Raw genomic sequence first — 57,671 nt, forward strand, 5'->3', positions numbered from 1 at the left:
TCATATAAAGCAAGCACACCCATTCACGCCACCGTCTACCGAGGCCGAAATGATACCTAGTGACTTCCTGAAATCCCTTTTTGACGCGGCTCTTGAAGCAGCGGACCCCTTCAAAGCGGTTCCCCCCTATTTGCCAGAAAAACCCAAGGGGCGCGTGGTTGTCGTCGGCGCAGGAAAGGCCTCCGCGCGCATGGCACAGGCAGTTGAAGCGCAATGGGGGCCGTGCGAAGGCCTCGTCATCGTTCCACACGGTGCGTCATTACCTTGTGAGGGCATCGAAATTGTGGAAGCGCGGCATCCCGTTCCTGACGCCGCAGGTGTTGATGCAGCCCGCAGAATTCTTGTGCTCGTAGAGGAGTTGGGGCCAGAGGATCTCGCGCTTTGCCTGATTTCTGGCGGCGGTTCCGCCCTGATGTCTGCCCCCGCAAATGGTTTAACATTGAATGATAAGCAATTGTTAAATAAACTTCTTTTGGAAAGTGGTGCTGCAATAGACGAAATGAATGTGCTGCGCAAACACCTCTCGGCCATCAAAGGAGGTCGCCTCGCCGTAGCAGCCGCTCCTGCGCAAATTCTAACCTTAGCCATAAGCGACGTTCCCGGCGACTCGCCATCGATTATTGCCTCTGGCCCAACTGTACCCGACGCCTCCACCGTCGCGGACGCGCTTTCGATCATCGAGCGGTTCTCCATCGACCTTCCCGACCACATCCTTGACGTTTTAAAAGGCCCCGATGGCGAAACACCGAACGCCGACCATCCTGCCTTTACCAAAGCCCAAACCCACATCATCGCCGCCCCCCAAGCAAGCCTTGAGGCCGCCGCCGCTGTCGCGAAACGCGCTGGAGTGACCCCGATAATTTTGGGCGACGCAATTGAAGGTGAGGCCCGCGAGGCCGGAAAAGTTATGGCGGGAATCGCGACACAAATTAGCCGCCACGGCCAACCCGCACGTGGGCCGGCCGTCCTGATTTCCGGCGGAGAAACAACCGTGACCGTGCGTGCAAAACCGGGCAAAGGCGGGCGCTGTAGCGAGTTTTTGTTGGGCTTTGCCCTCGCCGCTTGGGACAATCGGGCAATCTCGGCATTGGCCTGCGACACAGATGGACGCGACGGATCAGAACATAACGCGGGGGCGATTTGGACGACCCAGACCCACGCAAAAGCCACCCGCGATGCGGCCTATACCGCACTGGCAAACCACGACGCCTATAGTTTTTTCGAAGGGATCGACGGTCTCGTTCAAACCGGACCGACCCATACCAACGTGAACGATTTCAGAGCGATTTTTGTGGAGACAACAGATGAAAATTGACCTTCTATATGGGCGCGAGGGCCTAGAACTAACCTTGCCCGAGGGCGCAAAGGTGACCGTCATTACAAAACCCGCGTTTCCCACGCCGGACTCGCCAGAAAATCTCATCGCCAATGCCCTAAGCAACCCCGTTGGCAGCGCGAATTTCGAGGCCCTGTGTCAGGGTCGCAGATCCGCATGTATCCTGATTTGCGACATCACCCGCCCCGTTCCAAACCATCTTTTCCTGCGCCCTATGATCGAGGGAATGATTGCTGCCGGCATTCCTAAAAATAAGATCACCGTCCTCATTGCGACGGGGCTTCATCGGCCCAATTTGGGTGAGGAACTCGAAGAATTAGTCAATGATCCTTGGGTATTAGAGAACGTTCGGGTTGAAAACCACTATGCGCTCAACGATGAGGATCACGTTGATTTAGGCGTCACTAAAGGACGCGGCGTTCCGGTCAAACTTGACAAACGACTGGTCGACGCTGATCTACGGATTGCTACGGGCCTCGTGGAGCCGCACTTTATGGCGGGCTATTCTGGTGGGCGCAAAGTTGTCGCCCCCGGTGTTGCGCATCACGAAACCATTCGCACGTTTCACTCGGCGCGGTTCATGGAAGACCCCGCCGCTAAGGAATGCAATCTGGTGGCCAATCCACTGCATGAAGAACAGCTCGAAATCGTGCAAATGCTGGGGGAAACCTACGCCTTAAACACCGTTATTGACGAAAAACGCAGGCTGGTTTTTGCAAGCTTCGGCGAGATCATCCAAAGCCACCTTTCCGCCGTTGAATTTGTGCGAGAGTTCACCGAAATCCCCGTGGGCCGGACGTTCAAAACGGTCGTGACCTCCGCTGCGGGTTATCCGTTGGACCAAACCTATTACCAAACGGTGAAAGGCATGGTCACTCCCCTCGATATCCTTGCGCCCGGAGGCACGTTGATCATCGCATCCCATTGCGGCGAAGGGCTTGGCTCGCCACATTTTCGGGCCGCGCAAGAAAAATTGGTTGCAATGGGCCCGACAGCATTTCTGGACTCCCTACTGGCTAAATCTCTTGCTGATGTTGACGAATGGCAGACCGAAATGCAGCTCAAACCCATGCGCGCGGGGCATGTGCATCTCTATTCATCGCACTTACCCGAAGCGGATTTCGCGGTCACGGGTATTTCCCGCGTCACAGACCTCACTGCAGCCATCGCCGCGAGTATCAAAACGCATGGCGACGCCGATATCGCTGTGATCCCAGAGGGGCCCTATGTGGTTCCACAGGCACGGAAAAAGGCATGAGCCGCCACCTTCACCTAGATGTTTTGGGCGGTATCTCGGGCGATATGTTCCTTGCGGCCATGTTGGATACATTTCCGCATTTTGCGCCGATTTTGCGCCAAGATATTTCCGATGCGGGGCTAGATTTCGCGGTTGGATTAACTGTTGCTACGGTCAAGAAAGCTGGGTTTAGAGCGTCGCAGGTCACCTTCAAAATTGAAACCGACGCCCCACCAACACACAACTGGTATGACATTAAAAAATTTATTAATGGCAGCGACTTACGGGATGAAGTAAAGGTAATTACCCTCGACATTTTCACCTACTTAGCTTCAGCTGAAGCGCAATGCCATAGCGTTAAAATTGACGCGGTCCATTTTCATGAGGTCGCCGATTGGGACTCCCTCGCCGATATTGTTGGCGCCGCAAGCATCATTGATCAAGCCGCCGCAACTTGGTCTGTGAGTGCACTGCCGCTCGGCTCTGGTCGCGTGAAAACACAGCATGGCTGGATTCCCGTTCCTGCCCCTGCGACGACCCTCCTCTTGCACGGCTTTGAGGGTTATGATGATGGTGTTAGCGGCGAAAGAATTACTCCGACCGGCGCCGCGATTCTTAAGTATTTGGAACCTGCAAAAGCGGCTCCTCCGGGGTCCGTTTGCAACACAGGCATGGGGGCAGGACAGAAGGACTTCCCCAACGTCGCCAATATCTTGAGGGTCTTAGAAACAACGTCGACCGTCGATGATATACAACAGGATATGGTCAGTGAAATCGCGTTTGAAATCGACGACATGACAGGCGAAGAACTGGCTATCTCAGTCGAATACCTACGCGAGACGGAAGGGGTAATTGACGTCGGATGTCGGCAAGAACTGGGGAAAAAAGGACGCAATCGCACGGCACTTCGCATTTTGGCGCTTCCCGCACATCAAGACTCCGTCATACGCGCCTGTTTTATCCAAACATCAACGCTTGGAGTTCGATTTTCGACAGTTCGCCGAAAAATTCTGCGACGCACATCCGAAACGCATGCAGGCTGGCCAATTAAAACGGCCAACAGGCCCACTGGAAACACAATTAAGGTCGAGAGCGACGCTTTGGCCCCCCTTTTGAGCCTTGCTGAGCGGCGCAAGCAAGCCCGTGAATCTGAGGGACTACGTGATGCATGATATTCCGAAAGCCCTTGAGAAACTCGCCACATTTCAGCGTTTGCGCAGGGTTGTTATGCAATCCTCAAACTTGACAGTAGCCGTGAGTGGTGGCGTTGACAGTCTAACGCTTGCAACGATTGCGGGACGCCTCAATGGGCAGGTCACTGTGGCCCACGCGCTGTCACCGGCCGTTCCGAGCGAAGCCACGCAGCGCGTGAGGGATATGGCGCGAACTGAAAACTGGACGCTTAAAACACTCAACGCCCGAGAGTTTGACGACCCAAATTACATTAAAAACCCCCATAATCGCTGCTATTTCTGTAAAAGTAATCTCTATGCACGCATCCGTCAGGAATGCCACGGAGACCTAGCTGCTGGCACAAATTTGGACGACCTTGGCGAATACAGACCCGGATTGATTGCTGCGAAAGAGAATAACGTTTTACACCCTTTTGTAGAGGCCAAAATCGACAAATCGGAGTTGCGAAACTTCGCGCGGTTGCTGGGGTTGCCGGATATCGCCACATTGCCCGCACAACCCTGTTTGGCCAGTCGCGTTGAGACGGGCATTGCCATTTCCGCCGGCGACTTGGCGCTCATCCATAAAATCGAGACTGCCGCGGCCACGATGATGGATGCGGACGACATTCGGTGTCGCCTCACGCCAAACGGGTTGCGACTGGATACAAGTTCCAAGCCGAGCGAAGCGGCCCTTCAAGCGGTCAAAACGCTTTGCGAAATGGCCGGAAAACCTTTCGTAAGCCATGCAGCCTATAGTCGAGGGAGCGCGTTCATCATGCCGATATCATCATGAAATCACACACAAATATTGATTGGGATCGTAAAGCGAGAACGTCCCTCCCCGAAGTAATTTATGCCGAAAATAAGTCTGTGGAACATCTATTGGACATTTTTGACGCACATGTACAATCCCAGACGCCACTATTGATGACCCGCCTGACGGACGCACAATTGCACGCGTTGGCTCCTCACAATGTTCTCTGCGATTTGGTTGCACGAACGGCAGTCTTTCGGGCGCCAAAAATCGCGCCGAATGCACCAAAACTGGCCGTGGTGACGGGTGGAACGTCCGACCATAAGGTTGCGCAGGAAGTTATTTCAACAGCGCAGTTTTTTGGTTTAAACGCAGTGCTCTTCGCCGATCTAGGCGTCGCTGGATTGTGGCGATTGCAAGAACGTCTACCGGAATTACGCGAATTTCCATTGATAGTTGCAATTGCAGGTATGGAAGGTGCGCTTTTTTCGGTCCTTGCCGGATTAGTCTGTGCTCCGGTAATTGCTGTGCCAACGTCCGTCGGCTATGGCGTTTCCCAAGGCGGACAGGCGGCCCTCACCTCAGCTTTGGCAAGTTGCGCACCTGGTGTCTTGACCGTAAATATCGACAACGGCTTTGGAGCTGCCGCAGCAGCCGCCAAAATATTGCGCCCTACTGCGGTTTCCGAAAAAGACACTGGTGCTATCGTTTTCTAACGAAATGTGACAACCCCTTGTGATGTTGGGTCGTCGTTTTCAGCGGCCATTGGTTTGACTTCGGGCAATGGCCCCGTCCCATAAAGCCGGAAAACGCAGGCACTGGGCGTATCTTTGGAAACGTTTTCTTCCTGCGCCGCAAGCCGTTCTTTTAAATGCTCCTCTTGAAGCAGGTTAAAAAGCCGTTCCCGCTTTACAACAACATTTCGAAAACGTTTTTGCACTTTATTCTTTGCGTCTGCTGTCCCATTTGACACATCTGTGCCACCTTGAGAAATATCTTGGTGTATGCTCATAAACCCATCCTAAAAACCCAAATCACCCGCTTTGGATCATGCAGACTGAATCTTAATAATCCGCGAAACTTTTCGGTTTGCCTTGAATTTTATACATTTATCGTGCGTTTTGCAGGTCAGGGCGCTTCTGATGCGATTGCCGTCAAAGTCATTAAATTACCGCGAAATACATGAACTTATTGGCACAAGGCATTGATATAGAAATATTTTGTGCCATTTACTTCTGGAGGCGTTTCCCCCAAACCTTGCGACACGGGATATTACCCCCCCCTGAAGCCCGTTTTTCAAGTCATTGAGCATAGGGGATTACTTTAATTGGATTATGCATACCGCGCTGAATTTATAAGATAAATACCTGTCGCCACGCCCTCATCTAGTCTTTGAGGCGACCTCAAATAAACGCCATATCCACAAGAGATTGGCACCGGAGTATTGAGTAATACAAGGATAGTATTTTTGAGAATTGAACCAATCCGAGCAGCTTCCGCACGAAAAACCACCTGCCAGAGATTGTTGAGGAAATCGCTATTCGTGATATAGCCCTAGAACCCTAATTCCGGTCCCTCTTAGCGTAATTGATCGGTTCGTGCCACGTGGTCCCTGCCAACTGAATCTGCCTTAAATAAGGTGAGTCAGGCCTATATCCGTTAAATTTTCGACGCAGTTCAGGCCGCTAGGGGCGCAGTTTTACAAACAGACGTAAATTTAGATAAACGATCTCAGTTTAATACGAAAATATTTCCTTGCCATAAGGATGGAGACGAGCAAATTTTTCGGGGTACCAGCGAAAACGTGCCGCTCAATACCGAGGTTATTTGAATGTTCCAGAGCAATCTTGACGCTTGAATGAGACCAAATCCCGTTACTGAACCGCCCCAGTTTAATCGGGCGATCCACAGCATAAAACCCGAATTAAGCTGGAGCTTTGGTTATGCCCAGATCTCTAATGTGCGCGGATATTCCCATGTGTTCTGGCATTGCTTCTCACAGTATTCCTCACCGAAATCATAAAACCCTCAGACCAAGCACCCCGTTTATTTTTCATTGGGCCCGTACAGGACTATATTTGAGCGTGTCTGGCTGGGATAAACGTCGCTCGCACGTATCACCTTGAAACCGACAATCTACTTCTTTAGCTATAAAAACAGATTCTTTAACGGTGCCGTCGCGAACTTGAATCAGAATAAGTGAAGTAAACACGTACCTAACAAAGTGACATGCGTAAGTTGAGGAGCCGCCAAGAATGACAAGAATTACTGAGGTCGGACGTTTTGGGTTCGGTACAAAAGCCGAAACGCTGCAGGGACTTGGACCATCTCTTGAGCAGTCGATCATCCCAGACTTTAGCTTTATTTCGGTTGAGGAGTGGGTCAATAATAACGAGAGTGTGATTGACACTCTGACACGTCGTTTCAAGCACAAAAAAGTTGCGGTTCGCTCCTCTGCGCAGGGTGAAGATAGCAATGAATCGACAATGGCTGGCGAGTTTGAGTCCCTCCTAGATATTAACGGCGGCGACACAGAGAGCCTCTCTCAGGCGATTGATACTATTATCGAGAGCTATCCGGGAGGCTTGGAACTCTGTGAGCGCAATCACCAAGTTCTCATTCAAGTCTACGTCAACAATGTTTCGATGAGCGGCGTGGTCTTTACCCAAGACCTCAATACTGGTGCCCCCTATTACGTCATTAACTATGATGACGTTTCAGGACGAACAGACAGTGTTACGTCGGGCGAACAGAACGGTCGCACGCTCTTCGTACATCGCAATTCGCAACACACACTGAATTCTCCACGTTTTAGGGCCGTTCTGGATGCGGTGGCTGAAATCGAAGCGGTCACAGAGATTGATGCGCTCGATATCGAATTCGCAGTCGACAAAGACAACCGCGTCTTTCTGTTCCAAGTGCGCAAGATCACAACCCAAGCAAACTGGAACCGTGGCATGGCGCTGCGCATCCGCGATGCCATCAAAAGCATGTCAGCGTTTGCGGCAACGAGGTTTCAGCCGCTGAGCGGTGTCTACGGCAGTCGGTCTCTCTTCGGGCAGATGCCCGACTGGAACCCCGTCGAAATGATCGGCTCACGACCACGGCCCCTCGCGGTGTCACTTTACCAGCGCCTGATTACGGATAGAACATGGCGTTTGGCGCGCAAACAAATGGGCTATGCCGAACCGCAAGGCTCCCCATTGATGTATATGTTCGGTGGACAGCCGTATATTGATGCGCGTCTGAGCTTCCATTCCTACCTGCCCGCAGACCTCCCTCCCGCGATCGGTCACAAGCTCGTTGATGGTTGGGTACAACGCCTGTCCGACAATCCGCAGTTGCACGATAAGGTCGAGTTCGACGTTGCGATCACCACGCTTTCTTTTGATTTTGATAAGCGATTTGAGGAGCAGTGCGCTGGTCTTCTCGATGATGGGGAACGCGATATTTTCAAGGAATGCCTGCAACGCCTGACCCATTCCTTGATAACGTCGCAAATCGCATCGATTGAAAGTGAACTTGAAAAAATTGAAACGCTGTCGCGCAAATGCGATGAACGCGCGGGTTACCACGGTCAAATCGATCTTTCGTCGGTTGCCGCGCTCCTAGAAGACTGCGTCGATCTGGGCACGGTGCCGTTCTCTATTCTGGCACGGCACGGATTTATTGCCCAGTCGTTCCTGAAATCGCTGGTCAGTTTGGATGTGCTTACGCAAGCGGATATGGATGCCTTCATGGGGACGGTCAATACCGTTGCCGGCGACCTTGTTAGCGATATGCGCAAGCTCTCGGACGGCAAACTTGATCTTGGTATTTTCCTCAATCGCTATGGCCATTTGCGGCCCGGCGCCTACGACATTCAGTCGATGCGCTATGATAGCCGTCCTGAATTGATCGAGCGGATGCGCAACGCGCCTGTGGTCGAAACCAGTGATCCAGAGGGGCTGGAAGTCGGGTTTGTGCTTTCTGATGACAAGAAAGCGAAAATCCAGTCGTTGCTGGATGATTTTGGGTACGACACGAATGTCGATACGTTGTTTGACTATATTGGCAAGGCAACAGAAGCCCGTGAATATTCCAAGTTTGTGTTCACGCGAAACCTTTCTGACGCGCTCGAAGGTATCGCGGCATGGGGGCAGCGGAATGGCCTGAGCAGGGACGAGCTTTCTTTCATCCCGATCCAAACAATCCTCGACGTCAATTCGATGAACAAGGGCCGCTCTACCGAAGAGTATCTGCGCAGCACGGCCGAAACCAACATGAAGGATTATCAAGTCACCATGGGGCTCCACCTTCCCTACCTCATCAAAGAGGTCAGTGATTTTCACATCGTTCCCCTGTTGATCAGCCGCCCAAACTTCATAACATCGAAGTCAGTGGAGGGTGAGATCGTTCATTTGACTGGGAACGAAGTGGACGACAAAATCGATGGTAAAATCGTCGTCATCGAGAGCGCCGACCCCGGTTTTGACTGGATATTCACCCGTAATATCCTTGGCCTTATCACCAAGTTCGGCGGCGCAAATTCCCATATGGCAATCCGGTGCGCAGAGTTCCGGATTCCGGCGACAATCGGCGCCGGCGAGCAGTTATTTGAGCAGGTTTTGGCCAGTAGTATGGTGGAACTGAATTGTGCCCAAGGTACCCTTAAAACCACCACCAATCGTATCAGATGATAATTGCAATAACACAGCGGGTTGTGGAAAATCCGTCCTATCCTGATCGGCGCGATGCGCTTGGTCACGACTGGATTCGGGCCTTCGGCGAGCACTTTCCCGAGGCCGTGCTGGTGCCCGTCCCTAACAATCTGCCGGATGTCAGCGCATGGCTCGCCGCGGTTCGGCCACACGGCATAATCTTGTCGAACGGAAATGACTGGGGCGACGCCCCTGAGCGCGACGCGACCGAAACACACTTATACGAGCATGCGCTCAAAACGAATTTGCCTCTGCTTGGGGTTTGTCGCGGACTACAGGTCATCCATAAATTGACGGGTGGCGAAATCGAAACCTCGGTTTCTGATGCGACAGGTCATTCGCACACCGCCGTGCGTCATGACATTGGAATTAGCACCGCCCCCTTTCGCGAGATTGCCGGTAGCGGCGTTTTGACCGTGAACAGTTACCATAATCAGGGGGCGTTGCTGTCCGGCGGCGTGGCACCCGAGTTTGAGGTTTTTGCGACGGCTGGCGATTGCGTCGAAGGGTTTGCGCACCGCTCAAAACCAGTGCTCGCGATCCAATGGCACCCCGAGCGGGACGGCGGATCGCCTGCATTTGATTTTACCGTCATCAGGAAGCTATTTACGGACGGTGCTTTCTGGACCTGATCAAAAGAGCGTTGACTGGAACGATCCAGCCAAACGAAATCTAAACTATGAGCGTGGTGACATCATGACAAAGAAAGCAATTATTCTAGCAGCAGGACGTGGCAGTCGGATGCGCGAAATGACCAATGACCGACCCAAAGGGTTGGTGAAACTTGCGTCTAAGCCCTTGGTTGCATGGCAAATCGACGCGTTGCGCAGCGCCGGTATCGACGACATCGTCATCGTCACGGGATATCGCGGCGAGCAGTTTGCGCCCTACGCCGATCGAACCATCCCGAACGATGATTGGGCAAACACCAACATGGTGAGCAGCCTGATCTGCGCGGCCGCAGAAATTGACGGGCCCGTGATCATTAGCTATTCGGACATCGTTTATGCGCCCTCCATCGTGAAAAAACTTATGGCGGCACCGGGTGATACCGCCTTGGCCTATGACAAAGACTGGCTCACGCAGTGGAACCGCCGCTTTGAGGACCCGCTTTCGGATGCCGAAACATTCCGTATCTCAAACGACAACATCCTCACCGAGATCGGCGGCAAGACAGACTCTCTCGCTGAGATCGAAGGGCAATATATGGGACTGCTGCGGTTTTCACGTCAGACAATCGATGCAATTTTGTCGGTGACAACGGAGGAAGAGCGTCCCAAAATGGATATGACGTCGCTTCTGATGCGTCTGATTAATGCGGGTCATACAATCCATGGCGCGGCGATTTCTGGTGGTTGGTGCGAGGTCGACAGCACGTCTGATTTGCGCGTGGCCCACGAGATCGTTGACGAAGGTCAACTCACTCTTGAGGCATAAACCTAACGTAAATATGCGGCTTTTGGCCCGTAGACTTTCAAGGAGTAGTCAATGGTAATCTGGGTGATTGGCCTGTCCGGTGCGGGTAAAACAACGGTGGCGCGGCGTGTGCACGAACTGTGGGCACATGCGGCCCCCAATACTGTGCTTGTCGACGGCGACGAAATCCGCGACATCATGCGCGAGAATATTCAGCCGGATTCACACGAGCTTTCTGGACGGCGGCGCAACGCAGAGCGGATTTTTCGGCTTTGCCGTTGGCTGGACCGGCAGAACATCAATGTGGTGTGTTCGATCCTGTCGATTTTCCCCGATTTGCGCGAAGACAATCGTCGGGAGTTTTCGAAGTATTTCGAGGTCTTTTTAGACGTTCCGATGGACGAGTTGGTGCGGCGGGACATCAAGGATATTTATGCAAAGGCGTTGCGCGGGGAACGCACCCATGTGGTTGGCGTTGATATTCCGTTTCCACGGCCCGAGACCGCCGATCTGATCATCGACAATTCCAAACCGGGCCTTGATGTCGACGCTGTGGCACGGCAAATCCTCGCGGCAAATGGTGTTAAACTATGAGTCAATTGGGCTACCCTTACGCCGAAGGCAACCGCCTTACCGACCGCAATACTTACTTTTATACACCTGCGGTCGGCGCACCGATGGTGCAAGCGTGGCGCGCGTCCCGTGACGCGGTTTTGGCGGAATTGCCGCAGCCAGCAGCCCAGCCATCCGAATTCCCTGTAACAAGCACGTCGCAGCTTCCAGAGAATGGCGCGGTTGTGACCGCAGACCTCCTTGAGCAACTCATGGCAGAGCTGCAAAAGTCCGATCAATCCGGCAAAGCTGGTTTTTGGCTCGACCGGCTTGTTCACAAGTTCGAAACGACAAAGTATTTGCACCGCGCCTATGACAAAAATTTTCGCGCCATCGATCGCACCAAGCGCGAAGACCTTGACCTTTACGTGCGCTTTGCCGAAGTTTTAGTGATCTCGTTCCAAGCTGACGGAAAATTGCCAAAGCTAAACGCGTTATTGAAGGTCATCGACACCCTTTGCTCGGTTCGAAGCCAACTTTCGACTGATCTACAGCGTCGCTTGGCTGGCCTTATTCAAAACGAAGAAGGTATTACGGCTAAGTTGGCGGGGTAATTGAATTCTCCATGCTTGGGGTTTCGGCATGGCTTTCCCTTAGGAACCCGATCTTGCTCTAACATTCCGGACCTTCTCTGCGTCGCAATTTATGGGACACTTAGGCTGGTAGAGCACGTACAGTGTTTACCGCGGACGTTTCCCCATAGGTGGAATTGCGCCAGTGGACTTAAAAATGTGTACCTCAGGTTGAGCCCGTCGCACATGATAGGTTTTTAACCGCCAAGATACCATAATTGGATACATTGCCAATCCAAACAGCTACACCTATAATATTTTGATACTGCGCGAGAAAATTGGCGCGAGTGATGACGTTTTTTGGTACTATCGGTGAGGGTCTCATGACATTGCAAGGAGTTGTGTTTCTGGCAGCAGACACTGCCAGATCAAGTGCGTATGCACAGGCGATGGTCAACTCGGGTTTAAGTCCCCAAGCCACCCTTCTTTTTGGAATGGGTTCCAAAGCTAGACTTGGACAGGCCGAACAACTCGCGCGCTCTCCTGAAATCAAGGGTGTTTTCACCCCCACGCTCGGCGTGCCACTAAGAGAAGTATGCGAAAAGTTCGGCACATCGGTGCAAGACCTTAGCGCGCAAAGTATTTCGGACCAAAGCATCAGAGACCGCCTCACAGAGCTTCAACCAAAACTTGTTATTTATTCAGGATTTGGAGGCGAATTGGTGCCCGGCGACTTGTGTAAGAACTGGAAGTTCCTGCACCTGCATTCGGGGTATTTGCCAGAGTATCGCGGGAGCACAACGTGTTACTATAGCCTTCTCGCCGAAAATCGGTGCGGCGTGTCGGCAATCTACTTAAGCCCCGACATTGACACCGGCGACATTGTCGCGAAGGAACATTACGCTCCGCCCACCCGCGAAATCGATATTGACTATATTTACGACAGCGCGATCAGGGCAGATTTACTGGTGAAGGTTCTCAAAAACTACGCGGCATCCGATGGGAACCTGAAAACTGTTGAGCAAGATGACACTGAGGGGCAGACCTTCTATGTTATTCACCCGGTGCTTAAAAACATAGCGATTGAACATGTCAAATCCGGCGAGGTTAAAAGTGCCACCTAAGTCATTAATTTATAGAATAGGAGGTCGGGCCAAACGTGATCTAGCCCACCTCAGAAGCACTCTGTTTCGGCAAAAAAATGATCAAACTGTAGTGGCCCCTGTAAAAGGGCAGCGCGCAATTACGCACTTCGTGCCACGGGTCGCTCTCGCCGTCCGCGATCTTGAAATGCTCAATCATTACAAAGGCATCTTGCTGAATATGCCCCGAGAGTCGACTTGCGTTCTTGGGTCGTGGGACGTGGCAGAAGAAAAAGACCCCATCATTGCTTTCGCGCGCAAGCATGGCTACCAAGCCATCTCGCCAAAGCGTGCCTATGAGACCGGAATGAAGTTTGCCGTCATGGTCAGCCATCATCCGTTTATTTTTAAGGACCAGAATAGACCAAAGCTGGTCGATCTTGCACACACCCATGTGCGCCTGATGTATGCGCTCGGCAAGGCTGGCTGGAATTTCCGAGAGTGGAACAAGATGTATCATACCGTCTTGTGTTGGGGGCCGTATCACGCTGAAATGTTAGCGAAATATCCGAAAATTCAAACAAAACAGATCGGCTATCCGCGATTTGATTCCTACTTCGACAATTCGCTGAACCGTGACAAGATTTTGCAAGATCTAGGATGCGACCCGAAAAAACCGGTCGTGACGTGGCTTCCAACATGGTCGACGCTGTCTTCCGTGGCTACCTATTCCGACGCCGTCGCAAAACTAAAGGATGACTATAATCTTTTAGTGAAACTGCATCCAGGAATGTACGCCGATGCCAAGAGCATGGAAATTCTGCGGAAAAACGGCATACCATTGTTATCTGATCGCTATATCAACAACGTGCAAATGTTCTATGTGACCGATTATGTTTTGGCGGATTATGGCGGATCCCCCTTTGGCGCAATCTACACTGGGAAAAAGCTTCTCCTACTGAATATCGAAGACGCTGCGCAGAGCAAGCTTATGGGCGAAGACTCTCTGGATCTGAAAATTCGCGATTGGGTGCTCAACATCGATGCTGATAAGCGGTTTGATATCCCGAAAATTCTCGCGGACGATACGATATGGGAACGTCAGATGTCTCAGTATGCCGATGAAAGGGCGTATTTTTTTGCACCCTACCATGGGAATTCCGGTCGTGTAGCGGCTCACACGTTGCTCGACATGCTTCTGAATGAGATCACGTCCCCGTCGCGGATGATCTCGTAGACATTTGCCGGGTTACCTTTCGTCGGACGATTACAGATTTGCGCGTTTCGTTTTAATCGGACGAGTGATCGCCAAATGAGAGGTGGCACGAGCCATTTATCAAAGCAGCTCAGTGTGCCAACTTACTTGAACCCATGGAAAGCAAGACCAAAAACTGATTGGCTCATTGTTGTGTTTGAAACAATATTCCATACACGCCCCGTATAAGGAGAAGAGTGCTTCAAAGGCATTTTCTACAAATGGTCCAAGGACTTCATGGAAGCTGGCAAGAAGCGGCTCGCAGGCGATGCGGCGCGGGCCGCGAACACGGACACCGTGACTGATGTATGCAGCGGACTTCCATGCGATTGCACATTCTAAGGCTAGCGAGATGAAAAATGTCGCACACGTCCTGCCAAGCCCCCAACACGAGGGATGCGTTCTAATTTTTCGTTCCAATGCCTTTTGCTAAAAGATCGAAAACCAAGCGGATACGCAGATTTGTTTTAAGCTCTCGGTGGGCCACCAACCAAGTCTCAATGCTGATTGGCTCAAACGCCAAGTATGGGTTTTCGAGCTCCGGATAAACCTCGCCGATCTCGATTGGAAGAATGCCAATCCCAAAGCCTTGCCGGACAAGTTCGAGGGCAAGTGTTGCACTCGAGGTGGAAAAATTGAAATTTGCGGTCGTTAGGTTCAGCCCACGTGACGCCATCAAGCCAAGCCGCAGTTCAGGCTGGTCGAAACCGACAAACTTCAGCCCTTCAAGATCCGTGAGCGTCTTTGGGCGCCCTACTTCGTCAAGGTATTGTTTTGAAGCGAAAAGATGTGCCGTCGTATCCCGAAGCCGCTTTGCAAACAGGGTCTCGTCTTTGGGTCGACTATGACGGATTGCTATGTCAGCTTCACGCCGCCGCAAATCACTTAACTCATTTGATGCGATAATCTCGATCTGAAGATCTGGCGCGGTTTTGCGCAAATTTTTAAGGACGGGCGGCAGAAAATGCGTCGCCATCAGGTTTGTGGCTGAAATCAACACATGTCCGGTCACCGCTTGGGATTGGCCCGTTGCGACAACGGATATGCTGTTTGCTGCATCGCCCATCGTCCGAAAATGTGCAAGCAACTCTACGCCTGATTGTGTCAGTAAAAGCGCGCGCGATGTTCGTTCAAAGAGTGTCACTCCAAGCGCTTCTTCGAGGCCCGCGACCTGGCGGCTCAACGTTGGTTGTGTCAGCCCAAGCGCACGCGCGGCCGCGGATAGTGACCCTTCCTCAGCGGTCACAAGAAATGCCCTTGCCTGATTCCAGTCGAAAGCTGATCGTTTCCACTCCATCATTTACGTATACCAAACCAAGAACGATACGCAATTCCGTATCTGTAATCCGCATTCTATATTTTGCCATCGACCAACTTTAGGCAGGCAAAAGATATGACGCAGCCAGAAAACAAAAACCTCAGGCCTTCGCTCCCCCCTGCGGTGGAAAAGGCAATCCCCATGACCTCTCGTCGCATTGGCTCTTGGGAAGTCCTCATTAATAGGCGGCCGCTCTCCCCTGCGGACCTTGCCAGCCGGTACGACGCGGTCTCGGGTCATTGGCAGCGAACGGCCCGTCACTTTCAACTGGAAGCCGCGTATCAAGCACCGCTTTCAACCTCTCGGGTCGCAACAGTTCTTACGCAGGTTGGTCCACAGGCGCGGATCCTTGATTGCGGGGTCGGGAATGGAAGCCTGTCGATTGCTCTCGATAGTATTCTGACGGGTCCGGTCGAATACCATGGAATTGATACCTCTGCCGAGATGCTGGCGCAGGCCAGCTCCACGATGCAGCACGCCGGGTTGCGCGCGCACTTTAAGCAAGCTGATGTTCTGTCATTGCCATATGATGATCAGTCTTTTGACGTGGTTATGGCCGCGCATGTCCTTGAACATCTGCCGGATCCACAACGCGCGCTCAAAGAGATGATCCGCGTTCTAAAACCGGGCGGGATGGTGTTCGTTTGCGTGACGCGCCCCTCACTTTTCGGCGCACTTGTCCAACTCAGGTGGCGCACATGGGCGATCACAGAACAACAGGGCGTTGCGTGGCTGCAAGATTGTCAGCTTGTCGATGTCGGACACCAGCCGGTTCACCTCGGCTCCTGTGCTGGCGTCGCAAGCACGGCCTTTTGGGCGCGGCGGCCACAATGATTACTTCAAATCTAAAAGCCCCCAAACTTCGCTTAGGAAAATCCGAGTGGGTCGCCCTTGGCGTAATCTTTGTCTATTCGTTCATTCCGGTCGTTGGCGGGTTGATACGGGTTCTTGAGCTTGCAGGCGGGCCACAAATCGCACCAGCTAACACGCGGGCATTGCTTGCTCCGCTCCCTATCACACTCCACATAATGAGCAGTATTATCTTCTGCGTTCTCGGGGCCTTACAGTTCGTGCCAAGCCTGCGACGCCAACGTCCAGCGGCGCATCGCGCAATCGGCCGAGTGATTGCGGTGGCGGGATGTGTTTCCGCCCTCACAGCTGTTTGGATGACGCATTTTTATGACTTTCCCAAAGCGCTTCAGGGGGCCACACTTTATTGGGTGCGGATGGTCTTGGGCACGTCAATGATCGGACTCATCATCTGGGCCGTGATTGCAATCAGATCCCGCAACGTTTTCCAACACAGCGCGTCGATGGTGCGGGCTTATGCTATCGCTCAAGGTGCGTCGACCCAAGCTGTGGTGGGCATCGCCTGGATCGTTGCTGTCGGCTCCGAAGCGATGGGCCCCCTGCGCGACGGGCTGATGATCTTTGCATGGGTATTTAATCTGCTGGTCGCAGAGATTTTGATCCGGTCAACGCTAAAGCCGGAAAAGCGACCGGGTCTTAAAAGATAGGATGGCGGTTTCGATGCTGTCCGCGGCCCTAGCGAGAGGTGACGTCAAGCCGAGCGATACGGTTGTCGAATTCTCAGGAGGAAGCACCGGAACGGCTCTGGCATTCGTATGCGGAATGCTGGGCTTGAAGTTCATTGCTGTATTTTCGGATGCGTTTTCTCATTCAAAACAGCAGGCGATGGAAGCTTTCGGCGCGCGGGTTCTGGTTGAAAAAAGCGTTGATGGCAATATCACGCACGAGCTCGCGGAGCGTATGAAACAACGTGCACTCGCACTGGCGCTGCAACCATCCCACTACTTTGCAGATCGATTTGGCTCTCCTGATGTTCGACGGGGCTATATGCCGATGGGGCAGGAAATCACCCGTTCGCTTGAAGGGGACTTCGACGTTTTATGTGCCGCAGTCGGAACAGGTGCTGCCATGATGGGAACGCTTGACGGAATGCATGAGCTTGGAGCCAAACCAAAAGTCATTTCCCTAGAACCGTCGCAGTCACCACTTTTTACTACGGGAATGTCGGGCGGACACAGGGTCGAAGGCATTGCTGTTTTTCCCGAGCCTCCTTTTCTTGACAGATCCGTCTTGAGTGATGTGCGAACTGTGGATCAAAACAAAGGAGTCGAGATGTGTCGTCGCCTTGCCCGCGAGGAGGGTATTTTCGGAGGTGGTTCGACTGGCCTCAGTGTTTGCGCAGCAATAGACCTCGCAGTCGAACTTGGATCGGGAAAAACACGTCGTGACTTTTGCTTATGACAACGGCATGAAATACCTTGGGGGACACATTTACAGCTGAGACAGATCACTTGCTCACCGCAATCAACGATCTTCGGGCTGAGCGACAACTTGGTCCGCGTTACGGACAGCAGCCTAGGATCAATACCTGTCCGGAAAAAGCGGTCGTCGTTTTTGTCCAAGTTTAAAAGGTCACTGAAATCGCAAAGCGACTTTAGGCCACAATCCCTTGGCAAAACAGCGTTTTCATTTGTCACTTTCATGGTCACGGGCAACGAAGCCGACATTCGCGCAGAACTCAGCATCATGTTTATTGGGCTCAGACCCACCGTTCGCTGCGTTTGTTTCCAACTCCGCTCTACGGGACGAAGCTAACGTTAGACATAGTTCTACAAGTTGCCGGGCTCGAGCGATTACGGCTTATTGTTCAGGCGACGGCCAGAGAGGTTTTGACGTGTTACCGGCATATTTTTTAATCTTGAGGTGGTTTGCGTGAGAGCCGCGCCAATTCGGCCCTCACCGAGGTCTCAACTAAACTGAGCGATTTGCTGTTTCCGGCCCGAATGTGTTCTTGATCTCGGCAACAAGATCAGCAGGAAAGCCACCTTCTTTTGCATGACGATAGATTGCCTCAGCATTCTGGGCCTCGTGCACGCAGTAGAGCTTGTCGCCGGCTGCATATGTATGGTGCCAGACGTAAGGGACACCAAGCCCATCCACAACCGCGTTGGATTTTTGCGAAATATCGCAAAGTTGGTCGGCAGTAAGTTTTTCAGCACCGGGAATATTTCTTTCAACGATGAATTTGGGCATTTTATTCTCCTTTGATATCTGGCGCGCCAAACCCGCGCGTTGCTCGCATCATCTCCAGTCACATGTTAAGTATCGTATGCTCCTGCCGATAACTGCGTCATTCTTCAAGTATTAAATTGAATTTGGCATTTCCCGTAGTTAAAAATGGTTTCTGATCTTTAAGTAAGGCTATCATATGTCTAATATTGATTTGCACTATCTTCCCGCCCTGACGACACTTCGTGCCTTTGAGGCGACGGCGCGGATGCAGGGGTATTCTGCCGCAGCAAGAACGCTGAACGTCACACCTGCCGCAATCGCACAGCAGGTGCGTAAGCTTGAGGTCGAACTCGGCACTCCACTGGTTCAACGCGAAGGCCGAGGCTTGGTGCTAACTGAGGCGGGACGTCATCTTGGCCTGTCACTCCGCGAGGCCTTTGCTTTGATTTCAAGTGGCGTTTCTGAGGCCCGACGCATGCAAGAAGATAAAGGAGTCCGGGTTTCCACGACCCACTATTTTGTCAATTCTGTCATATTACCGAACCTCAGCGATTTCTGGTCGCAGAACCCCAATACAAAGGTTTCGTTTGTTCCTGATGGGAATCAGAGCCCGATCGATCTCGAAAACTTTGATATTGCTATTCGCGGCCTTCGAAAGGGTGTCACATGGGAAGGGTATGCGGCGCAGACGCTGCTTGAGGCACCGATAATAATCTGCGCCGCCCCGAGCTTGCTGAGCGGCGGAAAGTCGGACCTGTCCACGTTGCCGTGGGTGGCCGAACACGGTTTCAAGGAAACCGAGTTGCACGAATTCGTCCGGCGCGCGGGTTTCGATCCGGAAACGATGCGGATCGTCGATCCTGGCGATGCAAGGTACGAAATGGAAGCTGCGCTTATGGGGTTTGGACTGATGCTTACCCCTGAAGTCATTGTGCGAAAGCATCTGAACGACGGGACGCTTGTCTGGGTCGACACACCACTGGATGAGACGGTTGTTTACCAAGCGATTTATCGCAAGGGCACAATGGCGAAACCGGTGCGTGCGCTTCTCGATTGGCTCACAGCATTGTGCCCACCTCTATCCTATCATGGCCGCCCTTTTTGAAACACAACGGCCGACCGCATTCTTCTCGTTTCCTGACATTCAATTTGCCGATCATGATTGCTATGTCGCTTATTTTTACTGGTCTTTTGCTGGCGCGGCCGCAGATAAGCCGGGGCGTGGGCGCGGGAATGATACTAGGTTATCTGGGCTATATTATCGCAGCACAACGATGGAGGCGCGATCCTCGGATCATCATATCCGAGATTAGTTGTTGGGGTTATTGTCGACTTTGGGGGCCAACGTCCTCAAAGCAGCCGCTGGCAGCCCAGCAGAAAAATGGTGATCTGGGCTCGTTGCCGCCGTTAGTAGCAAAAGTCACGAAGGTCTTCTCTAGGCCGAAAGTGGCTGCACATCGTTGATCGGTAAAACCATATTTGGCTAGATGGATGAGCTTCAATGCAATTAAAAACAACAAGGCGGATGCAGGGCGGATAGAAAACCTCTGCATCCATCTAAATCAGTAATATAACGCCATTTTCAGGAGATTTGTGGTGCCCAAGGGGGGACTCGAACCCCCACGTCTTGCAACGGGGGATTTTGAATCCCCTGCGTCTACCATTCCGCCACTCGGGCCACGAGGTGGATGTAGCCTGTCATGGCGCTGGGGAAAAGAGCAAAAACGCACGGGATGCTATTTTTTTACGAAAAAGCGGTGCGGCGCGCTAAATCCAAATAAGTGCGAGGCTTGGGACCGCCAAAAGGAGTGCGACGCGCAGGATGTCGGACGCTATGAACGGCAAAACACCGCGATAGGTTTGGCCAATGGGCACATCCTTGGCGAGTCCGTTGATAATAAAGAGATTCAATCCTACGGGTGGCGTGATCAGGCCGATCTCGACGGTTACAAGCGCGAGGATACCAAACCAGATGGCGGTGGCTTCGGCAGTCAAACCAAAGTCTAAGGTTTCGATGATCGGAAAGAACACAGGCACGGTCAGAAGGATCATCGAAAGCGAGTCCATCACACAGCCAAACACGAGGTAAAACACCAACATTCCAAGCAATACAATGATCGGAAGCACGCCAAGTCCCCCTATCCACTCAGCAAGGGTTTGTGGGGCCTGTGTGAAGGCCAAGAAGGTGTTAAACAGTTGAGCGCCCAAGAGAATTAGGAAAATCATCGCGGTCGCGGACGCCGCAGCGAGAACGCTTTCCACGAATCCACTCCACGTTAAGCCCCCAGTTGCAGCACCATAAAGGCCCGTAATAACCATGCCGATTGCCGCGCCTTCGGTGGGGGTAAACAGCGCCTGAACCCCAGGCTTCACCCAGTTCCAATCCGCCGCGATTCCTCCCATTACGAGGGCAAAAATCAGGATCACGGGCCAGACCGCGAGAAGCGATTTCAGGCGCTTGGCATAGGCCACTTTTGGCGCGCGTAAATCACCGCTTTCGCGGGACACCATCAGGCGCACAACAATCATGTACCCCACGGCGGCCAAAATACCGGGAACAATGGCGGCGGCAAACATCTTGGCGATGTTTTGCTCCGCGAGAATGGCGTAAATCACCAATATCACCGAAGGGGGGATCAGTATTCCAAGGGTGCCGCCCGCGGCCAAAACACCTGTCGCCAAGGCATCGGAATACCCCGCGCGGCGCATCTCCGGGAGGGCCACCTGCCCCATCGTGCTGGCCGTCGCAAGCGAACTTCCACAAATCGCGCCAAACCCTGCACAAGCGCCCACTGTCGCCATGGCCACCCCACCGCGCCGATGCCCGAGCCAGTCAGCAGCGGCCTGAAAGAGTGCCCGACTCATGCCCGATTTTGTGGCGAATTGCCCCATCAACAGAAACAGCGGCACGATCGACAGAGAGTAGCTTGAGAACGTGTCATAGCTGAGGGTTTTAAGCTGGTTTAGCGGTGCGGAGGCACTGCCTCGAATGATCCAAATCCCAACAAATCCGGTGATCCCCATGGCTACCGCCACTGGCACGCGCAGGAAAATAGCCACAAGCATGAGGGCAAACCCAATGAGCGCGATTTCCACTCCGGTCATGGTTTTGTCCCTTTAATATCAGCGGTAAACTTCAAAATCGCTACGAGGGCAAACAGCCCGGCCCCAATCAGACAGAACCCGAAAGGGAGCCAAATCTGGATCTGAAGCTCATAGGTGGTTTCTGGATAGAAGGGTTTGCTGCCCATCGAGAATACCGACCGAAATACCTCGCTTCCGTAGGGGAATTTCTCGGCGAACCCAAGGTAGAAGCGCCACAGGATAACGGTAGCAATCAGGGCCACCAACCCATCGGAAATCCCGCCCAACACCCGAAACACGCGCGGACCAAACCGCGCGGCCAAAACGTCAACGCGGACGTGTGCGCCGGTCATATGGCCCCATGGAAGAAAGGAGAAAACGGCGATCCCTGTGGCCAGTTCAATCAGCTCAAAATCGCCTGAAATAACTTCCAGCCCCACCGCGCGCGTGCCCACCGAAATTACCGTTACCAGTGCTGCCAAAATCAACAATACCCCCCCAAACAGCGCATAGGCCTGCACCATTTTTCGCACGAAGGGGGGATAGGAAATTTCACGGTCCATCATGGCGTTCTTTTGCGGGTTTTGCCGTCGTCACGCAATAGTTTATCTAACGGGGTAACTTTGCCTTTAAAATTGGCGCTTCATCGCGTAGACAAACCAACATTAGACCGTGAGAAACGGCCTTCAGGCGCAATAACTTAAAGAGCAGCTATGCTACGATCTCTCTATAACTGGACGATGTCCCTCGCCCAGAGTCGGTATGCAATTTGGGCCCTTGGGGTTATTGCTTTTGTCGAAAGCTCAGTTTTCCCGATTCCCCCTGATGTCCTGATGATCCCGATGATTATCGCCCGCCCGTCCAAGGCGTGGCTTATCGCAGGCGTCGCGCTTGTTGGCTCAGTACTGGGCGCATTGCTTGGGTATTATATCGGCTCTGGGTTGTTTGAATCCGTGGGCCGTCCGGTTCTCGAATTCTATGGCAAAGAGCATTATTTCGCGGAGTTCAGCACCAAATACAACGAGTGGGGCGCTTGGGCGGTCTTGATCGCGGGGATTACACCCTTCCCGTTCAAGGTCATCACGATCCTGTCCGGCTCCACGGGGCTCAGCCTGCCGATTTTTATCGTCGCGGCTATCATCGCACGTGCCATAAGGTTCTTTGTTGTCGCGGCCCTTTTGCGGGTCTACGGTGAACCAATCCGCGACTTTATCGAGCGCCGCCTCGGCTTGGTATTTATCGTTTTTGTCGTATTGCTGCTGGGCGGATTTTACTTTGTGAAGGTGCTATAATGAACAAAACACTCGTAATTATCGCAAGTTTTGGCTCTTTGGCGATGCTTTTGGGCGCCTTCGGGTTTCAGTATATCGGCGGCCTTGCGCCCTGCCCGATGTGCCTGTGGCAGCGCTACCCCCATGCCGTGGCCTTTATTTTAGGCGTACTTATACTCGCTGGTGGCCCGCGTATTCTCGCCGCCCTTGGTGCCATCGCCGCCCTCACCACAAGCGCGATCGGCCTGTTTCATACCGGCGTTGAACGCAACTGGTGGGAAGGCCCGACGACCTGCACATCTGGCCCCGTTGCCAACCTAACGCCTGAGGAACTGATGGCGCAAATCATGAGCGCGCCCTTGGTGCGCTGTGACGAAGTGGCGTGGGAAATGTTTGACCTCTCGATGGCCAGCTGGAACGCGATTGGTTCCCTCATCCTCGCGTTCGTTTGGATCGCAGCATGGCGCAGCCGCGCCTAAACCACCTGCTGTGAGCGCATAGAGCGAGTCGTCAAAAGCAGATTGGTCTCGCTGGTTTGCACCCCTTCGATGCGGCGAATATCAGAGAGCACGCGGTCAAACGCCTCAAGGCTATCGGCATTGATCTCGACAATCAAATCCCATTTTCCGTTGGTGGAATGGACCTCTCGCACCGAATTTTGCCCCAGCAATTGATGCAGCACTTTATGGGTGCCGCGCCCCTCAATCCCCAGCATCATCAGGCCCCGCACGGGAGCTTGGGCGACGTCTTCGCGCAGACGCACCGTGAAATCCACGATATCGCCGCGCGCCACAAGGCGCTCCATGCGCGCGCGCGCCGTTGTGCGGGATGTTTTGAGCTCTGCTGCGAGCTCTGAAAGGGTTTTGCGCGCGTTTTTGCGCAAGGCAGCGATGAGGTTCCTATCCAATTCGTCCATAATCACTTCCGATTTGATACAACTGCCGCCAGTTCATCCGAATAGGGGGCTTCTGTCCATCCATTTCGCAGATCAAGCTAGGGTATCTCCGCTTTCCCAACCCACGAGAACCCCATGACCGACACCAAACAAAACTCCACCTGCGTCTTGATCGGCGCGCCCATTGATTGCGGTAAAGCCCGCGCGGGATGCTTGATGGGGCCGGACGCCCTCCGCACCGCTGGGATCGCAACCGCCCTGAGCGAGCTTGGATTCAACGTCGAAGACTGGGGCAATTTCGCACCTGATTTGGGGCAAGAAGTTGCCTGTGACAATCCGGCCGTCCATGGTTTACGCGAAACCATCGGCTGGGCAACAACGCTGCGCCGCGAAGGTGCGCGCGCCATGGACGTTGGGACGCCGATATTTATGGGCGGCGACCACGCCATGTCACTAGGAAGCGTCGCGGGTGTTGCCGATTACGCCGAACGCCAAAAACGCCCATTGTTCCTGCTCTGGTTGGACGCGCATACCGATATTCACACCTTGGCCACCACCACTTCCGGCAACTTGCATGGCACCCCCGTCGCCTATGCCATGGGGCTTGCGGGGTTCGAAGGGTTCGCCCCTATGCCCACCATCCCCGGCGCACAGATTTGCTATCTGGGCCTGCGTTCAGTGGACGCGTCTGAGCGCGCCGCCGTCGGTAAACATGGCCCCACAGCAATTGATATGCGCGCGATTGATGAACATGGCATTGCCGCCCCGCTGGAGGCGTATCTTGCCCAAGTGCGCGCAGCCAATGGCCTGTTGCACGTCTCGCTGGATGTTGATTTTCTCGACCCTTCGATTGCCCCCGCCGTTGGCACCACGGTACCGGGCGGCGCGACGGTGCGAGAGGCACATTTGGCGATGGAAATGCTCTGTGACAGCGACCTTATGTGCTCGCTCGACCTTGTTGAGCTCAACCCGTTTCTGGATGATCGCGGCCGCACCGCCGAACTGATGGTCGACCTCACGGCCTCGCTCTTTGGCCGCCGCGTCTTTGATCGCGAAACAACACGTTACTCTTAAAAACAACGCCCTTTTCCACAAGGATACCAAAAATGAACAAGCCCAACCTCGCCCCATCGTCCTTAGCTTACGTGCCCTTCGTTTCGGTCCAAAACATGATGGCTTTGGTCCATAGCATCGGGATCGAAGACTTTATGAAGGGCCTCGTGGCTTACCTCGAAGAAGATTTCAAAAACTGGGAAAACTTCGATAAAACACCGCGTGTCGCCAGCCATTCCGCCGAGGGTGTGATCGAGTTGATGCCCACCAGCAATGGCGAAATCTATGGCTTTAAATATGTGAACGGCCACCCCAAAAACACCCATGAGGGATTGCAAACCGTCACCGCCTTTGGCCTGCTTGCGACGGTCGATACGGGCTATCCTGTGTTGCTTTCAGAAATGACCATTCTGACCGCGCTGCGCACCGCCGCGACCTCGGCCTTGGTGAGTAAACACCTGATGCCAAAGGGCGCGACAACCATGGCCGTGATCGGCAATGGCGCCCAGAGCGAGTTTCAATGCCTTGCTGCGAAAGCGATCTGTGGCATCCACAATGTCCGCCTCTACGATATCGACCCCGCAGCAACCCAAAAAGCCGTGCGCAACCTAACAAATCAGGGGCTCAATGTGACATCTTGCGCCTCGCCGCAGGAAGCCATCGAAGGGGCTCACATCATCACCACCTGCACTGCCGACAAACAATGCGCGACTATTTTGAGCGACAATATGGTCGGTGCGGGCATCCATATCAACGCGATTGGCGGCGACTGTCCGGGTAAAACCGAACTGCATGTGGACATCCTGAAACGCAGCGATATTTTCGTGGAATACCCGCCGCAAACCCGTGTCGAGGGCGAGATTCAGGCCCTTGCTGATGACTACCCTGTCAACGAGATTTGGAAAGTGATTGCGGGCCTAGAGACAGGGCGCACCTCGGCCAACCAAATCACCCTCTTTGACGGTGTCGGCTTTGCCATCGAGGACTTTTCTGCCCTGCGCTATGCGCTCGATCAAATCCAAGGCACAGCGTTTATGCAGCAGCTCGATATGGTCGCTGACCCCGATGATCCGCGTGATCTGTTCGGGATGGTGCTGCGCGCGAAGCCAAATCGGGGATAAATCCCTAAAAAGGGCTGGAATTCGTGGATTTCCGGCCCTAATTCCGCTCGCCCCATTGCGCCCTATATGCAGGGACGTGTATACATGGGGCAACAAGATATAGAGTTCAATAAAAAGAGCGGTAAATCCACGTGAACGATACGCCAGAAACACCTGTAAACGAAGAAGAAAACGGTCCAGAACGCTACGTATACGATGGACCTCAAATTTCCATCACCAGCGAGATGAAAACCTCCTATTTGGATTACGCGATGAGCGTGATCGTAAGTCGGGCGATTCCAGACCTGCGTGACGGGCTTAAACCGGTGCATCGGCGCATCCTTTATGCGATGTACGAGACCAACAACACGCATGACAAATCCTATCGTAAATCGGCGCGTCCTGTGGGCGATGTGATGGGTAAATACCACCCCCACGGCGACAGCGCGATCTATGATGCCCTTGTGCGGATGGCGCAACATTTCTCGATGTCACTCCCCCTGCTCGATGGTCAAGGCAACTTTGGCTCTATGGATGGCGATAACGCGGCGGCGATGCGGTATACCGAAGTGCGGATGGACAAACCCGCCGCCTATATCCTTGCCGACATCGACAAAGACACCGTTGATTTCCAAGACAACTATGATGGCAAAGACCGCGAACCGTCGGTTCTTCCGTCCCGCTTCCCAAATATGTTGGTGAATGGCGCTGGGGGGATCGCGGTTGGCATGGCCACGAATATTCCACCGCACAACCTTGGCGAAGTGATCGAAGCCACCTTGGCATTGATTGTGAATCCAGACCTAACCACCGAAGAATTGATCGAATACGTTCCGGGCCCTGATTTCCCGACAGGCGCGATTATGTTGGGCCGTTCGGGCGCACGCAAAGCCTATCTAGAGGGCCGTGGCTCAGTGATTATTCGCGCCAAAACACGCGTTGAAGAAATCCGCAAAGACCGCTTTGCGATTGTGGTCGATGAAATTCCCTATCAGGTGAACAAAGCGTCGATGATCGAGAAGATCGCCGAACAAGTGCGCGACAAAAAGATCGAAGGCGTGTCCCACGTTCAGGACGAAAGCGACCGGAATGGTGTGCGGGTTGTTGTCGAACTCAAACGCGACGCAACTGCCGAAGTGGTGTTAAACCAGTTGTTCCGTTATACCCCGATGCAGACGTATTTCGGCTGTAACATGCTTGCGCTGAATGGTGGTCGCCCTGAAACGCTCACTTTGCGGCGCTTCCTGACGTGCTTCATCGACTTCCGCGAAGAAGTTGTGGCCCGTCGCACGGCGTTTGAATTGCGCAAAGCCCGTGAGCGGAGCCACATCTTGTGTGGTTTGGCCGCAGCTGTCACCAATATCGACGAAATCGTTGCGACAATTCGCAGCTCCGCCGATGCGGGCGAAGCGCGCACCCGTCTGATGGAACGTCGCTGGCCCGCTGCGGCGATCATGGAATACATCAAGTTGATTGATGATCCGACCCATACGGCCAATGATGACGGCACTTATAACCTGTCCGAAATTCAGGCCCGTGCGATCCTTGAATTGCGCCTCCAACGCCTAACAGCGATTGGGGTCAAAGAGGTCACCGATGAGCTGCAAGAATTGGCGATCAAAATTCGCGAATACCTCGAAATTCTCGGCAGCCGTGAACGTATCATGGGCATTATCAGGGACGAACTTGTTGAAGTTCGCGACAAATTCGCGGTTCCACGTCGCACCCAGATCGTTGATTGGTCTGGCGATATGGACGACGAAGATCTGATCGAAAAAGAAGAAATGGTCGTCACCGTCACCTCTGGTGGCTACATCAAACGCACCCCCCTTGTTGATTTCCGCGCACAGCGCCGCGGTGGCAAAGGCGTTGGCGGGATGAAGACCAAAGAAGAGGATGTTGTGACCAACCTGTTTGTGGCCAATACCCACACGCAACTGTTGTTCTTTACCAACGATGGTATGGTTTACAAGCTGAAAACTTGGCGTTTGCCTCAAGGCAGCCGCACATCCAAAGGCAAAGCGATCGTCAATATTTTGCCGATGCCGGTTGGGGTTTCGATTGCTGCGATCATGCCCGTGGATGCGCCCGATAGTGAATGGGGCAATCTTCAGATCATGTTTGCCACGTCAAAAGGCACCGTGCGGCGCAATGCGCTTTCCGATTTCACCAATGTGCGCTCAAACGGCAAAATTGCGATGAAGTTTGAGGATGATTTCGCCGATGCAACCCTCGTAAATGCGCGGATTTGCTCGCCGGATGATGATGTGATGCTGGTGACCAACTCTGGCCGCGCGATCCGCTTCCCCTCGACCGACGTGCGGGTTTTCCATAGTCGCGCCTCAACGGGTGTGCGCGGGATTAGGCTGAAAGACGGCGAAGAAGTCGTCTCCATGTCGATTGTTCGCCACTTTGACGCCACCAGCGACGAACGCATCGCCTATCTCAAGATGCGCCGTGCAGCGGCGGGGGCTGTGGAGTCCGACGACGATGTCGATGACGAAGAAAATGGCGACGGTGCGATTTCTCCAGAACGGTTTGACGAAATGCAGGCCGCTGAAGACCTCATCCTGACCATCACGGCCAAAGGTGCTGGCAAAATCAGCTCCTCCCACGGATATCCCGTGCGTGGACGTGGCGGCATGGGCGTTGGTGCGATGGATAAAGCCATGCGCGGCGGTGAACTTGTGGCGTGTTTCCCAGTAGAAATGGGCGATCAAATCATGCTCGCGACCTCCAATGGCCAATCCATTCGTTGTCCGATCCAAGGCATTTCGTTCCGGTCCCGCTCTGCGGGTGGCGTGAAAGTCTTTAACACTGGCAAAGGCGAAACCGTTGTTTCGGTCGCGTGGATCGCCGAAGCCGAAGAAGAAGAGATCGACGCGATCGAAGACGCCGAGATCGTGGCCGAAACCGATGTTGAAACACCGGATGACGCCACCGAATAAATCCCAAACGACGGGATGACATTCTGACCTTCAAAAGCCCTAGCCTTTGCGCTGGGGCTTTTCACTTGTTCAAAGAAAGCTTATATCGCCCCCATGACACAAAAACTCCATATCATCGGCGGCGGAATGGCCGGATCAGAGGCCGCATGGCAGGCCGCAAACCTCGGAATTGAGGTCGTGATCCACGAGATGCGCCCCACAGTCGAAACTTTTGCCCATCGCACGGGAAATTTTGCAGAAATGGTCTGCTCAAATTCCCTGCGTTCGGACGACGACGAGCAAAATGCCGTGGGCCTGCTGCATTGGGAAATGCGCCAAGCGGGCGGCATCATCATGGCCACCGCCGACAAGCACAAAATCCCGGCGGGTGGCGCTTTGGCTGTTGATCGCGACCCCTTCGCGCAATCTGTGACCGATGCGTTGATGGCGCACCCGAATATCAGCGTTGAGTATGGTGAGATTACCGAATTGCCCAAAGACGGCCATTGGATTATCGCCACGGGCCCGTTGACCTCGCAAGGTTTGGGCGAAGCGATCCAAGCCGAAACAGGCGCCGACGCCCTCGCCTTTTTCGACGCCATCGCGCCGATTGTTTATTCCGAGAGCATCAATATGGATGTCGCGTGGCTTCAGTCGCGTTATGACAAAGGCAACTCCGAAGAAGAGCGCAAAGCCTATGTGAATTGCCCGATGACCAAGGACCAATACGAGGCCTTCATCGACGCCATTCTCGCGGCCGAGCAAGCCGAATTCCATGAAGGCGAGACCGCTGGATATTTCGACGGGTGTTTGCCGATTGAAGTCATGGCCGAACGGGGCCGTGAAACATTACGCTTTGGTCCGATGAAACCCGTCGGCCTGACCAACGCCCACGACCCCGAAAACAAACCTTATGCAGTGGTTCAACTTAGGCGTGATAACGCTTTGGGAACATTGATGAATATCGTTGGATTTCAAACCAAAATGAAGTATGGTGCACAGGCCGAAGTCCTCAAAATGATCCCTGGTTTGGAAGAGGCAAGTTTCGCGCGTCTTGGCGGTATTCACCGCAATACCTTCATTAATTCGCCGACTTTGCTGGACGATCAGATGCGCCTCAAGTCCCAACCGCACATTCGATTTGCGGGTCAGATTACAGGGGTTGAGGGCTATGTGGAAAGTGCCGCGATGGGCCTTCTGGCGGGTCGTTTTGCCGCCGCCGAAATCCTCGAAAAACCTGTGAGTGCGTTACCGCAAGACACGGCGATGGGTGCGCTGGTGCATCATATCACGGGCGGCGCCGAGGCCAAAACCTTCCAGCCGATGAATGTGAACTTTGGTCTGTTTCAACCCGTTGAAGGCCTCAAAAATGGCCGTCGTGGACGCAAAGATCGCTACAAAGCCTATACTGACCGCGCAAAAGCCGCGTGGACGGACTGGCTCGCGCCGCAAGAATGATTACACGTTTCGCTCCCTCGCCGACGGGCCCGCTCCATTTGGGCCACGCCTATTCTGCGCTTCTGGCTTATGACATGGCGATGATGAATGGGGGCGAATTCCTGCTGCGGATCGAGGACATCGACCAGTCCCGCGCCCGTCCCCATTGGGAAACGCAAATCTATGAAGATCTCGACTGGCTTGGCCTGTGGTGGCCGCGCCCTGTGGTGCTGCAATCCGAGCAAATGTCGCGCTATGAAACGGCCCTCGATACGCTGTGGCGCGCCGAACGCCTGTATCCCTGCCATTGTTCGCGGCGCGACATCCAAGACGCCATGAGTGCGCCACAAGAAGGCACGCAACGCCTTGGCCCTGATCGCGCGATCTATCCGGGAACCTGCACCGACCTTCCTAAAGCGCATTACGGCGAAAAACCGCGTCCCTCGGCACAAACTCTACGGTTGCGCATGCGCTCTGTGGCGCGATTGGCCGAGAAAACGTCGGCTGGAATGGGGTTCTCCTTCATTGAAACCGGCGAAGGCCCGAACGGCGAAACGGGCGAGGTTTTCTTTACCGTTGATGAGCTTATTACAGAGGTTGGTGACATCGTTTTGGCCCGCAAGGGCATGGGCACAAGTTATCATTTGTCGGTAGTTTTGGACGATGCAGCACAGGAGGTCAGCCATGTAATCCGCGGCCAAGACCTCTTTGAGGCAACTAAGATTCACGTGGTTTTACAAAAGCTTCTCGGCCTCCCTTCACCTAAATACCACCACCATAAACTGATCCGTGATGATGACGGTAAACGCCTCGCCAAACGGGACGACGCGCGCGCCATTGCCAAGTTTCGCGCCGACGGGAAATCGCCCGAGGATATCCGCGCTATGGTGGGCCTTTAGGCCATCGGCGCCATGAGTTCGACATTGTCGCCCTCAAGCACAGAGGTGTAAAAACACGAGCGCCGATTGGTATGACACGCAGGGCCTTCCTGCTCGACAATCATCAACAGGCAATCCGCATCACAATCCACGCGCAGATCAATCAAACGCTGGATGTGGCCACTGGTTTCGCCCTTGATCCAAAACGCCTGCCGTGAGCGACTCCAATAGGTCACGCGGCGGGTTTCAAGCGTGCGCTTCACCGCCTCGATACTCATCCATGCCATCATCAAAACGGCGCCCGTTTCATCCTGCGCAATCGCGGGAATCAACCCTTGGTCATTAAAGACGAGTGTCTCTGGATCAAATTTCATGGCAACACCTTGTGTTTTACGGGCTTCAGCGCTTATCTAAGACAAAGGTGCGCAGATTTAAACACCAAAGGACCTAAGATGCCCGATACCGATCTCATAAAACTCTATTCCGCGCGCATTTTGGCGCTTGCGGCGAATATTGGCCTGACGGATCGCCTTGAGCTACCGGATGCCACGGCGAAAAAACGGGCGCCTCTTTGTGGATCAACCGTAACTGTCGATATTGAGGTGGAAGACGGGAAGATTACCGCGTTTGGTCAAGATGTAAAGGCCTGTGCTCTTGGGCAAGCTGCAGCCTCAATTTTGGCGCAAAACATCGTTGGCGCGAGCTTTAACGAGGTCCACGCGACGCGCACCGCATTGCACGATATGCTCAAAAAAGACGGCCCCGTGCCGACGGGGCGCTTTGAGGGGTTTGAGGTTCTTTTGCCCGCGCGCGAGTACAAAAACCGGCACGCCTCTATCCTTTTGTCGCTCGACGCCACGCTGGATGCGATTGAAAAAACACGCGCGCAAAACTGCGCTTAACACTTTCGCAAGGCTGCTCCTTTAAGCGTTATCAAACGTAAAATGGAGACGCCAATGATTCCCGCGCCGGAATTTGTAAATGGACAAGCCGTGGACAGCCGCATCAGTGCCTTGTCCCGAACGGCTTCTGCTCTGGGGTATGAAATTGTTGATATTGCGGGTTTTCTCGACCTCATCAATGAAAAAACGCATAGCCAATTAGGGACGCTTGCCGAAGTCCGCAAAGGGGCGGCTCGAGTAAGTGAGGCAAATTCTGCGGTGCTTCTGGCCGTGAAGAAGGTGAGCGATGCTTCCTTTCAAATGAATGGGGCTGTTGAAACCTCGATGGCGGATATCCGCAAGACCTCTGGCCAGACGAAAGACGTCGCCGAATGGGTTCAAACCATTGACGAACGTATGACAACCGTCGAGGCTACCCTTCTCGGGGTCCAAGAGAACAACGACGCCATCGCAAAAATCGCCAGACAAGTGAATATTCTAGCGATTAATGCCAAGATTGAGGCCGCGCGCGCGGGCGATGCAGGGCGCGGATTTGCCGTTGTGGCCGAAGCCATTAACGAGTTATCCCATAAGACAGCTGCCGCTGCGGCGGGGATATCCGACAATATTACGTCCCTGTCGGGATGGATCGGGTCGATGAAAACCGAAGCTGGCGGTATTTCTGAAAAGGCAACCAGCGTTCTAACGGGCGCCGAACTTACAGATACCGCCCTTACTGGTATTTCTGAAAGCGTAAAACTCTCCATGGCGCAGGCAAGCCAGATCGCCGCGGACGCCGAGAATGTGCGTGCTGCCGGTCAGGAGTTTGAACCCAGTTTCAATCTTATTGGAGGCTCGGTTGAAGAGGCGGCGGAAGGCATTTCACAGGCATTTACCCGCGTGCAGGCTCTCATTGATCGCTCGGAAAGCATTGTTCAAACAACAGTAGAGATGGGAGGAACAAGCGACGACATTTCGTTTATCAACCTTGTCAAAGAGCGCGCCACGATGGTTTCAAATACCTTTGAAGCTGGTATAATTGAAGGTGCTATTGGAATGAGCCAACTCTTTGACCAAACCTATTCTGACATTGCAGGAACGAACCCTGTGCAAAAAATGGCACCATTCACATCCTTCATGGACCGTGTGTTGCCGATAATCCAGGAAGAGGTTCTAACATTTGACGAACGGATCGTGTTTTGCGCATGTGTGGACCGGAACGGATATTTGCCGACCCACAATAAAAAGTTTTCGCAGAAACCAAGCCACGACCCGGCTTGGAATACAGCCAATTGCCGAAATCGACGCATTTTCGATGACCGCGTTGGGCTAAAGTCCGGAAACAACAATGAACCATTCCTCCTCCAAGTCTATCGGCGGGACATGGGAGGCGGCGAATTCACGATGATGAAAGATTTGTCGGCACCAATTATTGTGCAGGGAAGACTGTGGGGCGGCATTCGGATCGCCTACAACTTCAAATAAAAAGCCGCCGTCCCTGGGGAAGGAACGGCGGCGAGTATGCCCAGCGAAAGTTCGTTGCGTTTCTGGAAGAGGCACTTACAGAAAAGATATGAACAGGCAGTTTCATGAGATTGCGCATCACAATGGGGACAAGATGCGTAAAATCGACTTCACTGGGCGGGGTCAGACAGGCAGTGCAAACTAGGCAAAGCCAGGTAGAAAAAGTGCTCCAAGCAACATGAAAACAACAGCCGACAAGCCTGCTGCATCCTGCAACAGAGTTCCCGAAGAGCGGCTTATAATTTTTTTAAGTTCGCTAAACATTTTCATCTCCACCTTCACACTTTAGTTGCCTCTTTGTTCTCACCTTATGAACAGGAAGTAAAGAACTAAATGAGAACATTAGTGAACAAATGAGAACGCGATGTCGAAAAATATGACTAACCCACTGAAATTAAACGAATTGCCTTATCTTGCTCCATTAACCACAAAAGTGAACGCGCAGCCTGACCACGTGGGCTGATCAACTCGGGGTCCAAAGTCAAAAGCGTACGCGCATCCTTCTGCGCAATGGCCATAAGCGCGGCTTGTCGCTCTAGGTCTGCAATTGCAAAGCGCGGTATACCCGATTGCGCGGTTCCAATGACATCCCCAGCCCCCCGTATCTCCAAATCTTCCTGCGCAATCCGAAACCCGTCTTCGCTTTCGCGTAATATTTCGAGACGGCGCTGCCCCGTTTTACTTAACGGTGGCTGGTAAAGAAGAACACATGTCGACTTCCCGGCGCCACGCCCTACACGCCCCCGCAATTGATGAAGTTGCGCTAGACCAAAGCTCTCGGCGCGCTCAATCACCATAATAGTTGCATTTGGTACATCAACACCGACCTCAATGACCGTCGTTGCAACCAACACAGACCGTTCACCCGCAACAAACTGCGCCATTGCTTGGTCTTTTTCCTGTGATGGCATTTGCCCATGCACCAAAGTAACCACGTTTTCTCCCAATTCGGCTCGTAGAGCCTTGAACCGATCTTCGGCAGCGGTCATGTCGATCAACTCGCTCTCTTCCACAAGGGGGCAAACCCAATATGCTTGCTTACCTTTTGAAACGGCTTTTCGCAGGCTGCTAACAATCTCGTCTATACGCCCTGTTGTGACCATAACCGTTGAAATAGGCTGCCGTCCCGCCGGTTTTTCATCTAGAATGGAAACATCTAAATCACCGAATTGCGCCAAGGCTAGGCTTCGGGGAATCGGCGTCGCCGTCATAACTAATACGTCCGCGCGCTTCCCCTTAGCTCCCAACCGCGCCCGTTGCTCCACGCCAAATCGGTGCTGTTCGTCGACGACCGCTAAGCGTAAATCATTAAAAACAACGTCATCTTGGAACACTGCATGCGTTCCAACCAAAATCTGAATGGCGCCACATGCTAAAGCCTCAAGCTTTTTCGTACGCTCTTTGCCTTTGTCTCGCCCCGTAAGAATCTCAATATTCACACCCGCAGTTTGCGCAAGCGGACGCAGCCCCTCTAAATGCTGGCGCGCAAGAATCTCGGTTGGGGCCATCATCACACCCTGCCCGCCAGACTCGACCGCATTTAATAAAACGGCCAGCGCAACCAGAGTTTTTCCTGCTCCAACATCCCCCTGCAAAAGCCGGTTCATCCGATACGGTTGTGCCATATCAAAACGAATTTCCTCGATTGCGCGATACTGGGCTTCTGTCGGAACAAAAGGAAGTGTTTTCAGAACCCTATCAAATAGGAGGCCTTCCCCCTTTGTCTCTTTCCCTTTCAATTTCCGCGCAGCATTCCGAGCAAGCGCAAGTGTCAATTGATGGGCAAAAAACTCATCGTAGGCTAACCTTTGTCGAGACATGCTCTCTGGCGACAAATCTTGGTTGTTCTGTGGATTGTGTGCCGCATTTAAGCTTTCTTTCCAGCCCCCCCATCCTCGCTCTCCCTTTAAGGATGGATCGATCCATTCCCCGAGTTCAGGCAGACGTTCCAGAGTCGCGGCGACAGCTTTGCTGATAACTTTTTGGGTAATTCCCACTGTAGAAGGGTAAACGGGCTCAAACTCAGGGATCGACGTGGCGTCCGCTAATTCAACTATATGATCCGGATGAACAATTTGGGCTATGCCATCAAAAACCTCAAGCTTTCCCGATACAATTCGGCGCTCACCTATAGGCAGAATTTTTTCAAGATAGTCCTGCCTTGCGTGAAAAAACACCAGTTGGAGCGTGGTTTGCGCATCCTGAACATAAATCCGGTACGGTCGATCACGACTAACCGCAGGTTTGTGATTCAGAATTTCGACTTCAACAGTAACAACGCATGGAGCATCGGCCCCTATAACACTCGTAATCGGACGTCGATCAACCCCAGAAAAGGGCAACAAAAACAGAAGGTCACGCGGTTTACCAATACTCATTCGCGCGAAGTTTTCCGACGCTTTTGGGCCGACGCCGTCCAGTGTTTTCAAATCAGAAAACAATGGGAAAAGCCCTTCTGGACGTGAACTCATAGCCCTTCGATCATGGCCAGCCATGCATCTTCATCAATGACTTCTATTCCTAGATCTTCAGCTTTCTTCGCTTTGGATCCAGCGCCTGGGCCGGCAACAAGCAAATCAGTTTTTTTGGACACGCTTCCAGAAACTTTTGCTCCAAGATCTTCAGCGCGCGCCTTGGCTTCTGCGCGACTCATCTTCTCCAAAGTCCCTGTGAATACAACTATTTTTCCAACCACGGGACTACTTTCCACCTCTTTGAATACCGCATCCAATGATGTTAATTGGGAGATGAGTGCGTCAATTGCAACGCGTTCTCGCGGGTTTTGAAATGCGGCCACGAGAGACGTTGCCATGACAACTCCAACGCCATCAATTGACAAAAGATCATCCCAAGCGTCGCCACCGCCAACGGTCACAGATGTGAGGCCCGCTACAAATTTAGACCACGACTGATAATGTTTAGCTAAAAGTACACCTGAACTTTCACCGACATGCCTAATTCCAAGGGAAAAAATAAGCTTCGCGAGGGGAATCTGGCGCTTTGCATCTATTGCATCAAACAAGTTAGCGGCTGATTTACCTCCCCAACCCTCTCGGTTTTTAAGCTGATTCAGGCCATTTTCGTATCTTTCGCGCAGGGTAAAAATATCAGCGGGGCTTTCTATCCATCCATCTTTGTAAAACAGCTCAATTTGTTTGGCCCCGAGCCCCTCGATATCGAATGCAGAGCGGGAAACAAAATGCTTTAACTTTTCAACGACTTGTGCGGCACAAATAATACCACCTGTGCATCTACGAACAGCATCGCCCTCTTCTCGGATGGCCGGAGACTGACAAACTTCACAAACTTCTGGGAAAACAAACGGTTGGCTATCAACAGGCCTTTTGGATAAATCTACGTCCGAAATTTTTGGAATAACGTCGCCCGCACGATAGACTTGGACCCAGTCACCTTCACGGATATCTTTGCCGTCTCGAATTAATTCACCTTTGTTTCCACGCCCCTGAATATAGTCCTCATTGTGAAGAGTCGCGTTACTCACCACAACGCCGCCAACGGTAACCGGCGAAAGCCTTGCCACGGGAGAAAGCGCCCCTGTTCTTCCGACTTGGATTTCAATTTTTTCGAGGCGTGTCCAAGCAAGTTCGGCAGGGAACTTATGTGCGATAGCCCAGCGAGGCGTTGTGCTTCGAAATCCCAATCGTTTTTGCAAAGTCAGGAGGTTCACTTTATACACGACGCCGTCAATATCATAACCAAGCGAGGCTCGGGACTGCTCGATAGATTTGTAATGAGCCAAAAGCTCTTGTGGCCCCTGACATATTTCCGTCAGATCGTTTACTGAAAAGCCAAATGCTTTTAAACGCGAAATCGCATTGAATTGCGTTTCTGCCAGTGGCTCTGAAAGCTCTCCCCACGCATAGGCAAAAAACTTTAACGGTCGGCCTTTGGTGATCTTTGAATCCAGTTGACGAAGGGAACCAGCGGCAGCGTTGCGCGGATTGGCAAAGGTTTTTTCTCCGTTTGCAATCTGGCGTTCATTCAAGTTCTGAAAGTCTTGATGAGACATGTACACTTCACCGCGAACCTCAAGGATAGAGGGCGCGTTGAATAGTTCTTGTGGGATATCAGATATCGTTCGCGCGTTTTCGGTAACATTCTCACCGATTGAGCCGTCCCCACGCGTCGCAGCATGTACGAGTTGACCGTCTTCATACCGTAGCGAAAGCGACAGGCCATCAATTTTGGGCTCAGCAGTAAATTCCAAAGCCTCGGTCGTAGAATAGCCCAGAAACTTTCGAATACGCGCATCAAAGTCTTCGACATCGGGCTCCTCAAACGCATTTCCAAGAGAGAGCATTCGAATTGTATGGGTGATTTTGCCAAACCCGGATTCCGCAGGGGCACCAATTTTCTCACTCGGGCTATCGAAGTGCCTTAGAGCGGGAAATCGAGCTTCTATCTCGCTGTTTCGGCGTTTGAGAGCATCATACTCAGCATCCGACAAGGTGGGCGCGTCTAGGCCATGATAGTCAGAATTGGCTTTCGACAATATTTTTGCAAGGCGCACGAGTTCGATCTTCGCTTCAGATTCGATCATGTCTTGTGGTTTTTTCTGTTCCATTGGACCTCGCTTGCCATGAGAGCAAACTATGCGTCAAGACAAGTGAGGTCCAGCGGAAGAGAAAGAGTATGTACAGTTTTCTTACACCTAAAAACTGAACATGGTTTGCAAGTTAGGCACCAACGGCAAGGGGTTCCTCAAGTTCCATTGGCTGTGGATCGCGCAAAACATAGCCGCGCCCCCAAACAGTTTCGATGTAATTATCCCCAGTTGTTGCTTCGGCGAGTTTTTTGCGAAGTTTACAAATAAACACGTCGATAATTTTAAGCTCTGGTTCATCCATGCCGCCATAGAGATGGTTAAGGAACATCTCTTTGGTGAGAGTTGTCCCCTTACGAAGGGAGAGAAGCTCTAGCATTTGGTATTCTTTACCCGTCAAATGCACCGTTTTACCCGAAACATCGACGGTTTTCGCATCAAGGTTGACCGAAATCTTGCCGGTACTAATGACCGACTGGGAGTGGCCTTTTGAGCGACGAATGATGGCATGAATTCGTGCAACCAATTCTTCACGATGAAAAGGTTTCGTCATGTAATCATCCGCTCCAAAACCAAAACCTTTGATCTTGTTCTCGGTATCATCTTCGCCCGTCAGAATGAGGATAGGCGTATCGATACGTGCCAAACGAAGTTGTCGAAGCACTTCGTGTCCGTTCATGTCCGGCAAATTAAGATCGAGCAAAATCAAATCGTAGTCATACAATTTCGCAAGATCGATACCTTCTTCCCCAAGATCGGTACAATAGACATTTAGATTCGCATGAGTGAGCATCAGTTCGATGCTTTTAGATGTAGTTGGATCGTCTTCTACTAAGAGGACTCGCATTTTGTTAATCTCCGCTGGTAACCCTTCTTCTTCATTCGACACTGGCTAAAATTGGTTAACTACAAGTTACCAATTGAGAAACGTTACCATTAACAACCTAAAGTTGTCGATATTTTTGCAATGCTGTGGACTTTAGGGCCGATTCACCGTGTTTTTCGATGGCTTCGACCCATGATTCGAACTCCTCTTCGCTCAAGCCATACCTTTCCAAGGCTTCTTTTAAGGGAATCAACCCATAGGCGACCCCCCGAACCACCGCTGCTTTACGGCTCGCAACCCAACGTTGGGTCTGCTCCGGCGGCAAATCCGCACGGGTTAATACGGACCCATCGGGCAGCGTAACTGCACGCGGGCCCTCAACTTTTTTCAAAAACATACCATTCCCCTCGATTTCCATGAGGTGAATTTGCCTAAACAGCCTTAAGAGAGAATGAAACGCCCCCTTGTTAGTAGTTCGCATTTTCTTATATTCTGCAGGACCTTGTTTAGGATAATTAAGATGCCGTTGGATTCGACCCACCCCGTTAACTCTCTTGGCTTTGCCAAACCGCCCTCCCAGACACGCGTTGTGGTTGCAATGTCGGGTGGCGTGGACAGCTCTGTAGTGGCCGCAATGCTCGCAGATGAGGGCTATGACGTGGTTGGGGTGACACTCCAGCTGTATGATCACGGTGCTGCGCTGGCCAAAAAAGGCGCCTGTTGTGCGGGCGTGGATATTCATGATGCGCGCCGCGTTGCCGAGGAAATGGGCTTCCCACATTACGTGCTTGATTATGAGAACGTTTTTAAAGATGCCGTGATTGACGAATTCGCCGATGCCTATCTTGCGGGTGCGACGCCCGTGCCGTGCATTCGCTGCAACGAGCGTGTGAAATTCAAGGATCTCTTGGAAACCGCCAAGGACTTGGATGCCGATTGCATGGCGACCGGCCATTATATCCAACGCAAAATGGGCGACAACGGCCCTGAGCTGCACAGTGCAACCGATGCCAACCGCGATCAAAGCTATTTTCTGTTCTCGACAACCGAAGACCAGCTGTCTTATTTGCGCTTTCCCTTGGGCCATTTGGCGAGCAAGGACGAAACCCGCAAACTGGCGCAAAAATATGGCCTCGTTGTTGCGGACAAGCCCGACAGCCAAGACATTTGTTTCGTGCCCGACGGGAATTACGCCAGCGTCATCCTTAAGTTGCGCCCCGAAGCCGCCGATCCCGGCGATATTGTGGATTTGGACGGCAATGTTGTGGGCAGCCACAAGGGCGTGATCCATTATACCATCGGCCAACGCCGTGGCCTTGGCATTGGCGGCCTAACCGATCCGATTTATGTGGTGAAGCTTGATCCCGAAAAGAAACAGGTCGTTGTGGGGCCAAAATCGGCGCTCTCGACACGGATCATTCCCATTCGCGAAATCAACTGGCTTAATGATGAACCGTTGATGAGTAAAGAAGAGTGGCATATTTCCGTCAAAGTGCGCTCGACCCGCCCGCCACGTGACGCGATCTTGCGCCCGATTTCCGAAACCGAAGCAACGGTGGAATTGCTCTCGGCGGAAGAAGGCGTCTCGCCCGGTCAAGCCTGCGTGTTCTATGACAATGACAGCAGTCGTATTTTCGGGGGCGGCTGGATTTGGCGCGGTAATTAAGGCGCGAGGGCGACGATCACGGACTCTGCGGCACGCGCACCAGGATCTTCGCCACCTTCACCAAGTCTTTCCATCGTAATCTCCATTGAGGCCAATTGGCTCTGTGGGGATTTCCAAAGATCAACAAGGGCTGGCGCGATATTTTCGGGCCGGCAATTTTCGCCCAAAAACTCGGGAACATCACGGCGTTCACTCACGAGGTTCACCAAGGTCACTGTGTCGACCTTCAACAACCGCGCAATCATTTTCCGGCTGAGCCAATTCATATCATAGGCGATCACCATCGGCGTACGTGCATGGGCCAGCTCAAGTGAAACGGTGCCTGATGCCGCGAGGGCAATATCCGCAGCAGCAAACGCCGCGCGTTTTTCGGCCTGCCCAGCCGCGCTGCTGTCGGTCTCCAACAGAATGACGGGTGGGGAAATGTCCCATCCCTCAACCAATTCGCGCACCAGATTGCGGACACCGGGAGCGATGGGCAACACAACGCGCGCTTTCGGGATTTCCTTGACGGCTTGTGCGAGGGCGGCACCAAAAATACCGCCTAAACGGCTCACTTCGCCACGTCGCGACCCCGGAAGCGCCAAAATCAAGGGCGTCTCAGAAGAGAGCCCGTGCGAGGCCCGAAACGCATCGGCTTCGTCTTGAGTCGCTTTTGGTTCCGCCACGATCGGATGGCCGACAAAATCGCAGGTCATGCCCGATTTCTGCATCAAGGGCGGCTCAAACGGCAGGAGCGCCAAGACGTGATCAATCACCTTCGCCATCTTCGGGCCGCGCCCCTCGCGCCACGCCCAAACACTGGGAGCGACATAATGCACCGTTGGAATATTACTTTGCGCCTTGAGGATTTTCGCCACCCGCAAGCAAAAGTCGGGGCTATCAATACTGATGACGACATCCGCTTTCCAGTCGAGCGCTGCTTGAGCCGTTTCGCGAATACGACGTTTTAGGGCGAAATATTTCGGCAGAACCTCAACAATCCCCATTATAGAGAGTTCAGTCATGTCAAAAAGGGAGGCCATTCCCTCGGCCTGCATCAGCGGCCCCGCGACGCCACGAAACTCCACGTCAGGCAACCGTGATTTTAGGCCCCGCATCAAAGCTGCCCCAAGTTTGTCCCCCGAAAGCTCGCCCGCAATAAGGAAGACCCGCATCAGCGGGCCTCGCCATAGATAAAAAGGCCAAGCTCCTTGGCCAACGCACAGGTTTCAACCGGATCCACAATCATTACCTGCCCAGCCTGCACTACAACCCCCGCCAAACCCGCGCTATGGGCCCCGTGCAAGGTTTCAGGCCCAATCGCGGGCATATCCACCCGCAACTCTTGGCCGACTTTTGCACGCTTCATCAAGACGCCCTGCCGGGAGAGCGTGTTTTGCGCGATAAAGCTAAGCATCGCGTCCGTGCCTTGAATGGTTTCAATGCCATAACAAAGCCCATTGGCAACAACACAGCCCTGCCCCACATCCACCGGTGACAGCGCCGTAAGAATGGCGTGCGCACGATCCATATCCCTCAAGGCCTGCTCGCTAGGCGCCTCCCCCGCAATAAGCCCTTCGGTGGCTAAAATTTCGGGGCAAATTTCATGGGCACCAACAACGGTAAACCCCGCGTCCTCAAAGACCTCCACGACAATGCGCAAGATGTGATCGTCGCCGCCCTTCATGGCTGCAATCAAACGTGGCGCCAAACGCATCATCGTTGCATCAAAACGCAACGGATTCAGCGCAGGGCGTCGAAGACCTCCCGCAAAACACACCCGTTTGACGCCCTGCTTGTGCAATTCCTTGAACAACCCGCCGAGTTTTTCAAAGCGGGCTTCATAGTCAGGCTGTGCATTTGTCTCAACACTCTGAAACGTCACAACAAAACTGTCGGCTTCCCGCGCGGCGACTTGGAGCGGTAAATCCCCGCGCCCTGCAAGCACCGCAAGGCGGTTTGGTGCGTCGGCCGCCACTAGCTTGGAGTCAGAAAGCCGCGATCGCTTTCCCCTAAAATAAACTGCGTAATTTCATCCACATAGGTGCTGTCGTAATCTTCTGAAAGGCGCATAGCGCGTTCTTGGAACTGGCCTTCACCTTGCCGCAACATCTGAAACGCTGCGCGCAACGCGGAAATATCCGCCCGCGACACACCCCGCCGCTTAAGCCCGACCAAGTTAAGCCCGTCCAATTCGCCACGCGGCCCCTGCACAAGCCCATAGGGAATGACATCATTGGTCACCATAGTGACGGCACCAATGATCGCACCACGGCCCAGTCGAACGAATTGATGAATGCCTGAAAGGCCCCCAATGATAACGTCATCCGCCACCACACAATGCCCCGCAAGTGCGGCATGGTTGGCAAGAATCACGCGGTTACCGACCGTGGTGTCATGGCCCACATGAGCGCCTGTCATAAACAGGCAATCGTCGCCCACGCGGGTGATGCCGCCGCCGCCAGTGGTGCCAGTATTCATAGTGACACCCTCGCGGATACGATTGCGCGCCCCCACGATCAAGCGGGTTTTTTCGCCGTCGAATTTAAGGTCCTGTGGCACTTCACCAATCGTGGCAAAGGGGAAAATCTCGCAATCTTCGCCGATTTCAGTTATTCCCGCCAACACGACATGGCTCTTGAGTACGACTCCCCGCGCCAAAGTCACATCCGCCCCGATATGCGAAAATGGCCCGACAACACAGGCCGGCCCGATGATCGCACCGTCTTCTACAACCGCGGAAGGGTGGATATTGGCGCTGGGATCAATACTCAAAAGTTAGCCCTCGCCCTGCAAATCAATCATCGCAGTGAAATCCGCTTCAGCGACGATTTTGCCATCAACCTTCGCGTCACCGTGGAATTTCCAAATCATCCCGCGCGCCTTTACGACGGTCACATGCAACTCAAGGACATCGCCGGGCACAACTTTCTGGCGGAACTTGCCGTTGTCCACAGACATGAAATACACCAACAGTGGCTTGTCGACCATTTCGAGCCACAGACCAACCAGCACAGCCGCGGATTGCGCCATGGCTTCGATGATCATCACGCCCGGCATGATCGGCGCCCCGGGGAAGTGACCCTGAAAATGCGGTTCGTTCATCGTTACATTCTTAACACCAACCGCGCTTTTGCCCGGATCGATGTCTTTCATTTTATCCACTAATAAAAACGGATACCGATGGGGAATAATGCGTTGAATAAGGTCAAGATCTGCTTGGGTCATGTCTTTGGATTGCATGGAGGCTCCAGTCGCTTCGCGTTTTTATTATGTTCTTTGAGTACCAAAACTGGGCTGCGCATTCAATAGCGCTAACCCCGTGAGAACCACGCCTTACGGTTTGCCATCTTGCAAAACCTGATCCACACGTAAAATGGCTTCGTTTGTAATATCGATCGCTGGATCGGGCAGTAAAATCACACGAGAATCCAGAATTCCCAAGGCATTGCGCTCTCTTAGGATTTTCCGCAAAATAGGGAGACTGGCATCGTTGAACCCTTGCCGCCCCTCACTTGCCCGCTTACCGAGTTCTTGGCCTTTGCGTTCCTGCGCATCACGAATGCCTTGCACCTTGTCGTCAAAAGCATCGGCGAGGACACGGAATTCGTCTGGAGACAAAACCGCGCGTCGTTCAAGTAAGCGCAATTCTTCGGTCTCTAAATCCCGAGTCAACTTGCCGTTTTCCAACTGGATTTCTTTGGCGAGTGCCTTGACCTCTTCTTGAATTCGCAACCCAAACGCGGATTCCGCGTACAGGCGTTCAGGGTCCAAAATAACAAAACTGCCTTGAACAATTGCCTGAGTATTCAATCCGCCCGCGACACCGGCCTCAGCTTGTGATCCGCCTGTTGTCCTGTCCGGACTCTGTGCCAACGCAGGGAACCCGCAAAATACAATCACGCAGATTGCGGCCAAAATCGCCCTAGAGAGCGCCATAAAACGCTGACCGAAACCGCCAATGCCCCACTTAGAACCTAGTTGTAACAGTAAGTTCAAACGGCTGCTCCACATCATAGACTTCTTTCTTGATTGCTTTGGTGAAGTTAAACCGCAAAGGCCCCAACGGTGTATTCCAATACACCGCAAATCCAACCACGGACCGTAAGTGGAACGCATCATCCACCGTACAATCTGTGACGGGACAGGCCGCATCGGTCGGGCCACCCGCCGTGTCATCCAAACCCCAAATCGAGCCAACGTCAAAGAAAAGACCCGCAGAAATCCCGTATTCTTCGGGAAGCCCAATCGGGAAATCGGCTTCGAGGCGCAGAACCGAAAACAGATTGCCGCCAAGAGAGTCTTGGTTCACGGCGTTCAGGTCACGTGGTCCCGTGCCAAAGTTCTCGAACCCGCGCATCTTACGGGTTGTTTGCGAATAGCGATCGGTAATGCGGGATTTCCCACCATTATAAACAGTATACGACCCCGCTTCAACAATGGCGCGCAAAGTTACGAGACCGTCCAAAGCGTTGGTTTCGGCCCCTGCTAAAAGTGTCGCACGCATAAAGGGATCATCGTCTATGTAGCCAAAGTTTTGTCCAAACCGCAAAACATAACTGTAATCTTCGTCAATTTTGCTGCGCCGCGAGTCGAAAGTATAGAAATACCCCAGAACATTGTCCGAGCGTTCCCCTACGTCCGCATTCACCAAGCGCGAGTTATCGATGCTTGAGTTATAGAGCGACGTATCGAGGAACCGATATCTCAGCCCCAAACGCCCGCGTTCGCTGACGGGGAAATCAATCGAAGGAGAGATTGTATCCCGCGTGGTATCATATTGCTGCGTTGTATTGCTCGTCGTGATACGGCCTAGATCAATGTCAAACCGCAAATCCCGCCCATAGAGATATGGCTCCGAGAAAGCAACATTAACAGAATTTTCATCGGAAACAGTGCTGATCTCGAAACTGAAGGTTTGCCCACGGCCCAACAAGTTGGTTTGCGTATAGCCAAGGTTCAATCCGGGACCGTCATTCGTACTATAGGCGACACCCAGATTTAACGAACCCGTGGTGGTTTCAACCACATCAACATCGACGATAACATTGTCTGACGTGCTTCCTTCGCGTGTGTTCACTTCGGCGTCTTCGAAATACCCAAGCGCACGCACACGTTCCGCAGATTGGGCGATTTCACGCGGATTAAACGGGTCGCCCTCTACGGCGCGGAACTGTTGGCGCACAACGCGGTCAAGCGTCGTGGTGTTGCCCTCGATATCGATACGCTCGATAAAAATCCGCGGTCCTCGCACCAGAGCAAATTCAACATCCAGCGTCCGTGTGCGATCATTACGCACGATCTGTGGGTCCACGCGGACAAAATCATGGCCATCTTTGAGCGCTTTGTTTTCCATCCGTAGAATGGCGGCTTCAATGCGTGCCGGCGAAAAGTCTTTGCCCGACTTAATTTTGATCAGTCTTTGATACTTTGCCGGGTCAATATTGGCGAATTCCGACGAAACCGTTAAATTACCAAAACTAAACTGCTGGCCCTCTTTGATCCGGAAGGTCACAAAAATACCGTCGCGTTCACGGGAAAGTTCGCTGGTGACGGAAACGGCCTCAAAGTCGACGAACCCGCGCGCCGTATAGAATTCCGTTAAGACTTGCTTATCAAATTCAATACGATCCGCAACAAACGTGTCCGATTTCACAAAGGTGCGAAAGATACCAGCCTGTTTGGTGCCAAGCAAACGGCGCAATCGCGTGTCACTATAGGCGCGGTTGCCCACAAACGTGAGGCGCTCGATATCCACCGTTTGGCCCTCGGTAACTTCAAACACCAAATCGACGCGATTTTCAGACCGGCGGATGATCCGTGGCGTGACAGTGGCCGCAAGGCGTCCACCGATTTCATAAGCCTCAACCAAGGAGGCGGCATCCTGCTCGGCCACTGTTGGATTGAAAACCAACCGAGGCTGCGAACGTACAACCGTAAAGAGCGCGTCGTCCTTGATACGCTTATTTCCCTCAATCGAAATTTGGTTGATTGTTGGGTATTCGACGACCTTAACGCCTAAGGTATTGCCACGCGGGTTGATTTCGACGGATTCAAACAAACCCGACCCGACCAAGTTTTGGTAGGCTGCGTTTAATTCGCCCGCCGACAGGGTTTGGCCTTGGACGATTCCCATGTAGGTCATGATTGTCGCGGAATCCACGCGTAAATTCCCGTCGATGGAAAAGGACGAGAACGTATAGTCCTGCGCCTCCGCACCAGAGGGAACAACCGTGCAAACAGCTGAAATGAAAAGAAAAAGAAACGCTGAGACGCGGCAAAGCGCCCTCTTAAGCGTCACGATGCTTTTGAACGCATCGGTGGCGAAATCACTCATGGACTTCCATCCGTATAAAACCCTAGGTCCGCCCTAACTAACGGGAAAAGCCCCCTATGTCAAAAGCAAGAAAGCGCCCCAAGGGACGCTTTCTACTATTCGTACAAAATTTAGCTACAACCCAGCGTTTGATCGCTGTTTTGCCCCGTCTTAAATCGCGAGGTTCACCGATACAAACGCCCCGAGCATTAAAGCTGCGACCATCGCGCCAGAAACAATCAGGCGATCCATATTGAGCCCCACAAGAAGGGAAAGTCCGCGGTATCCGTTGTTAATCGTTTGCATGTTAGACCTCGTGTATTGACTATTCCAATCCACTGTAGGCAAGAAATATGGCACAAATTGGGCTATATTAACTTTTTGTTGATTAACAGACCAAATCTGTGAACAACCCCAACGCCATGAGCGACAAAATAAGCCCCAACCCGATTGTCATCAGGCCACGCACCCAAGTGTCATTTGGCGGCTTACGGAAAATGGCTTCATAGGCATAAAACACTAAATGTCCGCCATCTAGAACTGGAATGGGGAACAGATTCATCAGACCAATGGCCGTGGAAATCACCGCGATAAAACTGATAAAATCACTGATGCCGCCTTGAGCCGCCTGCCCGCTTACTTTGGCGATACCAATGGGCCCAGAAATATTACAGGTCGAAATTTTCCCAGCCACCATGTGATACATCCCTGAAAGCGACTGGGTTATCACGCGTTTGGTGGCATTAAATCCAAGCGTCAAACCCTCAACGGGACCAACGGCCTCATTGAGCGGTGTAAACGCATACCGCCCGCTAATTCCCATCAACCAACGGGTTTCAAAACCACCGTCTGCGGTGGGTAAATCCCTGCGTTGAGCATTAAGCACAAAAGGCATTTCCGCCCCTGCGCGCCAGACCATCAAATTGAGCGGCGCACCCGCCGAGGCCTCAACAATGGGGATCAACTGGCCAAAATAAGAGATCGGCTCCTCGTTGATGGAAAGGATGACATCGCCCTCTTCAAGCCCTGCCTCATAGGCCGCGCTGTCGGGGGATACAGCACTGACCAAAGCGGGTTGGAGTTGAGGCCCCAAAACGGTCATTTCCTGTCCCTCACGGGTGATTTCATAAGATAAGAGTGCCGAATTTGTTTTGAGTGCGTCAAATGTGGTGCGCAAGCCTTCGGACCCGTCTAGTGAAAGCCCTTCGACCGAAAGCAACACGTCTCCGGCACGTAAATCTCCAGTTCCTGCTGGTAATTCAATAACTTCGCCAACCGTTAGCGGCGATTTTTCCACCCCGACAGACATGGCCAAACCAGCGAAGATCAAAATTGACAGGGCGAAATTAAACAACGGCCCCGCAGCAACGGTTGCCGTCCGTGCCCACAAAGGTGCGCCATGCATTGTGTGACGCAATTCGGCATCCGACAGACCCACCATGGCCTCGCCATCTTTGCCACTGGCCGCATCTGCATCCCCGCGAAACTTTACATATCCGCCAAACGGCAGCGCCGCGACTTGCCATTTTGTACCGTGCCGGTCGACCCGCGAAAACAAAACTTTGCCAAACCCAAGCGAGAACACGTCGGCATAGATTCCAGACCACCGCCCAACGATATAGTGCCCGTATTCGTGGATCGCCACGATAACGGAAATAACCACGACAAAAGCAATAAGCGTAAACACGCCACCGCCCAGTGAAGAGAATATCGAAGAAAAATCCAAGGTCTGTCCTTAATTATGCAAAGTCTTGGCGCATTCACGCGCCCATACCCGTGCCGTGTGATCTGCTTTTAGGACGTCATCAAGGGGGATCACGTCAATTTTATGGCTGTCTGCGGAATTCTGCCAATGCCTGTTCAACACCAATTCAACCACCTGCGCCATCTCCTGAAAACCAATCTCGCCCGCGAGAAACAGATCAAGCGCGCATTCCTTGGCCGCATTGAAAATCGCACCAGACAAGCCACCACGGCGGATAACCTCATCCGCCAAACGCAACGCAGGCCAACGTTGAAGGTCGGGGGCGGAAAATTCAAGCTTGCCGATTTTGGCCAAATCCAATCGCTCAACGGGTAATTTTTCCCGTTGTGGCCAATGCAGTGCATAGCCAATGGCGTGGCGCATATCGTGCGGCCCCATATGCGCTATTATGCCACCATCAACAAATCCAACCAACGCATGCACGAGGCTTTGAGGATGAACCAGCACTTCTATTTGATCCGCCGAAACACCGAAAAACTCTTTTGTTTCAATCAACTCCATCGCTTTGTTAAACATAGAAGCGGAGTCAATTGTAATACGTTGGCCCATGTCCCAATTGGGATGGGTGCAAGCCTCCGCCACTGTCGCGGTCGCCAGTTTTTCCAGCGGCCACGTGCGCAACGCACCGCCGCTTGCAGTAATAATGATACGCTCCACGCGCGAAATATCTTCGCCGACCAAAGCCTGAAAAACGGCGGAATGCTCGCTGTCGACGGGCAGGATTGTCGCGCCATATTTGGCCGCTTCGGATTTCAACAACGGGCCCGCCGTCACCAAACTCTCTTTGTTCGCCAGCGCCAAAACGCCCCCGTGGCGCAAAGCATGCAACCCCGGCGCAAGTCCCGCCGCGCCCACAATCGCGCTCATGAACCAATCTGTTGGACGGTCCGCCGCCTCGATTAAAGCCTGCGGTCCTGCAGCAACTTCAATGCCCGTTCCAGCCAGCGCTTTTTGCAAATCGGAAAGACAAGTTTCGAACCCTGTCACAGCGATTTCGGCCTTGAGATCAATGGCATCCCGCGCGAGTTGCGCAATATTCCGCCCCCCAGTTAAGGCGACAACATGATAGGCGTCGGGCGCCCGTTTGATCAGGTCGATGGTAGATTGGCCAATCGAGCCCGTCGCGCCAAAAATTGAAATGCGGCGCATGTTTAAACGCCGAAGCCAAGGACGATGAGAATATAGACCGCCGACACGCAGCCCACGCCGACCATGCCATCAAACCGGTCCAAAAACCCGCCATGCCCTGGAATTAGGTTGGAGCTGTCTTTTATTTTATAGCGCCTTTTCAATGCACTCTCGGCGATATCTCCCATCTGAGACGCAAAAGACAAAAGCATAAAACTAAGCGCCGTTGCCATGACTGAGGGGCTGACAAGCAGAACTGACTCAGGAACATAGGGATAAAGCGCAGCAATCGCGCCAAATATCCCCGCCAAAACCCATCCCGCGACCGTACCCGACCATGTCTTTTTCGGGCTAATCAGGGGCCAAAATTTTGGGCCACCAAAGATTTTGCCAGCGAAATATCCAAAGATATCCGTAAGAACGACGATGACAAACAAACCTGTAATTGTCCAAATGCCATTGGGAGTACCACGCAGAAAGATAAAGGCCCATGACGCGGAAACAATCACAAGGGCGTAGGCGGCAAAAATCGGCCAATCTCGCCCCGCCTTGAGGGTTTCGGCCATCATCCGCCACAATTCCCACAGCATCGCCGCAAGGCTAAAAATAATCAGGGTGTTGAACAGAATTCCACCGGAATAAACCGCCGTAACCCCAACAACTGCCATAACAATTGCTGACATCGTGCGTGGCATTAAATCCGACCACTTAGATAAACGACTCATAGGCTGACGGCTCCGAAGCGGCGATCGCGTGCGCCAAAACGTTTAAGGATTTCGCCAAAGACGTCAGGCGTAAAATCTGGCCACAAAATGTCGGTAAACTCGTATTCCGAGTAGGCCGATTGCCACAAAAGGAAGTTGGAAATGCGGGCCTCCCCCGAGGTCCGGATCACCAAATCAGGATCTGGGAGGAACCGCGTGTCAAGGAATTGCGCCAAAGTTTCCACGTCAACGGATTCAGGATCGATACGCCCTGCAGCCACTTCGCGCGCCATGCGTTTGGTCGCACGGGCAACCTCGTCGCGTCCGCCGTAATTGAGCGCTATCGTTAAATGCACCCCATCGTTTTCGGCGGTCAAAGTTTCTAGATTATCAATAAGTTTCTGCAGCTTAGGGTCGAGTCTTAATCTATCTCCGATAAAACGAACCCGCACGCCTTGCTTAAGAAGCGCTTGGGCTTCCCGCTGGATATAACGGCGAAACAGGCTCATCAGGCCAGCAACTTCGCTTTGCGTGCGCTTCCAATTTTCAGTCGAAAACGCAAAAATTGTGAGGTATTTGACGCCATAATCGGGACAGGCCTCAACGATTTCGCGCACACGTTTGGCGCCCGCGTGATGGCCAAATAAGCGCGGCCGCCCTCGAGACTTGGCCCACCGACCATTGCCATCCATAATGATGGCCACATGGTGCGGGCTGTTGTTTTCGCTCTCTTGGGCCACGGGGTGCCTTCCCTATTGCCTGCTTAAACCTGCATGATCTCGGCTTGTTTTGTTTCAAGCGTTTTGTCGACAGTGGCGATATATGTGTTGGTCAAATCCTGAACTTCGTCGGTCCAGATTTTGAAGTCATCTTCGCCCATACCGTCGTTTTTGGCTTTCTTGAGCTGGTCCATGCCGTCGCGACGCACATTGCGCACAGAGACGCGGGCGTGTTCGGCATATTGCGCGGCGACGCGGGTCAACTCGCGGCGACGTTCTTCGTTAAGCTCCGGAATTGGCAGCATAATAATTGTGCCATTCAACTGGGGGTTAATCCCCAGACCACTTTCGCGGATGGCTTTTTCGGTGGGGCCAACAAGAGCTTTGTCCCACACGTTGATCGTGACCATGCGCGACTCAGGAACGTTTACCGTGCCGACTTGGTTGATCGGGGTTTTCTGCCCATAGGCATCGACCATAATGGGTTCCAGCATGCTCGCGGACGCGCGGCCGGTCCGTAGGGATGCAAATTCGACCCGAAGGGAGGCAATCCCCCCGTCCATACGACGTTTAAGGTCATCAAGATCAATTTCGAATTCTTCGGACATGTTCTGCTCTTCTCTTTTTGGTGTCACGTACTTTAAAACGTCTTACCGCATGGCGTACCGGTTGTATAGACAACAGGACGCACGCGCCAGAAACCCAATTCGGTATGAATTGACTAATTTTTAGCCGTGCACCCGTGTATACGTCCCTTCACCTGCCAAAATTCCCTTGAAACCACCCGGTTCATCTAGGGAGAAAACAATGATCGGCAGATTGTTATCACGCGCCAAAGCAATGGCGCTCGCGTCCATCACAGCCAGACGTTTTTGCAAAACTTCATCAAAGGTCACGTTGTCATAGCGCACGGCGTCGTCAAATTTTGCGGGGTCCTTGTCATAAACGCCATCAACCTTGGTGCCCTTAAAGATCGCTTCGCAGGACATTTCATTGGCGCGCAAAGTGGCCGCAGTATCCGTGGTAAAATAGGGGTTTCCGGTACCTGCAGCAAAGATCACGACCCGTTTTTTCTCAAGGTGGCGCACGGCGCGGCGGCGAATATAGGGCTCGCAAACCTGATCCATCGGGATGGCCGAGATCACGCGTGTGTGGATGCCCTGCCCTTCAAGCGCGCTTTGCATCGCGAGGGCGTTCATCACGGTGGCGAGCATGCCCATATAGTCGGCGGTAGTGCGCTCCATCCCTTGGGCACTGCCCTGAAGGCCGCGGAAAATATTGCCGCCGCCGATGACCATGCAAATCTCAACACCCATGTCATGCACAACTTTAACTTCGCGGGCGATCCGCTCCACGGTCGGCGGATTGAGGCCATATCCACGGTCGCCCATCAGGGCCTCTCCAGAAATTTTCAGCATAACCCGACTAAATGTCGGATGTGTTCCCGTGCGACTTTCTTCGCCAGAAGTGCTCATGCCGAATTCCCCTTTTACCAATGACTGACTGTTTGCCTTGTCGGCCAAAATGTCCCAAAACGGGCCTAGGTTCAACGGCTAAACGGCGCTTGCGGCCAAGGAAATTGACAAAAAACGATGTGACACCGGTAAGGAAGCGTTCAGAATGCTCAAGATCCACGACATTTCCCCCGATTTGCCCGTCCTAATTGCGGGCCCAACGGCGTCTGGAAAATCGGCGCTGGCGCTGGAAATCGTTGCCGCGCAAGGGGGTGTCATTCTCAACGCCGACGCGCTGCAAGTGTTTGGCGGCTGGAACATTCTTACCGCCCGCCCCACGGCCACTGATATGGCCGCTGCCGATCACCAGTTGTACGGCCACGTCGCCTATGACGCGCCCTATTCTGTTGGGCATTGGCTGCGTGACATCACGCCTTTGCTCGCGGGCAAGCGTCCCGTAATTGTGGGCGGAACGGGGTTGTATTTTCAAGCGCTAACCCAAGGCCTTGCACTCATTCCCGCCACGCCTGATGTTCTGCGCGAAACCGCTGATGCCCGCCGTATCTCGGAAGGACATGACGGGATGTTCGCGGAACTTGACGCCCAGACACAGGCCCGGATCGACGCGCTTAATCCAATGCGGGTGCAACGGGCGTGGGAAGTTCAACAAGCAACGGGGCTTGGCCTTGCGCATTGGCAAGATCAAACGCCGCCACCGCTTTTGCCCCTTGCAAACACATACCCTATTGTTCTTGACGCAGACCGCGATTGGCTCGCAGCCCGTATTGAACGTCGATTTCACTTGATGATAGAGGCGGGTGCAATTGAGGAGGCCCGCGCGATGTGGCCCACGTGGAACCCCGCGCATCAATCGTCCAAAGCTATCGGTGCTCCAGAATTAATCGCACATCTAGAAGGTCGCCTCTCGCTTGAGGCCGCGATTGAGGCGGCGATTATCTCAAGTCGCCAGTATGCAAAACGTCAAAGAACGTGGTTCCGGAGCAAGATGCGCGACTGGAATTCGCATGTTCCCCATTAGTTCGCGTCCTTAACGCAACGCCTTTTAACTCCTCCCCCCATTCCTTCAATATTCGACAATTTTCGCTTTAGAATTGCCTCGATCTGCCCCAAAGTTTCACATAACGAACACTGTCTAAATTCAATTGCGTTTCCTTAGCCCGGTATGGCGCATGCGAACCCCTAGAAATAATGAGTACGTTTCGGTCCAATCGGGCCGTGGCCTATCCAGTGTGATTGCTCCATGTAATGTGGGCACAATGCCCGCTGCCTGCGGCAAAAATTGGATGTGATATGATGCAAAAAACGCCCAGCCTGCCAAAGTTTATGACGGATCCAAAACCTTTTTTAAAGAAGGACACAGAGTCGAAATCTGTTCCGAACGCTGCCCTGAAATCGGTCATTGAATCGCTTCCACAAACGCACGCATCCGAACTACGGATGTCGCAAATTGCCCGCCTCGCAAAGGGCGGTCGGTGGCGTGTTGAAGCCATGCGCAGCTATTCCACCGATGTTTTGCTGTGGTTTACACGTGGACAAGGGCGCATCACGGTTGCAGGGGTGACGTCTGGATATGGCGCCCATAACGCCATCTTTATTCCTGCGGGAACCATGCACGGGTTCGAGGCCTCGGCCCTGGTTTTTGGCACCGCCGTTTTCATCCCCAAATCCAACGACTTGTCGTTTCCAAAAGAGCCTGTTCATTTGCGGTTGCGGGACTCTGGCCCCCAAAATGAAGTCACAGGCATCTTGGAAAACCTACAGCGCGAACTTGAAGGTGATCGCCCTGAGCGATCGTCCGCAATGCATCACCACACGGGCTTGCTTTCTGTCTGGCTGCAACGTCAACTGCTGCTCAGTGACCTAGAAGATAAAGCGCCCTCGGCGGGTCAACGCTTGGCCGCTCGCTTTGCTGGAATGATTGAAACGCATTACACTGAAGGCATGACTGTTGCAGAATATGCAGAGGCTTTGGGCGTGACCCCAACCCACCTGACGCGGGTCTGTAACAAGGCCTGTGGACGCCCCGCACACATGCTTTTGAACGACCGCGTGCTCTTTGAAGCGCGCCGCCGTTTGGTTGAAACCAAAGAGCCGATCCAAAAAGTCGCCGAAGATCTCGGGTTTCGCTCTGCGGCATATTTCACCCGCGCCTTCCAACATCACATCGGCAGCACACCCTCGCGTTGGCGCAAAGAAAACTAACGCGCAAAACCCTCCGACGACCACATTCCAAGCGGCATCAGATTTCATTCTGGTGCCGCTTTTTTCATGTAGAAACGCGCTAAATGTCGTGTTTCAAACTAGAATAATGTCACATTGGGTCGTCAAAAATTTTGACCGAACCGTTGACCTTGAACTGGTTTGATGCGTCTATGGGACGCACTGAACGGGAAAAACAATAAAAAACTTCAATAAAGTAAGTATTTTCGTCCGATTTTTGAGCCAGAATGTTTCTCAGGGAGATAAAAATGAAGAATACGATCAACGGGAAGCCCCTTCATCCAGCAGCCATGAGCTACGCGAATGAATTCAAAGCCGGAACTCTTAGTCGGCGTGAATTCCTCGGACGTGCCACAGCGCTCGGAATGACAAGTGCGGCCGCTCTATCACTCGTGGGTGTTGCCACGCCCGCCAAGGCGCAGGGCGCGATCAAAATGGGGGGGACATTACGTATTCAGCAAAACGTTCTCGCGATGAAAGAACCCCGCCTTTACGACTGGTCCGAGCATGCAAACGTGACGCGGGGCTTCCTTGAGTATCTGGTCAAATACACTATCGAAAGCACGTTTGAACCCGTTTTGCTCGAAAGCTGGGAAATCAACGACGACGCGACCGAATATAAATTGAACATCCGCAAAGGTGTGACGTGGAACAACGGCGATGCGTTCACCGCCGCCGACGTGGCCCTCAATATTGAATGGTGGTGTGACGGGAACGTGGAAGGCAATTCCATGGCGACCCGTTTTGACGTGTTAATCAACCCCGAGACCAAAACATTGGCCGAAGGCGCCGTTGAAATCGTCGATGATCACACGATTGTGCTGCATCTTGCACGCCCTGACATCTCGCTCATTCCAAGCATGGCCGATTATCCGGCAGCCATAGCGCATGAAACGCTCAACCACGGCGACCCCTTTGATAATCCAATTGGCACGGGCCCCTATATTCCCGAAAGCTACGCCGTTAGCGAAAAATGCGTGTTGGTACGCAACGAAAACCATACATGGTGGAACGAAGGCAATGGCGCCTATATGGATCGCGTCGAATTCATCGATTACGGCACCGATCCGGTGGCTTGGGTCTCTGCGTTTGAATCCGAAGAAGTGGACACTAACTATCAAACAACCGGCGACTACATTGATATCCTTGACGAATTAGGCCTCGTGCAGTCGACAGTTGTCACGGCGGCAACCCTTGTGACGCGTCCGAACCAACAGGCAACTATAGGCGACATTGTTCCCTATGAGAAAGCCAGTGTGCGTCGCGCTTTGGCTATGGCAGTGGACAATGCCATAGTGTTGGAACTCGGATATAACAACCTTGGTGTGGTTGCCGAAAACCACCATGTCTGCCCAATTCATCCGGAATACGCACAGCTTCCCAAGCCAATCCATGATCCCGCGGGTGCGCTTAAAATCATGCAAGACGAAGGCATGGCCGATTTTGAGCATGAACTTGTTTCCTTGGACGACGGTTTCAACAAAGACACGACAGATGCCATCGCCGCCCAGCTGCGGGATGCGGGCCTCAAGGTGAAACGCGTTGTGCTTCCGGGCGCAACCTATTGGAATGACTGGGCGAAATTTCCGTTCAGCTCCACAGAATGGGCCCACCGCCCCCTAGGCGTTCAAGTGCTTGTGCTGGCCTATAAAGGCGGGGTTGCATGGAACGAAACCGGCTTTAACAACCCAGAGTTTGACGCGCTGCTGGATCAAAGCTTGGCGATTGCCGATGCTAACGAGCGCCGTGTTGTGATGAAACAGCTAGAGGAAATCATGCAAGACCAAGGCGTTACCTTGCAAACCTTCTGGCGCGCGTTGTTCCGTCATTCGGTTGCTGGTTTGATTGGCAATGAAATGCACCCAACCTTTGAAATTCATTACCAAAACATTGGCTGGGCCGCATAATCCAACCCGTTTCATTCTGAGGCTGCCCCCTTGTTGGTGGCCTCAGTTTTCGGGCACGCTTTTGTGCCTCCCCGTCCCCCTAATTAGGGAGCCTCATGGGTATTTTCATCCTGCGCCGTGTTGCGATCATGGTCCTGACGGCGTTTTGCCTGACGTTCATTGTCTTCGCCCTCACGAACCTTTCTCCCAACCTTGAAAAGCTCGCCAAGAGTCAGGGATCGGTGCGCATGGAAGACGCGCAAGTCGTTAGCTGGCTGAGTAAAAACGGCTTCGATCGCCCGCTTGTTGTGCGCTATGGCGAATGGATGGGTGTGGTGCCCGGCTGGACTTACGCCACGGATGACGGTCGCCCCACGGGGCGGTGCATTGATCCAAATTCCCCCTTGGAGGCCGCCACGTATTGCGGAATTTTACAGGGCGATTGGGGCACATCAAGCGTGTTCAAAGAAGACGTCGGCCCCCTATTGGCAAAACGTCTTGGCCTGACAGGCAAGCTGATGTTTTTTGTCATGCTGGTGATGGTTCCCGCCGCCCTTTTCGTCGGCGTCATGGCCGGCATGCGCGAAGGAAGTCGTACCGACCGCGCCTTCTCGACGGTCTCAATTCTCTCAACGGCGACGCCTGAATATGTGTCCGGCGTCATTCTCATTGCCCTCTTTGCCTCCTCTGCAACGGGCCTCTCGCCAATCCTTTCAGACTGGGGTTGGATCGACACCAGAACCCTCTTTAAAGGTACTGCAACCACCGCCGCGAAACAGGCGACCTTCGCCAATTTCACCTTGCCCGTTATCACCATCGCGGCTTACGGCATGGGGTATATTGCCCGCATGACCCGTGCCTCGATGACCGAAGTCATGACGGCGCAATACATTCGAACCGCCCGCCTCAAAGGCGTGAGCTTCCCGAAAAT

General features: G+C 53.0%; 55 protein-coding genes and 1 tRNA gene (1 of these 56 only partly in view). 30 read left to right on the top strand and 26 right to left on the bottom strand.

Going from position 1 to position 57,671, the window contains the following annotated elements; all coding sequences use genetic code 11:
• Positions 1-49 precede the first annotated feature (49 nt).
• The 5 genes from AB9F26_RS07180 to larB are packed head-to-tail and all read left to right on the top strand — an operon-like array spanning position 50 to position 5,218.
• Complete coding sequence (locus AB9F26_RS07180) at positions 50-1,315, top strand: glycerate kinase (protein ID WP_369767698.1); 1,266 nt, start codon at positions 50-52, stop codon at positions 1,313-1,315.
• Complete coding sequence (larA, locus tag AB9F26_RS07185) at positions 1,305-2,594, top strand: nickel-dependent lactate racemase (RefSeq protein WP_369767699.1); 1,290 nt, start codon at positions 1,305-1,307, stop codon at positions 2,592-2,594. The genes AB9F26_RS07180 and larA overlap by 11 nt, the downstream gene beginning before the upstream one ends.
• Positions 2,591-3,745: a LarC family nickel insertion protein gene (locus AB9F26_RS07190; RefSeq protein WP_369767700.1), complete on the top strand. Its 1,155-nt coding sequence runs from the start codon at positions 2,591-2,593 to the stop codon at positions 3,743-3,745. The genes larA and AB9F26_RS07190 overlap by 4 nt, the downstream gene beginning before the upstream one ends.
• On the top strand, positions 3,738-4,541 hold the full coding sequence (locus tag AB9F26_RS07195; protein WP_369767701.1) for an adenine nucleotide alpha hydrolase: 804 nt from the start codon (positions 3,738-3,740) through the stop codon (positions 4,539-4,541). The genes AB9F26_RS07190 and AB9F26_RS07195 overlap by 8 nt, the downstream gene beginning before the upstream one ends.
• A complete protein-coding gene (larB, locus tag AB9F26_RS07200) occupies positions 4,538-5,218 on the top strand; it encodes a nickel pincer cofactor biosynthesis protein LarB (RefSeq protein ID WP_335584428.1) in 681 nt (226 codons plus the stop codon). The genes AB9F26_RS07195 and larB overlap by 4 nt, the downstream gene beginning before the upstream one ends.
• Here larB and AB9F26_RS07205 read toward each other — a convergent pair.
• Positions 5,215-5,514 carry a hypothetical protein gene (locus tag AB9F26_RS07205; RefSeq protein WP_039003510.1) on the bottom strand — a complete coding sequence of 100 codons (300 nt, stop codon included), beginning with the start codon at positions 5,512-5,514 and terminating at the stop codon, positions 5,215-5,217. The two genes, larB and AB9F26_RS07205, sit on opposite strands and share 4 nt — an antisense overlap.
• Positions 5,515-6,757: 1,243 nt before the next feature.
• Here AB9F26_RS07205 and AB9F26_RS07210 point away from each other — a divergent pair.
• The 7 genes from AB9F26_RS07210 (at position 6,758) to AB9F26_RS07240 (ending at position 14,061) form a co-directional block, all read left to right on the top strand.
• Positions 6,758-9,181 carry a PEP/pyruvate-binding domain-containing protein gene (locus AB9F26_RS07210; protein ID WP_369767702.1) on the top strand — a complete coding sequence of 808 codons (2,424 nt, stop codon included), beginning with the start codon at positions 6,758-6,760 and terminating at the stop codon, positions 9,179-9,181.
• Positions 9,178-9,834 carry a gamma-glutamyl-gamma-aminobutyrate hydrolase family protein gene (locus AB9F26_RS07215; RefSeq protein WP_335584425.1) on the top strand — a complete coding sequence of 219 codons (657 nt, stop codon included), beginning with the start codon at positions 9,178-9,180 and terminating at the stop codon, positions 9,832-9,834. The genes AB9F26_RS07210 and AB9F26_RS07215 overlap by 4 nt, the downstream gene beginning before the upstream one ends.
• A gap of 64 nt (positions 9,835-9,898) precedes the next feature.
• Positions 9,899-10,639: a phosphocholine cytidylyltransferase family protein gene (locus AB9F26_RS07220; RefSeq protein ID WP_335584424.1), complete on the top strand. Its 741-nt coding sequence runs from the start codon at positions 9,899-9,901 to the stop codon at positions 10,637-10,639.
• Between the two features lie 51 nt (positions 10,640-10,690).
• Positions 10,691-11,212, top strand: a complete 522-nt coding sequence (locus tag AB9F26_RS07225) for an adenylyl-sulfate kinase (RefSeq protein WP_335584423.1) — start codon at positions 10,691-10,693, stop codon at positions 11,210-11,212.
• Positions 11,209-11,784: a hypothetical protein gene (locus AB9F26_RS07230; RefSeq protein ID WP_369767703.1), complete on the top strand. Its 576-nt coding sequence runs from the start codon at positions 11,209-11,211 to the stop codon at positions 11,782-11,784. The genes AB9F26_RS07225 and AB9F26_RS07230 overlap by 4 nt, the downstream gene beginning before the upstream one ends.
• A 341-nt stretch (positions 11,785-12,125) precedes the next feature.
• A complete protein-coding gene (locus AB9F26_RS07235) occupies positions 12,126-12,866 on the top strand; it encodes a formyltransferase family protein (protein WP_335584421.1) in 741 nt (246 codons plus the stop codon).
• 91 nt (positions 12,867-12,957) lie between these two features.
• On the top strand, positions 12,958-14,061 hold the full coding sequence (locus AB9F26_RS07240) for a CDP-glycerol glycerophosphotransferase family protein (protein WP_369755752.1): 1,104 nt from the start codon (positions 12,958-12,960) through the stop codon (positions 14,059-14,061).
• A gap of 421 nt (positions 14,062-14,482) precedes the next feature.
• Here the strand turns inward: AB9F26_RS07240 and AB9F26_RS07245 are convergent, their stop codons facing one another.
• Positions 14,483-15,379: a LysR family transcriptional regulator gene (locus AB9F26_RS07245; RefSeq protein WP_369767704.1), complete on the bottom strand. Its 897-nt coding sequence runs from the start codon at positions 15,377-15,379 to the stop codon at positions 14,483-14,485.
• A 159-nt stretch (positions 15,380-15,538) separates the two neighbouring features.
• On the opposite strand from AB9F26_RS07245, the gene AB9F26_RS07250 reads away from it, so the two are divergent.
• From AB9F26_RS07250 to AB9F26_RS07260, 3 genes are read left to right on the top strand one after another with little or no spacing between them, the layout of a single operon-like run.
• On the top strand, positions 15,539-16,231 hold the full coding sequence (locus AB9F26_RS07250; RefSeq protein ID WP_369767705.1) for a class I SAM-dependent methyltransferase: 693 nt from the start codon (positions 15,539-15,541) through the stop codon (positions 16,229-16,231).
• A complete protein-coding gene (locus AB9F26_RS07255; RefSeq protein ID WP_369767706.1) occupies positions 16,228-16,914 on the top strand; it encodes a DUF2306 domain-containing protein in 687 nt (228 codons plus the stop codon). Before AB9F26_RS07250 ends, AB9F26_RS07255 begins: the two co-directional genes overlap by 4 nt.
• A gap of 13 nt (positions 16,915-16,927) precedes the next feature.
• A complete protein-coding gene (locus tag AB9F26_RS07260; protein ID WP_369767707.1) occupies positions 16,928-17,668 on the top strand; it encodes a pyridoxal-phosphate dependent enzyme in 741 nt (246 codons plus the stop codon).
• Positions 17,669-18,178: 510 nt separating this feature from the next.
• On the opposite strand, the gene AB9F26_RS07265 is transcribed toward AB9F26_RS07260, so the two are convergent.
• The gene (locus AB9F26_RS07265) at positions 18,179-18,460 is read right to left on the bottom strand and encodes a DUF4242 domain-containing protein (protein WP_335584417.1); all 282 of its coding nucleotides are present in this window, start codon (positions 18,458-18,460) and stop codon (positions 18,179-18,181) included.
• Between the two features lie 175 nt (positions 18,461-18,635).
• Between AB9F26_RS07265 and AB9F26_RS07270 the strand changes: the two genes are divergently transcribed.
• Positions 18,636-19,544, top strand: a complete 909-nt coding sequence (locus AB9F26_RS07270) for a LysR substrate-binding domain-containing protein (protein WP_335584416.1) — start codon at positions 18,636-18,638, stop codon at positions 19,542-19,544.
• 489 nt (positions 19,545-20,033) lie between these two features.
• Here the strand turns inward: AB9F26_RS07270 and AB9F26_RS07275 are convergent.
• The 3 genes from AB9F26_RS07275 to AB9F26_RS07285 form a co-directional block, all read right to left on the bottom strand.
• A tRNA-Leu gene (locus AB9F26_RS07275) sits at positions 20,034-20,117 on the bottom strand.
• A gap of 89 nt (positions 20,118-20,206) precedes the next feature.
• On the bottom strand, positions 20,207-21,544 hold the full coding sequence (locus AB9F26_RS07280) for a TRAP transporter large permease (RefSeq protein WP_335584369.1): 1,338 nt from the start codon (positions 21,542-21,544) through the stop codon (positions 20,207-20,209).
• On the bottom strand, positions 21,541-22,089 hold the full coding sequence (locus tag AB9F26_RS07285) for a TRAP transporter small permease (protein ID WP_369767708.1): 549 nt from the start codon (positions 22,087-22,089) through the stop codon (positions 21,541-21,543). Before AB9F26_RS07285 ends, AB9F26_RS07280 begins: the two co-directional genes overlap by 4 nt.
• A gap of 147 nt (positions 22,090-22,236) precedes the next feature.
• Here AB9F26_RS07285 and AB9F26_RS07290 point away from each other — a divergent pair, with 147 nt between their 5' ends.
• Positions 22,237-22,815 carry a YqaA family protein gene (locus AB9F26_RS07290; protein ID WP_335584367.1) on the top strand — a complete coding sequence of 193 codons (579 nt, stop codon included), beginning with the start codon at positions 22,237-22,239 and terminating at the stop codon, positions 22,813-22,815.
• Positions 22,815-23,273, top strand: a complete 459-nt coding sequence (locus AB9F26_RS07295; protein ID WP_335584366.1) for a disulfide bond formation protein B — start codon at positions 22,815-22,817, stop codon at positions 23,271-23,273. Before AB9F26_RS07290 ends, AB9F26_RS07295 begins: the two co-directional genes overlap by 1 nt.
• Here the strand turns inward: AB9F26_RS07295 and AB9F26_RS07300 are convergent.
• The gene (locus AB9F26_RS07300; protein WP_039003594.1) at positions 23,270-23,710 is read right to left on the bottom strand and encodes an Lrp/AsnC family transcriptional regulator; all 441 of its coding nucleotides are present in this window, start codon (positions 23,708-23,710) and stop codon (positions 23,270-23,272) included. The two genes, AB9F26_RS07295 and AB9F26_RS07300, sit on opposite strands and share 4 nt — an antisense overlap.
• Before the next feature lie 114 nt (positions 23,711-23,824).
• Between AB9F26_RS07300 and rocF the strand changes: the two genes are divergently transcribed.
• The 5 genes from rocF (at position 23,825) to gluQRS (ending at position 31,105) form a co-directional block, all read left to right on the top strand.
• On the top strand, positions 23,825-24,763 hold the full coding sequence (gene rocF / locus AB9F26_RS07305; protein ID WP_369767709.1) for an arginase: 939 nt from the start codon (positions 23,825-23,827) through the stop codon (positions 24,761-24,763).
• 32 nt (positions 24,764-24,795) lie between these two features.
• Positions 24,796-25,863 (top strand): ornithine cyclodeaminase, encoded by a 1,068-nt coding sequence (locus tag AB9F26_RS07310; RefSeq protein ID WP_369767710.1) that lies wholly within the window; start codon positions 24,796-24,798, stop codon positions 25,861-25,863.
• Between the two features lie 131 nt (positions 25,864-25,994).
• Positions 25,995-28,790 carry a DNA gyrase subunit A gene (gyrA, locus tag AB9F26_RS07315; RefSeq protein WP_369767711.1) on the top strand — a complete coding sequence of 932 codons (2,796 nt, stop codon included), beginning with the start codon at positions 25,995-25,997 and terminating at the stop codon, positions 28,788-28,790.
• A gap of 93 nt (positions 28,791-28,883) precedes the next feature.
• Complete coding sequence (gene trmFO, locus AB9F26_RS07320) at positions 28,884-30,227, top strand: methylenetetrahydrofolate--tRNA-(uracil(54)-C(5))-methyltransferase (FADH(2)-oxidizing) TrmFO (RefSeq protein WP_369767712.1); 1,344 nt, start codon at positions 28,884-28,886, stop codon at positions 30,225-30,227.
• On the top strand, positions 30,224-31,105 hold the full coding sequence (gene gluQRS / locus AB9F26_RS07325; RefSeq protein WP_369767713.1) for a tRNA glutamyl-Q(34) synthetase GluQRS: 882 nt from the start codon (positions 30,224-30,226) through the stop codon (positions 31,103-31,105). Before trmFO ends, gluQRS begins: the two co-directional genes overlap by 4 nt.
• Here gluQRS and hisI read toward each other — a convergent pair.
• Complete coding sequence (gene hisI / locus AB9F26_RS07330) at positions 31,102-31,458, bottom strand: phosphoribosyl-AMP cyclohydrolase (RefSeq protein WP_335584360.1); 357 nt, start codon at positions 31,456-31,458, stop codon at positions 31,102-31,104. The two genes, gluQRS and hisI, sit on opposite strands and share 4 nt — an antisense overlap.
• Positions 31,459-31,536: 78 nt before the next feature.
• On the opposite strand from hisI, the gene AB9F26_RS07335 reads away from it, so the two are divergent.
• Positions 31,537-31,986 (top strand): iron-sulfur cluster assembly scaffold protein, encoded by a 450-nt coding sequence (locus tag AB9F26_RS07335; protein ID WP_335584359.1) that lies wholly within the window; start codon positions 31,537-31,539, stop codon positions 31,984-31,986.
• Between the two features lie 54 nt (positions 31,987-32,040).
• Positions 32,041-33,450: a methyl-accepting chemotaxis protein gene (locus AB9F26_RS07340; RefSeq protein WP_335584358.1), complete on the top strand. Its 1,410-nt coding sequence runs from the start codon at positions 32,041-32,043 to the stop codon at positions 33,448-33,450.
• A 180-nt stretch (positions 33,451-33,630) separates the two neighbouring features.
• Here the strand turns inward: AB9F26_RS07340 and AB9F26_RS07345 are convergent, their stop codons facing one another.
• The 5 genes from AB9F26_RS07345 to AB9F26_RS07365 form a co-directional block, all read right to left on the bottom strand.
• Positions 33,631-33,753: a hypothetical protein gene (locus AB9F26_RS07345; protein WP_257722125.1), complete on the bottom strand. Its 123-nt coding sequence runs from the start codon at positions 33,751-33,753 to the stop codon at positions 33,631-33,633.
• Between the two features lie 116 nt (positions 33,754-33,869).
• Positions 33,870-35,960 (bottom strand): ATP-dependent DNA helicase RecG, encoded by a 2,091-nt coding sequence (recG, locus tag AB9F26_RS07350; RefSeq protein ID WP_369767714.1) that lies wholly within the window; start codon positions 35,958-35,960, stop codon positions 33,870-33,872.
• Positions 35,957-38,074, bottom strand: coding sequence for an NAD-dependent DNA ligase LigA (gene ligA / locus AB9F26_RS07355; protein WP_369767715.1), 2,118 nt, complete (start codon positions 38,072-38,074; stop codon positions 35,957-35,959). Before ligA ends, recG begins: the two co-directional genes overlap by 4 nt.
• A gap of 112 nt (positions 38,075-38,186) precedes the next feature.
• Complete coding sequence (gene ctrA, locus AB9F26_RS07360) at positions 38,187-38,900, bottom strand: response regulator transcription factor CtrA (protein ID WP_335584355.1); 714 nt, start codon at positions 38,898-38,900, stop codon at positions 38,187-38,189.
• A 97-nt stretch (positions 38,901-38,997) separates the two neighbouring features.
• Positions 38,998-39,276, bottom strand: a complete 279-nt coding sequence (locus tag AB9F26_RS07365) for a DUF1153 domain-containing protein (protein WP_335584354.1) — start codon at positions 39,274-39,276, stop codon at positions 38,998-39,000.
• A gap of 123 nt (positions 39,277-39,399) precedes the next feature.
• On the opposite strand from AB9F26_RS07365, the gene mnmA reads away from it, so the two are divergent.
• On the top strand, positions 39,400-40,545 hold the full coding sequence (mnmA, locus tag AB9F26_RS07370) for a tRNA 2-thiouridine(34) synthase MnmA (RefSeq protein WP_335584353.1): 1,146 nt from the start codon (positions 39,400-39,402) through the stop codon (positions 40,543-40,545).
• Here mnmA and lpxB read toward each other — a convergent pair.
• The 13 genes from lpxB to pyrH all read right to left on the bottom strand — a co-directional run bounded on the left by lpxB (position 40,542) and on the right by pyrH (position 52,634).
• Positions 40,542-41,702: a lipid-A-disaccharide synthase gene (lpxB, locus tag AB9F26_RS07375; RefSeq protein ID WP_369767716.1), complete on the bottom strand. Its 1,161-nt coding sequence runs from the start codon at positions 41,700-41,702 to the stop codon at positions 40,542-40,544. The genes mnmA and lpxB overlap by 4 nt on opposite strands.
• Positions 41,702-42,505, bottom strand: a complete 804-nt coding sequence (locus tag AB9F26_RS07380; RefSeq protein WP_369756509.1) for an LpxI family protein — start codon at positions 42,503-42,505, stop codon at positions 41,702-41,704. The genes lpxB and AB9F26_RS07380 overlap by 1 nt, the downstream gene beginning before the upstream one ends.
• On the bottom strand, positions 42,505-43,302 hold the full coding sequence (lpxA, locus tag AB9F26_RS07385) for an acyl-ACP--UDP-N-acetylglucosamine O-acyltransferase (protein ID WP_369767717.1): 798 nt from the start codon (positions 43,300-43,302) through the stop codon (positions 42,505-42,507). The genes AB9F26_RS07380 and lpxA overlap by 1 nt, the downstream gene beginning before the upstream one ends.
• A 3-nt stretch (positions 43,303-43,305) precedes the next feature.
• Positions 43,306-43,770, bottom strand: coding sequence for a 3-hydroxyacyl-ACP dehydratase FabZ (gene fabZ / locus AB9F26_RS07390; protein WP_335584349.1), 465 nt, complete (start codon positions 43,768-43,770; stop codon positions 43,306-43,308).
• A gap of 93 nt (positions 43,771-43,863) precedes the next feature.
• The gene (locus tag AB9F26_RS07395; protein WP_369757649.1) at positions 43,864-44,466 is read right to left on the bottom strand and encodes an OmpH family outer membrane protein; all 603 of its coding nucleotides are present in this window, start codon (positions 44,464-44,466) and stop codon (positions 43,864-43,866) included.
• A 31-nt stretch (positions 44,467-44,497) separates the two neighbouring features.
• Positions 44,498-46,864, bottom strand: coding sequence for an outer membrane protein assembly factor BamA (bamA, locus tag AB9F26_RS07400; protein ID WP_335584347.1), 2,367 nt, complete (start codon positions 46,862-46,864; stop codon positions 44,498-44,500).
• Between the two features lie 150 nt (positions 46,865-47,014).
• Complete coding sequence (locus tag AB9F26_RS07405) at positions 47,015-47,149, bottom strand: hypothetical protein (RefSeq protein ID WP_335584346.1); 135 nt, start codon at positions 47,147-47,149, stop codon at positions 47,015-47,017.
• Positions 47,150-47,231: 82 nt separating this feature from the next.
• On the bottom strand, positions 47,232-48,530 hold the full coding sequence (gene rseP / locus AB9F26_RS07410) for an RIP metalloprotease RseP (RefSeq protein ID WP_335584345.1): 1,299 nt from the start codon (positions 48,528-48,530) through the stop codon (positions 47,232-47,234).
• 48 nt (positions 48,531-48,578) lie between these two features.
• Positions 48,579-49,757 (bottom strand): 1-deoxy-D-xylulose-5-phosphate reductoisomerase, encoded by a 1,179-nt coding sequence (gene dxr, locus AB9F26_RS07415; protein WP_335584344.1) that lies wholly within the window; start codon positions 49,755-49,757, stop codon positions 48,579-48,581.
• Between the two features lie 2 nt (positions 49,758-49,759).
• Entirely contained in the window at positions 49,760-50,461 is a 702-nt protein-coding gene (locus AB9F26_RS07420) for a CDP-archaeol synthase (protein WP_335584343.1), read from the bottom strand.
• Positions 50,458-51,180 carry an isoprenyl transferase gene (locus AB9F26_RS07425; RefSeq protein ID WP_039000664.1) on the bottom strand — a complete coding sequence of 241 codons (723 nt, stop codon included), beginning with the start codon at positions 51,178-51,180 and terminating at the stop codon, positions 50,458-50,460. Before AB9F26_RS07425 ends, AB9F26_RS07420 begins: the two co-directional genes overlap by 4 nt.
• A gap of 23 nt (positions 51,181-51,203) precedes the next feature.
• The gene (frr, locus tag AB9F26_RS07430) at positions 51,204-51,767 is read right to left on the bottom strand and encodes a ribosome recycling factor (RefSeq protein WP_335584342.1); all 564 of its coding nucleotides are present in this window, start codon (positions 51,765-51,767) and stop codon (positions 51,204-51,206) included.
• 120 nt (positions 51,768-51,887) lie between these two features.
• Complete coding sequence (gene pyrH, locus AB9F26_RS07435; RefSeq protein ID WP_039000661.1) at positions 51,888-52,634, bottom strand: UMP kinase; 747 nt, start codon at positions 52,632-52,634, stop codon at positions 51,888-51,890.
• 145 nt (positions 52,635-52,779) lie between these two features.
• On the opposite strand from pyrH, the gene miaA reads away from it, so the two are divergent.
• The 4 genes from miaA to AB9F26_RS07455 all read left to right on the top strand — a co-directional run.
• The gene (gene miaA / locus AB9F26_RS07440) at positions 52,780-53,652 is read left to right on the top strand and encodes a tRNA (adenosine(37)-N6)-dimethylallyltransferase MiaA (protein ID WP_369767718.1); all 873 of its coding nucleotides are present in this window, start codon (positions 52,780-52,782) and stop codon (positions 53,650-53,652) included.
• Positions 53,653-53,924: 272 nt separating this feature from the next.
• Positions 53,925-54,836: an AraC family transcriptional regulator gene (locus AB9F26_RS07445; RefSeq protein WP_335584340.1), complete on the top strand. Its 912-nt coding sequence runs from the start codon at positions 53,925-53,927 to the stop codon at positions 54,834-54,836.
• A 266-nt stretch (positions 54,837-55,102) separates the two neighbouring features.
• The gene (locus AB9F26_RS07450) at positions 55,103-56,761 is read left to right on the top strand and encodes an ABC transporter substrate-binding protein (RefSeq protein WP_369756518.1); all 1,659 of its coding nucleotides are present in this window, start codon (positions 55,103-55,105) and stop codon (positions 56,759-56,761) included.
• A gap of 95 nt (positions 56,762-56,856) precedes the next feature.
• Positions 56,857-57,671, top strand: partial view of an ABC transporter permease gene (locus AB9F26_RS07455; RefSeq protein WP_335584338.1) — the 5' portion only. It continues 268 nt past the right edge of the window; only the first 815 of its 1,083 coding nucleotides appear in the window; it begins with the start codon at positions 56,857-56,859; its stop codon lies beyond the right edge, outside the window.

The sequence above is a fragment of the Falsihalocynthiibacter sp. BN13B15 genome (genome assembly GCF_041205415.1).
Lineage (GTDB): Bacteria > Pseudomonadota > Alphaproteobacteria > Rhodobacterales > Rhodobacteraceae > Falsihalocynthiibacter > Falsihalocynthiibacter arcticus.

Bases quoted from the DNA above. Each gene is read 5' to 3' on its own strand.
- AB9F26_RS07180 (WP_369767698.1), top strand. From the start codon at position 50: ATGATACCTAGTGACTTCCTGAAATCCCTTTTTGACGCGGCTCTTGAA.
- larA (WP_369767699.1), top strand. From the start codon at position 1,305: ATGAAAATTGACCTTCTATATGGGCGCGAGGGCCTAGAACTAACCTTG.
- AB9F26_RS07190 (WP_369767700.1), top strand. From the start codon at position 2,591: ATGAGCCGCCACCTTCACCTAGATGTTTTGGGCGGTATCTCGGGCGAT.
- AB9F26_RS07195 (WP_369767701.1), top strand. From the start codon at position 3,738: ATGCATGATATTCCGAAAGCCCTTGAGAAACTCGCCACATTTCAGCGT.
- larB (WP_335584428.1), top strand. From the start codon at position 4,538: ATGAAATCACACACAAATATTGATTGGGATCGTAAAGCGAGAACGTCC.
- AB9F26_RS07205 (WP_039003510.1), bottom strand. From the start codon at position 5,514: ATGAGCATACACCAAGATATTTCTCAAGGTGGCACAGATGTGTCAAAT.
- AB9F26_RS07210 (WP_369767702.1), top strand. From the start codon at position 6,758: ATGACAAGAATTACTGAGGTCGGACGTTTTGGGTTCGGTACAAAAGCC.
- AB9F26_RS07215 (WP_335584425.1), top strand. From the start codon at position 9,178: ATGATAATTGCAATAACACAGCGGGTTGTGGAAAATCCGTCCTATCCT.
- AB9F26_RS07220 (WP_335584424.1), top strand. From the start codon at position 9,899: ATGACAAAGAAAGCAATTATTCTAGCAGCAGGACGTGGCAGTCGGATG.
- AB9F26_RS07225 (WP_335584423.1), top strand. From the start codon at position 10,691: ATGGTAATCTGGGTGATTGGCCTGTCCGGTGCGGGTAAAACAACGGTG.
- AB9F26_RS07230 (WP_369767703.1), top strand. From the start codon at position 11,209: ATGAGTCAATTGGGCTACCCTTACGCCGAAGGCAACCGCCTTACCGAC.
- AB9F26_RS07235 (WP_335584421.1), top strand. From the start codon at position 12,126: ATGACATTGCAAGGAGTTGTGTTTCTGGCAGCAGACACTGCCAGATCA.
- AB9F26_RS07245 (WP_369767704.1), bottom strand. From the start codon at position 15,379: ATGATGGAGTGGAAACGATCAGCTTTCGACTGGAATCAGGCAAGGGCA.
- AB9F26_RS07250 (WP_369767705.1), top strand. From the start codon at position 15,539: ATGACCTCTCGTCGCATTGGCTCTTGGGAAGTCCTCATTAATAGGCGG.
- AB9F26_RS07255 (WP_369767706.1), top strand. From the start codon at position 16,228: ATGATTACTTCAAATCTAAAAGCCCCCAAACTTCGCTTAGGAAAATCC.
- AB9F26_RS07260 (WP_369767707.1), top strand. From the start codon at position 16,928: ATGCTGTCCGCGGCCCTAGCGAGAGGTGACGTCAAGCCGAGCGATACG.
- AB9F26_RS07265 (WP_335584417.1), bottom strand. From the start codon at position 18,460: ATGCCCAAATTCATCGTTGAAAGAAATATTCCCGGTGCTGAAAAACTT.
- AB9F26_RS07270 (WP_335584416.1), top strand. From the start codon at position 18,636: ATGTCTAATATTGATTTGCACTATCTTCCCGCCCTGACGACACTTCGT.
- AB9F26_RS07280 (WP_335584369.1), bottom strand. From the start codon at position 21,544: ATGACCGGAGTGGAAATCGCGCTCATTGGGTTTGCCCTCATGCTTGTG.
- AB9F26_RS07285 (WP_369767708.1), bottom strand. From the start codon at position 22,089: ATGATGGACCGTGAAATTTCCTATCCCCCCTTCGTGCGAAAAATGGTG.
- AB9F26_RS07290 (WP_335584367.1), top strand. From the start codon at position 22,237: ATGCTACGATCTCTCTATAACTGGACGATGTCCCTCGCCCAGAGTCGG.
- AB9F26_RS07295 (WP_335584366.1), top strand. From the start codon at position 22,815: ATGAACAAAACACTCGTAATTATCGCAAGTTTTGGCTCTTTGGCGATG.
- AB9F26_RS07300 (WP_039003594.1), bottom strand. From the start codon at position 23,710: ATGGACGAATTGGATAGGAACCTCATCGCTGCCTTGCGCAAAAACGCG.
- rocF (WP_369767709.1), top strand. From the start codon at position 23,825: ATGACCGACACCAAACAAAACTCCACCTGCGTCTTGATCGGCGCGCCC.
- AB9F26_RS07310 (WP_369767710.1), top strand. From the start codon at position 24,796: ATGAACAAGCCCAACCTCGCCCCATCGTCCTTAGCTTACGTGCCCTTC.
- trmFO (WP_369767712.1), top strand. From the start codon at position 28,884: ATGACACAAAAACTCCATATCATCGGCGGCGGAATGGCCGGATCAGAG.
- gluQRS (WP_369767713.1), top strand. From the start codon at position 30,224: ATGATTACACGTTTCGCTCCCTCGCCGACGGGCCCGCTCCATTTGGGC.
- hisI (WP_335584360.1), bottom strand. From the start codon at position 31,458: ATGAAATTTGATCCAGAGACACTCGTCTTTAATGACCAAGGGTTGATT.
- AB9F26_RS07335 (WP_335584359.1), top strand. From the start codon at position 31,537: ATGCCCGATACCGATCTCATAAAACTCTATTCCGCGCGCATTTTGGCG.
- AB9F26_RS07340 (WP_335584358.1), top strand. From the start codon at position 32,041: ATGATTCCCGCGCCGGAATTTGTAAATGGACAAGCCGTGGACAGCCGC.
- AB9F26_RS07345 (WP_257722125.1), bottom strand. From the start codon at position 33,753: ATGTTTAGCGAACTTAAAAAAATTATAAGCCGCTCTTCGGGAACTCTG.
- recG (WP_369767714.1), bottom strand. From the start codon at position 35,960: ATGAGTTCACGTCCAGAAGGGCTTTTCCCATTGTTTTCTGATTTGAAA.
- ligA (WP_369767715.1), bottom strand. From the start codon at position 38,074: ATGGAACAGAAAAAACCACAAGACATGATCGAATCTGAAGCGAAGATC.
- ctrA (WP_335584355.1), bottom strand. From the start codon at position 38,900: ATGCGAGTCCTCTTAGTAGAAGACGATCCAACTACATCTAAAAGCATC.
- AB9F26_RS07365 (WP_335584354.1), bottom strand. From the start codon at position 39,276: ATGTTTTTGAAAAAAGTTGAGGGCCCGCGTGCAGTTACGCTGCCCGAT.
- mnmA (WP_335584353.1), top strand. From the start codon at position 39,400: ATGCCGTTGGATTCGACCCACCCCGTTAACTCTCTTGGCTTTGCCAAA.
- lpxB (WP_369767716.1), bottom strand. From the start codon at position 41,702: ATGCGGGTCTTCCTTATTGCGGGCGAGCTTTCGGGGGACAAACTTGGG.
- fabZ (WP_335584349.1), bottom strand. From the start codon at position 43,770: ATGCAATCCAAAGACATGACCCAAGCAGATCTTGACCTTATTCAACGC.
- AB9F26_RS07395 (WP_369757649.1), bottom strand. From the start codon at position 44,466: ATGGCGCTCTCTAGGGCGATTTTGGCCGCAATCTGCGTGATTGTATTT.
- bamA (WP_335584347.1), bottom strand. From the start codon at position 46,864: ATGAGTGATTTCGCCACCGATGCGTTCAAAAGCATCGTGACGCTTAAG.
- AB9F26_RS07405 (WP_335584346.1), bottom strand. From the start codon at position 47,149: ATGCAAACGATTAACAACGGATACCGCGGACTTTCCCTTCTTGTGGGG.
- dxr (WP_335584344.1), bottom strand. From the start codon at position 49,757: ATGCGCCGCATTTCAATTTTTGGCGCGACGGGCTCGATTGGCCAATCT.
- AB9F26_RS07420 (WP_335584343.1), bottom strand. From the start codon at position 50,461: ATGAGTCGTTTATCTAAGTGGTCGGATTTAATGCCACGCACGATGTCA.
- frr (WP_335584342.1), bottom strand. From the start codon at position 51,767: ATGTCCGAAGAATTCGAAATTGATCTTGATGACCTTAAACGTCGTATG.
- pyrH (WP_039000661.1), bottom strand. From the start codon at position 52,634: ATGAGCACTTCTGGCGAAGAAAGTCGCACGGGAACACATCCGACATTT.
- miaA (WP_369767718.1), top strand. From the start codon at position 52,780: ATGCTCAAGATCCACGACATTTCCCCCGATTTGCCCGTCCTAATTGCG.
- AB9F26_RS07445 (WP_335584340.1), top strand. From the start codon at position 53,925: ATGATGCAAAAAACGCCCAGCCTGCCAAAGTTTATGACGGATCCAAAA.
- AB9F26_RS07450 (WP_369756518.1), top strand. From the start codon at position 55,103: ATGAAGAATACGATCAACGGGAAGCCCCTTCATCCAGCAGCCATGAGC.